Origin of the sequence: Noviherbaspirillum galbum (assembly GCF_010974945.1) — a bacterium.
GTDB lineage: Bacteria > Pseudomonadota > Gammaproteobacteria > Burkholderiales > Burkholderiaceae_D > Noviherbaspirillum > Noviherbaspirillum galbum.
The window spans coordinates 1-50,560 of sequence record NZ_JAAIVB010000054.1 but is presented as its reverse complement, the minus strand read 5'-3'; the positions used below and the strand labels follow the sequence as shown (position 1 = coordinate 50,560).

General features: G+C 62.5%; 51 protein-coding genes and 2 pseudogenes. 24 read left to right on the top strand and 29 right to left on the bottom strand.

What is annotated here, in order from left to right:
* A pseudogene (locus G3574_RS16605) lies at positions 1-1,399 on the bottom strand (heme utilization protein); the annotation flags it as partial.
* 711 nt (positions 1,400-2,110) lie between these two features.
* On the opposite strand from G3574_RS16605, the gene G3574_RS16600 reads away from it, so the two are divergent.
* The 8 genes from G3574_RS16600 to G3574_RS16565 all read left to right on the top strand — a co-directional run bounded on the left by G3574_RS16600 (position 2,111) and on the right by G3574_RS16565 (position 8,606).
* On the top strand, positions 2,111-2,977 hold the full coding sequence (locus G3574_RS16600; RefSeq protein ID WP_163965467.1) for a flagellin N-terminal helical domain-containing protein: 867 nt from the start codon (positions 2,111-2,113) through the stop codon (positions 2,975-2,977).
* A gap of 101 nt (positions 2,978-3,078) precedes the next feature.
* A complete protein-coding gene (locus G3574_RS16595) occupies positions 3,079-3,462 on the top strand; it encodes a flagellar protein FlaG (RefSeq protein ID WP_163965464.1) in 384 nt (127 codons plus the stop codon).
* A gap of 69 nt (positions 3,463-3,531) precedes the next feature.
* The gene (fliD, locus tag G3574_RS16590; protein WP_163965459.1) at positions 3,532-5,562 is read left to right on the top strand and encodes a flagellar filament capping protein FliD; all 2,031 of its coding nucleotides are present in this window, start codon (positions 3,532-3,534) and stop codon (positions 5,560-5,562) included.
* A 15-nt stretch (positions 5,563-5,577) separates the two neighbouring features.
* Positions 5,578-6,051, top strand: coding sequence for a flagellar export chaperone FliS (fliS, locus tag G3574_RS16585; RefSeq protein WP_163965457.1), 474 nt, complete (start codon positions 5,578-5,580; stop codon positions 6,049-6,051).
* 3 nt (positions 6,052-6,054) lie between these two features.
* On the top strand, positions 6,055-6,393 hold the full coding sequence (locus G3574_RS16580; RefSeq protein WP_163965455.1) for a flagellar protein FliT: 339 nt from the start codon (positions 6,055-6,057) through the stop codon (positions 6,391-6,393).
* 4 nt (positions 6,394-6,397) lie between these two features.
* Positions 6,398-7,555 (top strand): flagellar hook-length control protein FliK, encoded by a 1,158-nt coding sequence (fliK, locus tag G3574_RS16575; protein ID WP_163965451.1) that lies wholly within the window; start codon positions 6,398-6,400, stop codon positions 7,553-7,555.
* Positions 7,542-7,829 carry an EscU/YscU/HrcU family type III secretion system export apparatus switch protein gene (locus G3574_RS16570; protein ID WP_163965448.1) on the top strand — a complete coding sequence of 96 codons (288 nt, stop codon included), beginning with the start codon at positions 7,542-7,544 and terminating at the stop codon, positions 7,827-7,829. Before fliK ends, G3574_RS16570 begins: the two co-directional genes overlap by 14 nt.
* Before the next feature lie 30 nt (positions 7,830-7,859).
* Positions 7,860-8,606 carry a flagellar brake protein gene (locus G3574_RS16565; RefSeq protein ID WP_163965446.1) on the top strand — a complete coding sequence of 249 codons (747 nt, stop codon included), beginning with the start codon at positions 7,860-7,862 and terminating at the stop codon, positions 8,604-8,606.
* A gap of 80 nt (positions 8,607-8,686) precedes the next feature.
* Here the strand turns inward: G3574_RS16565 and fliE are convergent, their stop codons facing one another.
* The gene (fliE, locus tag G3574_RS16560; RefSeq protein ID WP_163965442.1) at positions 8,687-9,046 is read right to left on the bottom strand and encodes a flagellar hook-basal body complex protein FliE; all 360 of its coding nucleotides are present in this window, start codon (positions 9,044-9,046) and stop codon (positions 8,687-8,689) included.
* Positions 9,047-9,276: 230 nt separating this feature from the next.
* Between fliE and fliF the strand changes: the two genes are divergently transcribed.
* The 13 genes from fliF (at position 9,277) to fliR (ending at position 20,366) form a co-directional block, all read left to right on the top strand.
* On the top strand, positions 9,277-10,956 hold the full coding sequence (fliF, locus tag G3574_RS16555) for a flagellar basal-body MS-ring/collar protein FliF (RefSeq protein WP_163965439.1): 1,680 nt from the start codon (positions 9,277-9,279) through the stop codon (positions 10,954-10,956).
* The gene (gene fliG / locus G3574_RS16550; protein ID WP_163965436.1) at positions 10,949-11,944 is read left to right on the top strand and encodes a flagellar motor switch protein FliG; all 996 of its coding nucleotides are present in this window, start codon (positions 10,949-10,951) and stop codon (positions 11,942-11,944) included. The genes fliF and fliG overlap by 8 nt, the downstream gene beginning before the upstream one ends.
* Positions 11,937-12,596 (top strand): flagellar assembly protein FliH, encoded by a 660-nt coding sequence (locus tag G3574_RS16545; RefSeq protein ID WP_163965433.1) that lies wholly within the window; start codon positions 11,937-11,939, stop codon positions 12,594-12,596. The genes fliG and G3574_RS16545 overlap by 8 nt, the downstream gene beginning before the upstream one ends.
* 5 nt (positions 12,597-12,601) lie before the next feature.
* A complete protein-coding gene (gene fliI / locus G3574_RS16540) occupies positions 12,602-14,008 on the top strand; it encodes a flagellar protein export ATPase FliI (RefSeq protein ID WP_163965430.1) in 1,407 nt (468 codons plus the stop codon).
* 29 nt (positions 14,009-14,037) lie between these two features.
* Positions 14,038-14,478, top strand: coding sequence for a flagellar export protein FliJ (fliJ, locus tag G3574_RS16535; RefSeq protein WP_163965427.1), 441 nt, complete (start codon positions 14,038-14,040; stop codon positions 14,476-14,478).
* Between the two features lie 23 nt (positions 14,479-14,501).
* Complete coding sequence (locus tag G3574_RS16530; RefSeq protein WP_163965425.1) at positions 14,502-15,890, top strand: flagellar hook-length control protein FliK; 1,389 nt, start codon at positions 14,502-14,504, stop codon at positions 15,888-15,890.
* Between the two features lie 193 nt (positions 15,891-16,083).
* Positions 16,084-16,635, top strand: a complete 552-nt coding sequence (gene fliL / locus G3574_RS16525) for a flagellar basal body-associated protein FliL (protein WP_163965422.1) — start codon at positions 16,084-16,086, stop codon at positions 16,633-16,635.
* Positions 16,636-16,672: 37 nt separating this feature from the next.
* Positions 16,673-17,680 (top strand): flagellar motor switch protein FliM, encoded by a 1,008-nt coding sequence (gene fliM / locus G3574_RS16520; RefSeq protein WP_163965419.1) that lies wholly within the window; start codon positions 16,673-16,675, stop codon positions 17,678-17,680.
* On the top strand, positions 17,673-18,089 hold the full coding sequence (fliN, locus tag G3574_RS16515; RefSeq protein WP_163965415.1) for a flagellar motor switch protein FliN: 417 nt from the start codon (positions 17,673-17,675) through the stop codon (positions 18,087-18,089). The genes fliM and fliN overlap by 8 nt, the downstream gene beginning before the upstream one ends.
* A 44-nt stretch (positions 18,090-18,133) precedes the next feature.
* Positions 18,134-18,517, top strand: a complete 384-nt coding sequence (fliO, locus tag G3574_RS16510) for a flagellar biosynthetic protein FliO (protein WP_235953477.1) — start codon at positions 18,134-18,136, stop codon at positions 18,515-18,517.
* A complete protein-coding gene (fliP, locus tag G3574_RS16505; RefSeq protein ID WP_163965412.1) occupies positions 18,507-19,253 on the top strand; it encodes a flagellar type III secretion system pore protein FliP in 747 nt (248 codons plus the stop codon). Before fliO ends, fliP begins: the two co-directional genes overlap by 11 nt.
* A gap of 18 nt (positions 19,254-19,271) precedes the next feature.
* Positions 19,272-19,541 carry a flagellar biosynthesis protein FliQ gene (gene fliQ / locus G3574_RS16500; RefSeq protein WP_163965410.1) on the top strand — a complete coding sequence of 90 codons (270 nt, stop codon included), beginning with the start codon at positions 19,272-19,274 and terminating at the stop codon, positions 19,539-19,541.
* Between the two features lie 24 nt (positions 19,542-19,565).
* Positions 19,566-20,366 carry a flagellar biosynthetic protein FliR gene (fliR, locus tag G3574_RS16495; RefSeq protein ID WP_163965407.1) on the top strand — a complete coding sequence of 267 codons (801 nt, stop codon included), beginning with the start codon at positions 19,566-19,568 and terminating at the stop codon, positions 20,364-20,366.
* Between the two features lie 78 nt (positions 20,367-20,444).
* Here fliR and flgL read toward each other — a convergent pair whose 3' ends face one another.
* The 11 genes from flgL to flgB form a co-directional block, all read right to left on the bottom strand.
* Positions 20,445-21,662 carry a flagellar hook-associated protein FlgL gene (gene flgL / locus G3574_RS16490; protein WP_163965405.1) on the bottom strand — a complete coding sequence of 406 codons (1,218 nt, stop codon included), beginning with the start codon at positions 21,660-21,662 and terminating at the stop codon, positions 20,445-20,447.
* 28 nt (positions 21,663-21,690) lie between these two features.
* On the bottom strand, positions 21,691-23,625 hold the full coding sequence (gene flgK / locus G3574_RS16485; RefSeq protein ID WP_163965402.1) for a flagellar hook-associated protein FlgK: 1,935 nt from the start codon (positions 23,623-23,625) through the stop codon (positions 21,691-21,693).
* A gap of 114 nt (positions 23,626-23,739) precedes the next feature.
* Entirely contained in the window at positions 23,740-24,615 is an 876-nt protein-coding gene (gene flgJ / locus G3574_RS16480; RefSeq protein WP_163965398.1) for a flagellar assembly peptidoglycan hydrolase FlgJ, read from the bottom strand.
* Between the two features lie 3 nt (positions 24,616-24,618).
* Positions 24,619-25,704 carry a flagellar basal body P-ring protein FlgI gene (locus G3574_RS16475; protein ID WP_163965395.1) on the bottom strand — a complete coding sequence of 362 codons (1,086 nt, stop codon included), beginning with the start codon at positions 25,702-25,704 and terminating at the stop codon, positions 24,619-24,621.
* A gap of 50 nt (positions 25,705-25,754) precedes the next feature.
* Entirely contained in the window at positions 25,755-26,414 is a 660-nt protein-coding gene (locus G3574_RS16470; protein WP_163965392.1) for a flagellar basal body L-ring protein FlgH, read from the bottom strand.
* An 18-nt stretch (positions 26,415-26,432) separates the two neighbouring features.
* Positions 26,433-27,215: a flagellar basal-body rod protein FlgG gene (gene flgG, locus G3574_RS16465; protein ID WP_163965388.1), complete on the bottom strand. Its 783-nt coding sequence runs from the start codon at positions 27,213-27,215 to the stop codon at positions 26,433-26,435.
* A gap of 55 nt (positions 27,216-27,270) precedes the next feature.
* Positions 27,271-28,011, bottom strand: a complete 741-nt coding sequence (locus G3574_RS16460; protein WP_163965386.1) for a flagellar basal body rod protein FlgF — start codon at positions 28,009-28,011, stop codon at positions 27,271-27,273.
* Positions 28,012-28,091: 80 nt separating this feature from the next.
* Complete coding sequence (flgE, locus tag G3574_RS16455) at positions 28,092-29,378, bottom strand: flagellar hook protein FlgE (RefSeq protein WP_163965383.1); 1,287 nt, start codon at positions 29,376-29,378, stop codon at positions 28,092-28,094.
* 32 nt (positions 29,379-29,410) lie between these two features.
* Positions 29,411-30,097 carry a flagellar hook assembly protein FlgD gene (locus G3574_RS16450; protein WP_163965380.1) on the bottom strand — a complete coding sequence of 229 codons (687 nt, stop codon included), beginning with the start codon at positions 30,095-30,097 and terminating at the stop codon, positions 29,411-29,413.
* A 25-nt stretch (positions 30,098-30,122) separates the two neighbouring features.
* Complete coding sequence (gene flgC, locus G3574_RS16445; RefSeq protein WP_163965377.1) at positions 30,123-30,527, bottom strand: flagellar basal body rod protein FlgC; 405 nt, start codon at positions 30,525-30,527, stop codon at positions 30,123-30,125.
* Positions 30,528-30,529: 2 nt separating this feature from the next.
* A complete protein-coding gene (gene flgB, locus G3574_RS16440) occupies positions 30,530-30,955 on the bottom strand; it encodes a flagellar basal body rod protein FlgB (protein ID WP_163965374.1) in 426 nt (141 codons plus the stop codon).
* A gap of 190 nt (positions 30,956-31,145) precedes the next feature.
* Here flgB and flgA point away from each other — a divergent pair, with 190 nt between their 5' ends.
* The 3 genes from flgA to G3574_RS16425 all read left to right on the top strand — a co-directional run bounded on the left by flgA (position 31,146) and on the right by G3574_RS16425 (position 32,773).
* The gene (gene flgA / locus G3574_RS16435; RefSeq protein WP_163965371.1) at positions 31,146-31,856 is read left to right on the top strand and encodes a flagellar basal body P-ring formation chaperone FlgA; all 711 of its coding nucleotides are present in this window, start codon (positions 31,146-31,148) and stop codon (positions 31,854-31,856) included.
* 110 nt (positions 31,857-31,966) lie between these two features.
* Positions 31,967-32,290, top strand: coding sequence for a flagellar biosynthesis anti-sigma factor FlgM (gene flgM, locus G3574_RS16430; protein WP_328804797.1), 324 nt, complete (start codon positions 31,967-31,969; stop codon positions 32,288-32,290).
* Between the two features lie 12 nt (positions 32,291-32,302).
* The gene (locus tag G3574_RS16425) at positions 32,303-32,773 is read left to right on the top strand and encodes a flagella synthesis protein FlgN (RefSeq protein WP_163965369.1); all 471 of its coding nucleotides are present in this window, start codon (positions 32,303-32,305) and stop codon (positions 32,771-32,773) included.
* Between the two features lie 83 nt (positions 32,774-32,856).
* Here the strand turns inward: G3574_RS16425 and motD are convergent, their stop codons facing one another.
* The 16 genes and pseudogenes from motD to G3574_RS16345 form a co-directional block, all read right to left on the bottom strand.
* On the bottom strand, positions 32,857-33,642 hold the full coding sequence (gene motD, locus G3574_RS16420; protein WP_163965366.1) for a flagellar motor protein MotD: 786 nt from the start codon (positions 33,640-33,642) through the stop codon (positions 32,857-32,859).
* Positions 33,643-33,652: 10 nt separating this feature from the next.
* Entirely contained in the window at positions 33,653-34,393 is a 741-nt protein-coding gene (locus G3574_RS16415) for a flagellar motor protein (RefSeq protein ID WP_163965362.1), read from the bottom strand.
* Positions 34,375-35,106 (bottom strand): RNA polymerase sigma factor FliA, encoded by a 732-nt coding sequence (locus G3574_RS16410; RefSeq protein WP_163965360.1) that lies wholly within the window; start codon positions 35,104-35,106, stop codon positions 34,375-34,377. Before G3574_RS16410 ends, G3574_RS16415 begins: the two co-directional genes overlap by 19 nt.
* 65 nt (positions 35,107-35,171) lie before the next feature.
* Complete coding sequence (locus G3574_RS16405) at positions 35,172-35,981, bottom strand: MinD/ParA family ATP-binding protein (RefSeq protein ID WP_163965357.1); 810 nt, start codon at positions 35,979-35,981, stop codon at positions 35,172-35,174.
* Positions 35,974-37,263 (bottom strand): flagellar biosynthesis protein FlhF, encoded by a 1,290-nt coding sequence (flhF, locus tag G3574_RS16400; protein ID WP_163965354.1) that lies wholly within the window; start codon positions 37,261-37,263, stop codon positions 35,974-35,976. Before flhF ends, G3574_RS16405 begins: the two co-directional genes overlap by 8 nt.
* Positions 37,260-39,347 carry a flagellar biosynthesis protein FlhA gene (gene flhA, locus G3574_RS16395; protein ID WP_163965351.1) on the bottom strand — a complete coding sequence of 696 codons (2,088 nt, stop codon included), beginning with the start codon at positions 39,345-39,347 and terminating at the stop codon, positions 37,260-37,262. The genes flhF and flhA overlap by 4 nt, the downstream gene beginning before the upstream one ends.
* Positions 39,344-40,507 (bottom strand): flagellar biosynthesis protein FlhB, encoded by a 1,164-nt coding sequence (flhB, locus tag G3574_RS16390; protein ID WP_163965349.1) that lies wholly within the window; start codon positions 40,505-40,507, stop codon positions 39,344-39,346. The genes flhA and flhB overlap by 4 nt, the downstream gene beginning before the upstream one ends.
* A 224-nt stretch (positions 40,508-40,731) precedes the next feature.
* Positions 40,732-41,946: an EAL and HDOD domain-containing protein gene (locus G3574_RS16385; protein ID WP_163965346.1), complete on the bottom strand. Its 1,215-nt coding sequence runs from the start codon at positions 41,944-41,946 to the stop codon at positions 40,732-40,734.
* Positions 41,947-42,122: 176 nt separating this feature from the next.
* A complete protein-coding gene (gene cheZ, locus G3574_RS16380; protein ID WP_268958893.1) occupies positions 42,123-42,788 on the bottom strand; it encodes a protein phosphatase CheZ in 666 nt (221 codons plus the stop codon).
* A 1-nt stretch (position 42,789) separates the two neighbouring features.
* Positions 42,790-43,188: a chemotaxis response regulator CheY gene (gene cheY, locus G3574_RS16375; protein WP_163965344.1), complete on the bottom strand. Its 399-nt coding sequence runs from the start codon at positions 43,186-43,188 to the stop codon at positions 42,790-42,792.
* Positions 43,189-43,445: 257 nt separating this feature from the next.
* A complete protein-coding gene (locus G3574_RS16370) occupies positions 43,446-44,519 on the bottom strand; it encodes a protein-glutamate methylesterase/protein-glutamine glutaminase (protein WP_163965341.1) in 1,074 nt (357 codons plus the stop codon).
* A gap of 39 nt (positions 44,520-44,558) precedes the next feature.
* The gene (gene cheD / locus G3574_RS16365; RefSeq protein ID WP_163965340.1) at positions 44,559-45,170 is read right to left on the bottom strand and encodes a chemoreceptor glutamine deamidase CheD; all 612 of its coding nucleotides are present in this window, start codon (positions 45,168-45,170) and stop codon (positions 44,559-44,561) included.
* Positions 45,171-45,173: 3 nt separating this feature from the next.
* Positions 45,174-46,043, bottom strand: a complete 870-nt coding sequence (locus G3574_RS16360; protein WP_163965337.1) for a CheR family methyltransferase — start codon at positions 46,041-46,043, stop codon at positions 45,174-45,176.
* A gap of 138 nt (positions 46,044-46,181) precedes the next feature.
* A complete protein-coding gene (locus tag G3574_RS16355) occupies positions 46,182-47,915 on the bottom strand; it encodes a methyl-accepting chemotaxis protein (protein WP_163965335.1) in 1,734 nt (577 codons plus the stop codon).
* Between the two features lie 336 nt (positions 47,916-48,251).
* On the bottom strand, positions 48,252-49,979 hold the full coding sequence (locus tag G3574_RS16350) for a methyl-accepting chemotaxis protein (RefSeq protein ID WP_163965333.1): 1,728 nt from the start codon (positions 49,977-49,979) through the stop codon (positions 48,252-48,254).
* Between the two features lie 190 nt (positions 49,980-50,169).
* A pseudogene (locus tag G3574_RS16345) lies at positions 50,170-50,560 on the bottom strand (methyl-accepting chemotaxis protein); the annotation flags it as partial.

The following is a 50,560-nucleotide window of genomic DNA, read 5'->3' as shown; positions in this document are numbered from 1 at the left end:
TGAGCGACTGCAAGGTGTTGGAGTTAATGGCCGAGATCTGGTTGGAGATCAGTGCCTGCATCTGGCCAGTGGTCAGACCTTGCACCTGGGCGGTTGCCAGCGCGGCAATCGTGTCGGTCGTCAGCTTTTGTACCTGGTCCGTGGTGAGCGCGGCGATCTGGCTGGTCTTCAGGGCTTGCAGATCGACCGTCTCCATGTTGGCGATTTGGGCCGAGGTCAAGGCTTGCATCTGCGCCGTCGTCAGTGCCTGGATCTGCGTGCTGGACAAGGCGACCACATTGTCGGTGGTCAGCGATGCGACTTGCGCGGTCGTCAGCGATGCGATCTGCGTGCTCTTCAGGGCTTGCAGATCCACCGATTCCATCGCGGCGAACTGCGAGCTCGTCAGGGCTTGCAACTGATTCGAGACCAGCGCCTGCACTTGCGTCGTTCCCAGCGCGACGATCTGGTCGGTCGTCATGCCCTGCACTTGCGCAGTGGTCAGGGCAGCAATCTGGGCGCTCTTGAGCTGGCCGATCTGGTCGGTCGTCAGGCCGGTAGCAACCTGTGCGGTCGTCAGCGCGGCGATCTGGCTGGTCTTGAGCGATTGCAGGTCGTTCGAGTTGATGGCCGAGATCTGGTTGGAGATCAGTGCCTGCATCTGGCCGGTGGTCAGACCCTGCACCTGGGCGGTTGCCAAAGCGGCAATCGTGTCGGTGGTCAGCTTTTGTACCTGGTCCGTCGTGAGCGCGGCGATCTGGCTGGTCTTCAAGGCTTGCAGATCGACTGTTTCCATGTTGGCGATCTGGGCCGAGGTCAGGGCTTGCATCTGCGCCGTCGTGAGCGACTGAACCTGCGAACTAGAGAGGTTGACGATGGTATCGGTACTGAGCGAAACCACCTGCGCAGAAGTCAGTGCCGATATCTGATTGCTCTTCAGCGCCTGCAAGTCAATCGTTTCCATCGCAGCGAACTGCCCGGAAGTCAGCGCGCCGACCTGCGTCGTCGTCAAACTTTGCATCTGAGCGCTGGTCAGCGCAACGATGCTGTCTGTCGTCAGGTTCTGGACTTGAGCCGTCGTCAGGGCGGCGATCTGGCTGGACTTCAAGGCCTGCAGGCTATCCGTCTGGATTGCGGCCAGGGCACCGGTGGTAAAGGCTGTGATCTGGCTTGTCCCCAGCGCCGTCACCTGCCCCGTTGTCAACGAGGCAACCTGATTAGTTGCGAGATTTGCAATCTGGTTCGTCGTCAGCGCGGCGATCTGATTCGTTTTCAGAACTTGAATCTGATCGGTGGTCAACCCTGCCGAGAGCTGGTTCGTGGTCAAGGCGACGATATCCGCCGACCCCAAAGCTACGATTTGTGAGGTTGATAAAGCTGCGATTTGCGCAGTGCTCATGCCGACGACGATTGAGCCCATATTATGACCTTCCCTCTAAATTTATTTCTGACGCCTGCCCGGAATTCAGTGCTTGCCCTGCCTGCGCATGCCAAACCCGATCTGTTTTCAATCCGCCGCCGTTTGTCCCCTGGAAGAAATGACATCTCCAGGGTCTGCAAGAGACCGCTTCATTATGCTTTTCGGCAACATATCCCTCATCTTTAGAGGTAAATCAAAAAAGTTTCCATTAATTTCAAAATGTCAATTTTCCTGAAAACGAGGGCGTCGGCTTTCCTAGGCAAAGGTCCGCGGCTTTATCAGGCGTCCGTTCCCCTTCCCGAGCCCTCCGCAAGCAACGACTCTCTATATGGCATTCATGAGTGACTAACGCCGGAACGACCTCCGCCATCAATCCGGTCGTTCCCGGACTGGCGACTGGACCGCACAACGGGCTGGCGTTCAAAACCAGGCGCCCTCTCACCTCCTCGAAGCCAGGCCCCCGCCAAGCAGGAAATCGACGAGGAAAACCCGTCTCCGGCTCAACTTTCGAAAAATGCGTCCGAAATCAAAGTCAGACGTTTTCAAAGTTGAGTTATTTATCGAAGACCCGAAAAAATCCTCTCAACTTTTTGTAGAACCGTCCGATAAACCAAGCAACACCGGTTCGATGCCGTCTCACAGCAGCCAGGCGAACCGACGTTCACGGAACCCAGGTCGGGTAACGAACCCGCAATTAATAGGAGAAACACCATGGCCGCATTTATCAATACGAATATTTCGTCATTGAATGCTCAACGTAACCTGAGTAACTCCCAAAGCGCCCTGCAGGTTTCCCTGCAACGCTTGTCTTCGGGCCTTCGCGTCAACAGCTCCAAGGACGATTCCGCAGGCCTGGCAATTGCCGATCGCATGACGTCGCAGATCCGCGGCAACCAGGTCGCCATCCGCAACGCGAACGACGGTATTTCGCTGGCTCAGACGGCTGAAGGCGCGCTCGGCAAGGTCGGCGATGCTTTCCAGCGTATGCGTGAACTGGCCGTCCAGGCTCGCAACGCAACGAACGGCTCCGACGACAAGGACGCACTCGACAAGGAATTCGAACAGCTCTCCATGGAAGTCCAGCGCGTTCTGGGCGGCACCACCTTCAACGGCAAGAAGGTTCTCGCCGACGATGCGGGCGCCCTGAAGTTCCAGGTCGGCGCAGGCACCTCCAACGACGACTCCATCGACATCACCACGACCAACCTGAAGACCGACGCAAGCATCACCGTCGTTGCCGGCACGGACAACACCGGCGCGGGCCGCGCGAAGATCGACAATACCGCCGACGCGACCGCGATCGGCACCGTGATCGACAACATCGACGCCTCCCTCAAGACGATCAACACCCAGCGCGCGGTGATGGGCGCGAGCCAGAACCGTTTTGACTCGGTGATCAGCAACCTGCAAGTGTCGGTCGAATCCCAGTCTGCAGCACGCAGCCGCATCATGGACGCCGACTACGCTTCCGAGACTGCCAACCTGACCCGCAACCAGATCCTGCAGCAGGCTGGCACCGCGATGCTGGCCCAGGCAAACTCCCTGCCGAACGGCGTGCTGTCCCTGCTGCGCGGCTAAGCAAGGTCGAAAAGTTGTAAGAAAGCGCCTAAATCTGGTAGCTTTGTACAGGACGGAAGGCGGGAAACCGCTTTCCGTCTTGCCACTCTGAGAGGTGAATCATGGAGATCAATCAGTTAGCTGGAAGAACCACGGCAAGCCTGCCGACCCAGCCTGCCGCGCGAAGCGACGTCGCGGCACCGGCCGCTTCTGCCCAGCCGGCGGTGCCCTATGATGCAGCAAGGGTGAACCAGGCGGAAAAGGCGCAGAAGAGCGCGGTCAGCGACGAAGCGCTCCAGCAGTCCCTGAATGCGATCAACCGTTTCCTGAAGCCCGTGACCGGCAACATCGAGTTCACGCAGGATCAGGATACCGGCCGCACTCTGGTAAAGATCGTCGACACGCAAACGAACACGGTTTTGCGACAGATTCCCTCCGAGGAAGCGGTCGCCATTGCGAAAGAACTCGACAAGCTCCAGGGTTTGCTGGTAAGAGAGAAGGCTTAGGAAACACCCGGCATAGCGACAAACGCCCGTTCGTCGAACTAATTGCCGGCTTCGGCAAGGACGGCATTCATGGCAATCTCCACTTCTTCCATCTCATCGCCCGGCATCGGATCGGGTCTCGACGTCGCCTCCATCGTGTCGAAGCTGATGCAGGTCGAACAGCAACCCCTGGATGACCTGAACACGCGGGAATCCGCCATCCAGGCAAAGGTTTCCGCGATGGGAACGATCAAGAGCGCCCTGTCGACGTTCCAGACTTCGCTGCAAGCGCTTTCCGACACGAGCAAGTTCATGACGGCGCGCGTCACCTCCGCAGATACCTCGATACTTAGCGCGACGGGCAGCGCAAGCGCCACCAACGGCAGCTACTCCCTCGAAGTCACCAAGCTGGCGAAGGCACAAAAACTCGTGGCAGCCGGCCAGGCCGATACCGCCGCCCCGCTCAGCACCGGCACGATCACCATCGATTTCGGCACCATCGACGCGAGCGGCGGCAGTTTCGACGCCACCACCGGGAAATACACCAATTCCACCTTCACCTCCAGCGGCAGCGGCGCGAAGACCATCGTCATCGACAGCAGCAACAATACCCTTGCCGGCGTGCGGGATGCCATCAACAAGGCAGACGTCGGCGTGATCGCGACCATCGTGAACGATGGATCCGCCTCGCCCTACCGCCTCGTGCTGACCAACAACAGCACCGGCAAGGCCGGCAGCATGAAGATCAGCGTAAGCGACCCCGGAAGCCTGCAGGACCTCCTCGCCCACGATCCGGCGAGCGACGCAGGACAGGCACTGAGCGAAACATCGGCCGCGCAGAATGCCGAACTCAAGATCGACGGCATCCCTGCCACTAAAAGCAGCAATGCCATCAGCGACCTTATTCCCGGCGTGACGCTTAACCTGCTGAAGACCAACAGCGGCGCGCCGACCACGGTAACCGTGGACCGAGACACGACGAACGTCACCACGATGGTGAACAGCTTCGTCACTTCCTATAATGCGCTGACGAAAAAGATCAGCGACCTGACGGCGTATGACGCCACGACCAAGAAGGCCGGCGTGCTGAACGGCGACTCGGCGGTGCGGAGCATCCAGTCGCAGATCACCAGCATGCTTACCGCGCCGCTCAATGACTATACGAACGGCTACACGATGTTGTCGGAAATCGGCGTGACCAAGCAGCGCGACGGCACGCTGGCGGTGGATGCAACGAAGCTGCAGGCCGCCATGACGAGCAAGCTCAGTTCGGTGATGTCGGTCTTCGCAGCGGTCGGCATATCGTCCGACTCGCAGGTGTCATATCTCGATTCGACAGACAAGACCAAGGCCGGCGCCTTTCCCGTCAAGGTCACTACCCTCCCCGCACAGGGAAGCCTTGCCGCCGACGGCGCGCCCGGCTCGCTCGCCATCGACGGCACCAATGACACGATCGCGCTGCAACTCAACGGCACCAGCGCCAGCATCACCCTGGCGTCGGGTACCTATGGCAGCCTTGCCGAGCTAGCCGCCGAAGTGCAGTCGAAAATCAACGGCAACAGCACCTTTACCAGCGCCGGGCAATCCGTCACCGTCGATACGAGCGGCGGCCTGCTGAAGCTGGTCTCCACCCGCTGGGGAGCGTCATCCGCCATCCGCCTGACCGGGGGAACCGGCGCAAGCAACCTGTTCGGCGCCGCGCCCGTGACTGCCGATGGCGCCGATGCGGCGGGAACGATCAATGGCGCGGCAGCGACCGGCGCCGGGCAATACCTGACGGGGGCGACTGGCGACGATTCCGAGGGACTGAGGATCAAGGTGTCTGGCGGCGCCACGGGAGCGCGCGGCACCGTGTCCTTCACCAAGGGCTACGCCTACCAGCTGAATTCGCTCATTACCAGCTTCCTGGCCGACGACGGCACCCTGACTTCTCGCACGGACGGCCTCAATACCCAGATCAAGAACCTCGAAAACGACAAGACCCGCCTCCAGGATCGCCTGACCGTCATCGAACAGCGGTATCGAGATCAGTTCACCGCTCTGGACAATCTGATGAGCAGCATGACAAAAACCTCCTCTTTCTTGACACAGCAAATCGCGGCTTTGAGTAAGAATAGCTAAAAAGGAGGAGCAATTATGTTTGGATCACCCCAGTCGGGCGCCAGCGTCTATGCCAAATTGGGCATGGAAACCAGCGTCGCCGCCGCGGACCCGCATAAGCTGATCGTCATGCTCTTCGAAGGCGCCATGGTCGCGGTTGCCTCCGCCGTCCAGCACATGCAGGCGGGCGACTTCGAGAAGAAAGGGGCCGCGATCTCCAAGGCAATCATGATCATCGACGCCGGCCTGCGGGCCAGCCTCAACAAGGAGGCCGGCGGCAACCTTGCCCTCAATCTCGATTCCCTCTACGAGTACATGAGCAAGCGGCTCCTGATCGCCAACCTGAAGAACCAGCCGAAAGTGCTCGAGGAAGTGTACGATCTGCTCAAGGGCTTGAAGGGCGCATGGGAAACCATCGGCAGCAAGCCGGCCGAAAGCGCAAGCCAGCCGTCAGCGGCGGGCGCGTATTCCGCCGCCGCGACCTCCCCTTCCAGCCTTGCGAAAGCCTGACAGATGGATAGTCAAGAAATCCTAGCCGTATACGAGACCATTGCCGACATCACCGACCAGATGGTCGCGGCTGCCCGCACGGGCAACTGGGAGCAACTGGCCGCGCTGGAGTCGCGCTGCTCCCATCAGGTCGACATCATCCGCCAGAACGATGATGCGCCCGGAGCCTTGTCGGAAATCGCCCGGGAAAAGAAGGTCAGCATCATCAAGAAAATTCTTGCCGATGACCGTGAAATCCGCTCGATCACCGAACCCTGGATGAGCAAGTTGGCGGAACTCATGAACTCGGCCGGCACGGAACGCAAGCTTTCTAAGGCTTACGGCGCCAACCAGACCGGATAACACCATGCTGACGCGGGCGGACCTTGCCAACCTGCGCCCATCGACGGTACTCGATGCCCCTGGGCCCGTCGTTGCCGTAGGCAAGGTCCGCGAAGAACTTTACCAGCGCCTGTCCCAGCTCCCGGTAGGCAAGCCCCTTCCGGCCGAGGTGCTGGCCTTGTTCGACGACGGCACCCAGCTGGTGAAGATCGCCGATGCCAATGCCCGCATGGTACTGCCGATGGGCACCAAGGTCGGCGACACCTTCTCCATGGCGCTGGTTGCCAAGGAGCCCCGGCCTACTTTCCTCCTCGTGCCGCCCGAAGAGAGCGCGCCGGCAAACCTGAGCACTACGGCGCGGCTCGTCGACCACCTGCTTCAATCCGCGCCGCAGGAAAAACCGCTTCCCGTCCGTCCCGCCAATCCGGTGCTGCCCGCGCCCGAGCTTGCCCGCGCGCCGCAGCCGGAGGCGCTCGCCACCGCGTTGCGCGATTCGGTCGAGTCCAGCGGCATCTTCTACGAATCGCATCTGCGCGAGTGGACGGAGGGCGGCAGGTCGCTTGAGGATGTGAAGCAGGAACCGCAGGCCCGCCTGCCGGGGTTCAATGCGCCGGCATCCGAGCAGCAACGGTCCGAGCCGCCGACCGCTTCGCAGCTCACGCGGCTCGCCGCGCGGCTCGGCGACGCCAATGCGATGGCGGGCACGCTGGATCGGGTCATCGAACAGACGCATGCGGCCCAGGCCCAGTCTTCCCTGCACCAGGCCGCCGACGTCACCGTCATCATGGCCGCGACGCCATCCCTGCCGGAGATCGCGCCTGAAGCCGCGAACATGATCCAGCAGCAATTGGCCATACTTGAACACCAACGCATCGAATGGCGCGGCGAACTCGTTCCCGGACAGCCGATGGAATGGGAAATCTCACGAGAGGAGCCGCGGAAGAATGCGCCTTCCGAAGCGGAAGGAAGCTGGTCCAGCCGCCTTAGGCTCACGCTTCCGGCGCTGGGCGAGATTTCGGCAACGATCAGGTTGACGGGCGACAGGGTGCAAGTCCAGCTCGACGCCGCAAGCGATGAAAGCTCGCAGGCCCTGCAGGAACACGGAGCCGCACTTGCCGATGCGCTCGCAGCCGCCGGGTCTCCGCTCGAATTCTTCTCGGTCAAGCGTCATGGCGCGTCCTAATTCCCCGCAAAGCGCAGTCGCCATCGCCTACCAGACCGGCGATCTTGCGCCGCGGGTCGTCGCCAAGGGACGCGGGCTGATTGCCGAAAACATCATCGAGCGCGCCCGTGAACATGGCGTGTTCGTCCATGAATCGAAGGAACTTGTCGCGCTGCTCATGCAGGTCGACCTGGACAAGGATATTCCCCCTGCACTGTATCGCGCGGTGGCCGAACTCCTGGCGTGGCTTTATCGCGTGGAAACTACGCGCCACCCTGATAAACCGGTATCATAGTCAGTTAAATTTGCCTCACCCCTAATTTCGATGTCAAACACCTCCGATGACCTCTCCCAGTACCGGGTGTATTCACGCCGGGAAATCATCAGCCTGCTGCGCGCGATGTGCGAACGCAACCAGCTGGTCAGCATGCGCGCGGACGGTGGCGAAAACGTGGTGACATCGGTGCTCGAGATTGACGAAGCCAGCGACCTCGTCGTTATCGACCGCGCCCCCGGCAAACTTACCAACCAGCGTATCCTCGACAGCGAAAACGTCACCTTCGAAACGGTGCTCGACAGCATCCGCATCCTGTTCTTCGCGACCGAGATGCAAGAGTGCCTTTACGAAGAACGTCCCGCGCTCTGCGCGCCGCTTCCCAAGAGCGTCATCCGCCTTCAGCGCCGGGAGCATTTCCGCGTGCCGACGCCGGTTGCCAACCCATTGAAGTGCATCATTCCCAAGCAGAACGATGATGGCTCGGTGACCTCCGTGCTCGTCATGCTGAAGAACATCAGCGCCAACGGCATCGGGGTGATCGACGAAAAGAAGCAGCTCGACAACACCATCGGCGCCGTCTACAAGGACTGCAAGCTTGAGATCCCGGGCGGACCTCCGGTCATTGCCACCCTCCAGATCCGCAATTCCCTCGACCAGAGCCTGCCAAGCGGCAAGGCGGTTCGCCGCCTCGGCTGCATGTTCGTCAACCTGCCCAATGCCAGCATGTCAAACATCCAGCGCTTCATCACGAAGCTGGAACGCGAACGGAACGCCAAGGCCACCGGCATGATCTGATTCCGTGGCACGCATGAAAAAGGGAGCCTGGCCGGCTCCCTTTTCTTTTTTGCACGCCCGTCCCGCGGCGCGTGCTCGACTTATACCTGCATGTTCATGATGTCGTGGTAGGCGGACACCAGGCGATTGCGCACCTGCACGGTCGCCTGGAAGCTGATGTTTGCCTTCTGCGCCGAAATCATGACGTCGGACAGGTTCACGCTGTCGTCTCCGGAAACGAAACGCTTGCCCAGCTCCTCGGATCGAAGCTGCGTGCCGTTCACCTGGTCCAGCGCCACCTTGAGCGCGTTGGAAAAGTCCACCTTGCCGGCAGGCGCCGCGCCGTCGGCCTTCGCCGCGCCCATCAAAGGATTGACGCCGTCGCCGGGCCGGGTCGCCGCAGCCTTGAGCTGGGCGAGCATGGCCTCGATGCGGCTGGAATCGATTCCGCCAGTCTTCATGTCTGCTCCCTTCTTGCACATCGGCCGGACACTTGATGCATGCGCGGCTTCTCACCTCAGCAAGGTAACACGCCGTCAACAAGGCCGCGGTCGGAGAACAGGCGAAAACCGCTTTCTGTTCCGGCGATCGATTTGACGGAAGCGGAAGAAAATGCGCAGGTGGGAAGAGCCTAAATCCCTGAAAAGAAAACACAAAACATGGAATCACACGGTTATTCGGGAGTGGGAAAATGGAGGTAGCTGGCGATAACGCCGTCGCTGTCACAACGCCCCCATCGGGCCTGATCGGTTTCGCGCAGACGCCGGGCGGACGCAATTTCTTCTTGATGCTGGGTGCCGCCGCCGCCGCCGCGGTGATGGCGGGCGTATGGCTGTGGACGCGCACGCCAGATTACCGCGTGCTGTTTTCAAATTTCTCCGACCGGGACGGCGGATCCATCGTTGCATCGCTGCAACAGATGAACGTCCCCTACAAGGTCTCCGACGGCGGAAGCGCGATCCTCGTGCCCGCCGAACAAGTGCATGACGTGCGCCTGAAACTCGCGCAGCAAGGCTTGCCCAAGGGCGGCAACGTCGGCTTCGAGCTGATGGAAAACCAGAAGCTCGGCGTTTCGCAATTCCTCGAGCAGGTCAACTTCCAGCGCGCCCTGGAAGGCGAGCTTGCGCGTTCGGTCCAGGCGCTCGCCGCCGTGCAATCGGCCCGTGTGCATCTCGCCCTGCCCAAGGCGACCGTATTCGTTCGCGACCAGCAGAAACCGACCGCGTCGGTCTTGCTGAACCTTCATCCCGGGCGCACGCTCGACCGCGGCCAGGTCAACGCCATCGTGCATCTCGTTGCCAGCAGCGTGCCTGACATGCCGGTCAAGAATGTCACGGTCGTCGACCAGGCGGGTACGCTGCTGTCCGACGCCGACAAGCCGGGCAATGCCAACATGCTCGACCCGAGCCAGCTCAAGTACGTGCAGGAGCTTCAGCAAGGCATCGTCCGGCGCATCGAATCCATTCTGAGTCCGGTCGTCGGGGCGGCGAACGTGCGCGCCGAGGCCAGCGCCGACGTCGACTTCTCGCATACCGAGCAGGCCGCGGAAACCTACAAGCCGAACGGCACACCCAGCGCCTCCGCCATCCGCAGCCAGCAGAGCAGCGAATCGCAGACCTCCGGCCAGCAAGGCGCTTCCGGCGTGCCGGGCGCGCTGACCAACCAGCCGCAACCGAACGCCACTGCGCCGATCACTGCCCCGGCCGGCGCCCCTAACGCCGCCGCAGGCGCGTCGCCGGTGAATGCCCACAAGGACACGACGGTCAACTATGAAGTCGACAAGACCGTGCGCTACGTGCAGCAGCCGATGGGCGGACTCAAGCGCCTGACCGTTGCCGTGGTCGTCAACTACAAGAAGGAAACCGACGCCGCAGGCAAGGTCACCATGAAGCCGCTCACCGACCAGGAGAAGGCGCAGATTAGCGACCTGGTGAAGGAAGCCATGGGCTTCAACAAGGACCGCGGCGATTCGCTGAGCTTATTGAACAGCCCGTTCGCCGCGCCGGAAAAGGAGATCACGCCCGATGTCCCGCTCTGGAAGCAGCCCGAAATGATCCAGATGGCACTCGGCTGGGGCAAGTACGCGCTCGGATTAGGCATCATCGCCTACCTCTATTTCGCGGTATTGCGTCCCATCTTCCGGCGTATCATAGCCACATTCGGTCCGCCGCCCCCGGAAGCCGCCGAAGAGGCAGCGGGCGGCGAGGAAGAGCAGCCGGCATTGATCGAGGAAGCGCCTCGCGAACTCGACCCGATGGGACCGAAGGTCATGAGTTACCAGGACAACCTGGAAGCGGCGAAGGAACTCGCGCGCCGGGATCCAAAGATCGTTGCAAACGTCGTCAAGGCATGGGTAGGAACAAATGAGTGATGATGGAGTACTCAAGGGCGCCATCCTGATGCTCGCCCTCGGCGAGGAAGAAGCCGCGGAAGTGATGAAGTATCTGGGGCCGCGCGAAGTGCAGAAGCTCGGCGCGGCAATGTCGACCATGAAGGCGGTCGGCAGCGAGCAGCTTGAATCCGTCCTGGCTGACTTCCGGAGCGAAACGGAGCAAAACACCTCGTTCGGCGTGGACTCCGACGACTACATCCGCAACGTGCTGACCAAGGCGCTGGGCGAGGACAAGGCATCCTCGCTGCTGAACCGCATTCTCGGCACGCGCGACGCCAGCGGCATCGAAAGCCTGAAGTGGATGGACGCCCAGTCCGTCGCCGACCTCGTGCGCAACGAGCATCCGCAGATCATCGCCACCATCCTGGTGCACCTGGAGCGGTATCACGCGTGCGAAGTGCTGACCTACTTCACCGAGCGCCTGCGCAATGACGTGGTCCTGCGCATTGCGACGCTGGACGGCATCCAGCCCCAGGCGCTCCGCGAACTGAACGAAGTCCTGACCAAGCTCCTGACGGGCAACGAAGGCTTGAAGAAGAAAGCCATCGGTGGCGTGCGCGCCGCCGCGGAAATCCTCAACTTCCTGTCCGGCGAGATCGAAACGTCCGTGATGGACAACCTGAAGAACTACGACAACGACATGGCGCAGAAGATCATGGACGAAATGTTCGTGTTCGACAACATCATCGACATCGATGACCGCGGCATCCAGGTCCTGCTGCGCGAGGTGCAGTCCGAGTCGCTGATCATCGCACTCAAGGGCGCCAACCAGGACCTGCGCGAAAAGATCTTCAAGAACATGTCGCAGCGCGCGGCGGAAATGATGCGCGAAGACCTCGAGGCGAAGGGACCGGTCCGCCTGTCCGAAGTCGAGGCACAGCAGAAGGAAATTCTGCAGATCGTGCGGCGTCTCTCCGACGAAGGCCAGATCATGCTAGGCGCGAAGGGCGACGACGCGTATGTCTAGAATCATTCCGAAGGAACAGCTTTCCGCCTACCAGCGCTGGGAGCTCGCGTCCTTCAGCAAGGAAGACCAGAACGCCCAGCCCAAGCAGAGCGCCGAAGAACTGCGCCGGCAGGAGGAAGAACTGGCGGCGCTGCGCGAGGAAGCGCGGCAGCAAGGGTATGCCGCCGGCTACACCACCGGCTACGAAGACGGCCATGGCGAAGGCACGGAAGCGGGCCGCGCCGAGGGCGCGCAGGAGTCGGCGATGCTGAAGCTGATCGTCGCGCAATTCCAGGACGAGGTCGGCCGCGCGAATGAACGCGTCGCCGAAGACATGCTGAACCTGTCGCTGGACCTGGCCAAGGCCATGCTGAAGACCGCGCTCAAGGTCAGGCCGGAACTGGTTCTCCCCATCGTCAGCGAAGCGATCCGCTACCTGCCTAGCCTTCAGCCCCCTGCCCTGCTCGTACTACATCCCGACGACGCCCACATCGTGCGCGCGCACATTGCCGACGAAGTCGAAAAAGGCGGCTGGCGCATCGCGGAAGACGTGGCGATGGAACGCGGCGGCTGCCGCGTCGAAACCGCCAGCAACCAGATCGATGCCGCCCTGTCGACCCGGTGGCAACGCCTCGCCGACTCGTTCGGCAGGCAATCCGGCTGGCTCGAATGACCGGCATGGCTGCCTCGCCCTCCTCGCTGGAACGCTGGCAGTCATTCCTGCAAGATTGCCGTTCCCTCGCGACGATCGTCGAACCCATGCAGGTGTCCGGACGCGTCACGCGCGTCGCCGGGCTGGTGATGGAAGCCGTGGGACTCAGGCTCGCCGTCGGCAGCGCCTGCACCATTCCCCTGCCGAACGGCGCCCGGATCGAAGCGGAAGTCGTCGGCTTTTCCGATGACAAGCTGTTGCTGATGCCGCAGAGCGACGTGGAAGGCATCGTTCCCGGAACGCGCGTCTTTCCGGTCGAGGTCGTGCATTCCCTTCCCAAGCCCGGCAAGGTGGCGCATCCGCGCCGTCGTCCGAGCGACCGCGGACGACACCTGCCCGTGGGCGACGAATTGCTCGGGCGCGTCCTCGATGGCGCGGGACGGCCGCTGGACAACCTCGGCCCCCTGCACGCAAGCCAATCGGCCCCACTGCACGTGCGCGCGGCGAATCCGCTTGCGCGCGAACCCATCGCCGACATGATGGATGTCGGCGTGCGGGCCATCAACAGCATGCTGACGGTCGGCCGCGGCCAGCGCATGGGCCTGTTCGCCGGCTCGGGCGTGGGCAAGAGCGTCCTGCTGGGAATGATGGCGCGGTACACCAGCGCCGACGTGATCGTGGTCGGCCTGATCGGCGAACGGGGACGGGAGGTGAAGGAATTCATCGAACAGATCCTCGGCGCCGAGGGACTTGCCCGCTCGGTCGTCGTTGCCGCCCCAGCGGACACGCCGCCCCTGATGCGGCTGCAGGGAGCGGCCTACACGCACACCATCGCCGAATACTTCCGCGACCAGGGCAAGAACGTGCTGCTGATCATGGACTCGCTCACCCGCTACGCCATGGCCCAGCGCGAAATCGCGCTCGCGATCGGCGAGCCCCCGGCAACCAAGGGATATCCGCCTTCGGTCTTCGCCAAGCTGCCGACGCTGGTCGAACGCGCCGGCAACGGACGCCCGGGTGGCGGATCGATCACGGCCTTCTACACCGTTCTTACCGAGGGCGATGACCAGCAGGACCCGATCGCTGATTCCGCCCGTGCCATCCTGGATGGCCATGTCGTGCTCGACCGCGCCCTGGCCGAAGCCGGCCACTATCCGGCGATAGACATCGAGCAATCGATCAGCCGGGCAATGCACAACATCACCGGACCCGAGCACCAGCAGCTGGCGCGCCGCCTGAAGCAGCTATATTCACGCTATCAACGCAATCGTGACCTCATCAGCGTGGGCGCCTACAGTGCCGGCTCCGACCCGGTGCTCGACCAGGCGATCGCCCTCATCCCACGCATCGAATCCTTCCTGCAGCAGGGCATCCAGGAACGGTCGGGCATTGCGGAGAGCTTAGGGCAACTTGCCGGCTTATTCGACGCATAGGCTTTCCGGACGGCCACCTATAATGAATCATGGCCATTCCTTCCGCTCTCGACACCCTTATCGAACTGGCAACGAACCAGAGTGATGAAGCCGCAAGGCGCCTCGGGCGCGCGGTCAAGGCAACCGAGGACGCGGAACAGAAACTGCAAATGCTCCTGCAATACCGCGAGGACTATTACTCGCGCTTCCAGGCCGGCATGGCAAACGGCCTGAGCATGACGGGCTATCGGAATTTCCAGCTCTTCCTCGACAAGCTCGACGCCGCTATCGGCGGGCAGCAAAAGATCGTCGAGGATGCGCGGCGCCGCAAGGACAACGAGCGGCATGCCTGGCAAGTCAGCGAACGCAAGCGCATGTCCTTCGAAACCTTGTCGACGCGCGCGGCGAAAGAACAGCAGCGCAAGGAAAACAAGCGCGAACAGAAATTGATGGATGAATACGCCACCCGGCTGGCGAATCAAAAACGGTAACAGTGCAAAGGGCCGCATCGATCATGCAGACCAACAACGCCAATCTCGTCAATCCGCTTCTCGCGAACCGCCCGGCGCCTTCTCCGTCCCCGCGCGCCGCCGAACCGGAAACGCCCGCCCAGCCCTTCAACCAGGTGCTGTCCCGCGAAATGGCCGACCGCGCGCCGAGCGTGAAAGACGCGCCGAAAGACCCTTCCCCGGCCCAGCGCGCCTCCGGAAATGACAAGGCGGTGGCGGCAAAGAACAAGTCCGACGACCCCGCCAAGGATGAAGGCGAGAATGCCGGCAATGCGGACTCCGCCGCTGCCACGGCAACGACGGACATGCTGGCACTTGTCGCTTCCGCCGCCGGCACGGTCGCGGCGCTAGACAAGGCCAAGGCCGACTCGCAGCAACCGGCCGATGCGAGCGCTCAGGACGCCACGGCCGCCGGAACCGCCCTTGCCATCCAGGGCGGGCAGCAACTGGCCTCGACGCCGGACCGTCCTGATGCCGCGCGCGTCGATGCGGAATCAGCCCTCCGCCTGGCAAAGGCGGATGTTCGCCCGGCAGCGCCGCTGGCGACCTCCCAGTCCGCCGCAAGCATACCTGCCCTGGCAACCGCCCAGCCGGCAGCCAAGGCCGTCGATGCCGGCGCCGCAAACGCACGCGCCTCTTCGGCCAGGCTTGACGTCAATCCGGATGCCAGGGAGGCCCTCAAATCCATCAAGCCCGCAGATGCGGGCGCCGAGGCACCGCAATCCCAAACCGCCGCAACGGGAGAATCGGCTACGCCGCAAAAGCCTTTCGATTCGGCGCTTCAGGCCGGCAAGCTGGCGCAAGCGACTGCAAAGGAAGACCGCGAACTTCCGCTTGCCCGCCAGGAAAACGTCGCCGCGCCTCAAGGCTTGGCGCAGCAACTGCAACAGACGCAGCAAGCCCCTGCCCTGCAGGCGATCGCTACCGTGGCCGCGCGGGCCGATACCCTGACCGCCCGCGTGGGTACGCCGGCCTGGGACCAGGCACTCGGGCAAAAGATCACCTGGATGGTCGCCGGCCAGGAGCAATCCGCTTCCCTAACGCTCAATCCGCCTGACCTCGGGCCGCTGCAGGTCGTGCTGAGCGTGTCCAATTCCCAGGCGAACGCCACGTTCACCGCGGCCCAGCCTGAAGTCAGGCAGGCGCTGGAAGCCGCGCTGCCCAAGCTGCGCGACATGCTGGGAGACGCCGGCATCCAGCTTGGACAGGCAACCGTCAGCAGCGGCAATCCGCAGCAGCAGCAACAGGCCCAGGGAGATCCGGGCAGGCAGGCGACGGCGGGCGGATCCTTGCATCGCGCGCAAGCCGACGCGGTCCGCGCCGATCCGGTTGCGCGCGCAAGCCGCACGGTCGCCGGGTCTTCCGGCCGGGGGATGGTCGATACCTTTGCCTGATTCCGCGAAAGGAAAACCGCGCCGAAGGCAAGCGCCGATATGCATTGACTTCCGGGCTGTTTTCGCCGCATGCTGACGACAGGCAACCCCCATAATCAGCAAGCCGGGAACAGCATGCGCGTGAGTTGCCCCGCCAGCGGTCGATAACAGGGAGCGGTCAGGCTCACCCGGAAAGTGCAGGAGAGGAAAGAACATGGCTACAAAAGCAGCCCCCAAGGTCGTGCCCATCGAAGAAGGCGCGGCGCAACCGAAGAAATCCAAGAAGAAGCTGATCATCATCGCGCTGGCTGCCTTGCTCGTGCTGGGCGGCGGCGGCGCGGGCGCATGGATCTTCCTGAAGGGCTCGGGCGGCGAAGCGCATGATGGCCATGAAGGCGACGAAGGACCGGCCAAGAAAACCAAGAAAAAGAAGAAGGCCGATGCCGGCAAGGCGCCGGTCTTCCTCGCGATGGAACAGTTCACCGTCAACCTCCAGCCAGAGGTGGGGGAGCAGTTCCTGCAGATTGCCTTCACGCTGCAGCTGCCTGACCAGCCGCAGGTGGACATGATCAAGCAATACCAGCCGCTCGTGCGAAGCCGCCTGCTGATGCTCCTGTCCAGCAAGAAGGCATCCGAGCTGTCGACGCCCGACGGCAAGAAGAAGCTCGCCGATGAAATCATGGCGGCCGTGAACCAGCCTTTCGTACAGGACGGCGAGTCGCAGGACGTCAGCGGCGTGTTCTTCACGTCCTTCGTCATCCAATAAGTAGTCGTTGAACCACTCATAGCAGCCGCACCAGACCATGGCCGATAATTTTCTTTCCCAGGAAGAGGTAGATGCCCTGCTAAAGGGCGTTACCGGCGACCAGGACGAGAATAATGCGCCCGAGGACGAATCGGGCATACGCCCCTACAACCTGGCGACACAGGAACGCATCGTCCGCGGACGGATGCCGACGCTCGAGATCATCAACGAGCGCTTCGCCCGCCTGCTGCGTATCGGCCTGTTCAATTTCCTTCACCGCAGCGCCGAAGTGTCCATCGGCCCGGTGCGCGTGCACAAGTACAGCGAGTTCATCCGCAACCTGGTGGTGCCGACGAACCTTAACCTGGTGCACATGAAGCCCCTGCGCGGCACAGCGCTGATCGTGTTCGACCCCAACCTGGTCTTCCTGCTGGTGGACAATCTGTTTGGTGGCGACGGGCGCTTCCATACGCGCGTCGAAGGACGCGACTTCACCCAGACCGAGCAACGGATCATCCAGCGGATCCTGGGCATCGTGTTCGAGACCTACGCGAAGTCGTGGGAGCCGGTCTATCCGATCGAATTCGAATACGTGCGCTCGGAAATGAACACCCAGTTCGCCAACATCGCCACGCCCAACGAGGTCGTCGTTGCCACCACGTTCACGGTGGAACTGGGGCCGGTCAGCGGGGAGATGCATTTCTGCACGCCCTACTCGATGATCGAGCCGATCCGCGACATCCTGACCTCGAGCCTGCAAGGCGAGACGCTTGAAATGGACAAGCGCTGGGTCCGCCTGATGACCCAGCAGATCCAGACTGCCGAAGTGCAGGTCGTTGCCGATCTCGGCACCGCCACGCTGACGCTTGGCGAAGTACTGAACATGAAAGTCGGAGACGTCATTCCCATCCAGGTGCCGGAGTTCGTGCATGGCAAGGTGGATGGCGTGCCGGTGATGGAATGCAGCTATGGCAGGTTCAACAGCCAGTACGCCTTGCGCGTCGAAAAGCTGCTGACCTACAGCACGCATGAGCATGAGTTGATGCAAGGAGAAGACAATGGCTGACGAAAACGACAACCAGATCACCGATGACGACTGGGGCGCGGCGATCGCCGAGCAGGCCCAGGCGGAAGCGGCAGCTGCCGCGAAGCAGGCGCCGGCCGCCGCGATGTTCCAGGATTTCGGCGCGGGCGCGGTCAAGACCGGCACCCACAACGACATCGACTTCATCCTCGACATTCCCGTCCAGCTGACGGTGGAACTCGGACGCACCAAGATCGCCATCAAGAACCTGCTTCAACTGGCGCAGGGCTCGGTGGTCGAACTTGACGGCCTCGCCGGCGAGCCCATGGACGTGCTGGTCAACGGCTGCCTGATCGCCCAGGGCGAGGTGGTCGTCGTGAACGACAAGTTCGGCATCCGCTTAACCGACATCATCACGCCGTCCGAGCGCATCCGAAAACTGAACAAATGATCCGCGTTTCGCATTCGAGGTCCGTTGCACTGGTTTCCTGCATTATGCTGGCGCCCTTGCCCGCATGGTGCGCCGACGCACCGGCATCCAGTCCCGTCGGCGGCATGGCCCAGGTAACCTTGGGCTTGCTGGTCGTGCTGGGCCTGATGGCGGGGGCGGCATGGCTCCTCAAGCGCATCGGCGTCGGCAATGCCGCCGCCGGCAGCGTCGCGAAGATCGTCGGCGGCGTCAGCGTGGGAAACCGCGAACGGGTGCTGGTCGTCGAAGTCGCGGACCAATGGATCGTCGTCGGCGTGGCGCCCGGACGCGTGAACGCCTTGTCCACCATGCCGCGCCAGCAACTTCCGGATAACACTTCCGCACCAGCCACGCCGGCCAATTTCGCCGCCTGGCTCAAGCAGTCCATCGAAAAGCGCAATGAAAAGTAATCGCATTGCCGGTGTCATCGCGCTGGTCTTCACCTGCATGCCATTGATGGCATTTGCCCAGCAAGCCGGCCTTCCCGCATTCACGAGCACGCCGAGCGGCAACGGCCAGACTTATACCCTCAGCATCCAGACCCTGCTGCTGCTGACGGCGCTGTCATTCCTGCCGGCGGCGCTCATGATGATGACCAGCTTCACCCGCATCATCATCGTGCTTTCGCTGCTGCGGCAGGCGCTCGGAACGCAGACCGCGCCGCCCAACCAGGTCCTGGTCGGGCTCGCGCTCTTCCTGACGCTGTTCGTGATGGGACCGGTATTCGACAAGATCTACACCGACGCCTACCAGCCTTTGTCCGACAACAAGATCACCATGCAGCAGGCGCTCGACCGCGGCGTGGCGCCGCTCAAGGGTTTCATGCTCAAGCAGACGCGCCAGTCGGACCTTGCGCTCTATGTCAAGCTGTCGAACGGCCCGCAGCTGCAGGGGCCGGAGGATGTTCCGCTGCGGGTTCTCATCCCGGCATTCATCACCAGCGAGCTGAAGACGGCGTTCCAGATCAGCTTCGCCATCTTCATTCCCTTCCTGATCATCGACATGGTGGTTGCGAGCGTGCTGATGTCGATGGGCATGATGATGATGTCGCCCGCCATCGTTTCCTTGCCGTTCAAGCTGATGCTGTTCGTGCTGGTCGACGGCTGGCAACTGCTCATCGGTTCGCTGGCCCAGAGTTTCTACTAAGTCGAGGACAAAAATAAAATGACGCCGGAAAGCGTAATGAACATCGGCCGCCATGCAATGGAAATCACCCTGATGATTTCCGCCCCGCTGCTGCTAGTTGCCCTGGTGGTCGGCCTCGTCGTCAGCATCTTCCAGGCGGCGACGCAGATTAATGAAGCGACGCTTTCCTTCATCCCCAAGCTGGTCGGGATCTTCATTGCCCTTCTGATCGCCGGTCCGTGGATGCTTTCCGTCATGACCGATTACATGCGCGAGCTGTTCGGCAGCATCCCTTCCATGGTGGGATGACCCCGCCGTAAAACCCGCCTTGCCATGATCACGCTGACCAGTGCCGAACTGCAAACCTGGATTGCGGCGTTCTTGTGGCCCCTGACCAGGATCCTCGGCCTGATCGCCACCGCGCCGCTGTTCGGCAACCTCAGCGTGCCCATCCGGGTCAAGGTGGTGCTGGGTGCCTTGCTGGCGCTGACCGTCGCTCCCGGCGTTCCCGCCCTGCCGGCCGCCGACCCGATGTCCCTCGCTGGCTTGCTCATCGTGATGCAGGAGCTCGTGATCGGACTGGCGATGGGGTTTGCCATGCGGATCGTCTTTGCCGCGACCGAATTTGCCGGCGAGGTGATCGGCCTGACCATGGGATTCGGCTTCGCCACCTTCTTTGATCCGCAGACGCGCGGCCGTTCATCCGCCATCAGCCAGTTCCTGGCGCTCGTCACCCTGATGCTGTTCGTCGCGACCAACATGCATCTGCTGATGCTGTCCGTCCTGTCGGACAGCTTCGTCTCCCTGCCGATCTCCGCCGTTCCCGTCGGCGGCGGCGGCTTCCGTCAGATCGCGGTCTGGAGCGGCCTGATCTTCAGCGCCGGTGCCCAGCTTGCCTTGCCGCTGATCGCGGTGCTGCTGGTGTCGAATACCGCGCTTGGCATCCTGACGCGCGCCGCGCCGCAGCTCAACCTGTTCGGCATCGGCTTCCCGGTGACGCTCGGAGCGGGCTTCATCGTGCTCGCGCTCAGCATGCCTTATCTGTCGACGCCTCTGGCCCGCCTGTTCGAAGCTGGCATCGATGCCAGCCGGCAGCTCACCGCCCCGCTCAAGAACAACATTGCGCCGCGCTAAAAAAACGGGCGGCCATTGCTGGCCAACCCGTGGGGACATCCAGATGCGACGGCGCCGGATCGATGCGGCGCCGGAGCGTTATTTCAGGTAATTGAAGAGTGACAGGCCAGACGTTTGCGCAAAGGACTGCTGCACTGCCTCCAGCATGATCTTTTCCTTGGACAAGCGCGTGACGGCATCGGTGTAGTCGAGTTCCTGCAGGTTCTGCAGGCTTTCCGCGTACTGCGCCTTGCGGTCATCACCCTGCGCGTCCAGCGAGTCCAGTTCCTTGAGGCGCGAACCGACATCGGCGCGCACAGTCATCACGTTGTCAAGCGTGTTATCCACGATGTTCTGCGCAGAGCGCAGGCCGTTCCTCAGGTTGGCCCCATCGGCGGGCGTTGCCACCGGCTTCTTCAACAGGTTGACGAGGTCGGACATCGTGCCAAATATGCTGGCGCTCGAAGAAGGCTTGATCGTGAATGCATCATTGGTCGCCGGGCTGCCCTCGATGCTGATCTGCATGCCGTCGAAAGTGATCGACTGCCCGCTTGCATACGCATTGCCCGACGATACCGTCGTTCCGGCACTGACGTCCTGGATGTCGAAGGTAGTGGCGCTGGTGAAGGTGATGCTGTATTGATGCCCCGTCAGCGCTGCCGCATTCGTGACCGTTCCCGTGCCGATCACGCCGGAGCCGGTATTGGACGGGACTCCCGATACGTTGGCGGCGGATGCGACGAAATTGCCGTTGCCCGTCTTGCTGCGCAGGAAAATGCGTGCGCCGGAATCGCTGACCGCGAGCTGCCGGCCGGGGCCGACCTGCAGCATGCGTGCTCCCTCGTCGCCGATGAAGTCCGCGCCCGCTGCCGTCTTGATGAAGGCATCCTTCGAGGTCTGGTAGCCGCCAAACAGCTGGTTGCCGCCGCCATCGACGGTATTCGCAAGGCCGATGAGATCGTCCAGGCGGCCCTGGAGCTCGGTGGCGATGAAGCCACGCTGCTGGTCGTCGAGGCTGCCGTTTCCCGCCTGGATGACGGCGGTCTTCACGTCCTGCAGCAGGCTGGTGATGTTGCCGAGCACGGATTCCTCGACGTTGAGCGAGTTTCGTGCGGATCCCCGGTTGACGGCAAGCTGGTCATTGATCACCTGCGACTGGGTGACGTTGACGGCTTGTGCCGCGGCCACCGGGTCGTCGGACGGATTGAGAATGCGCTTGCCCGAGGACAGCTGCTGCTGGGTGCGGTTGAGGCTGTTCTGCAGGTTGCCGATCCGTGCCGCGCCGGAATCAAACAAGACATTGGTGCTGATACGCATGTTTTATCCTTTCCGCGTCAACGCGGAATCACTTGGTCAGGTCCAGCAGGAGTTCGAACAAGGAGCTTGCCGCCTGCATGACCTTGCCGGCCGCCTGGTACGCCTGCTGGTAGCGCATCAGGTTGGTCGCTTCTTCGTCGAGGTTGACGCCCGACACTGCCTGCTGTGCAGTCGTTGCCTGGTCGAGGAAGGTCGACTCCGCATTGCGGGTTACTTCTACCTCGTGCGACTTGTTGCCGACGAGGCTGACCAGCTGGGCATAGGAACCCTGCACGTTTGCTGTTCCGCCATCGAGCAGGTTCGCGGTCTGGAGCTTGCCCAGCGCGACGGCATTGCGTCCGTCGCCGACGCCGCCGGTATTCGGTCCGATGCTGAAGCTGTCGTTGGCCGCCGGGTCGCCGGTGATCTGGACGGTCCAGCCGTTGTAGCTGATGTCCGAACCGGAGGTATAGCTAAGTCCTGTCGCCGGCAGGCCGGTGCCGGTGCCGGTAATGTCGAACGTTGTGGCAGAAGTGAACGTGATCGTGACCGGCTGCTGCAGGTTGCCATTGACCGGTGCGGGTCCATTCACGCTGCCGGCGCTGATGGAGCCGGTGCCGGAGTTCGCGGTGCTGGACGCGGTCCGGATCGGCGCCGCCGCGGCGATGCGGGCGATATCATTCACGGCCACCGAGAAGTTGGCGGCGCCGGTCGCCGCCGGACGGATGAGAAATTCATCGCCGGATGTCATCGAACCGCCGGTATTGCTCAGGGTCACGCCCTGGATGATGTTAGGCGTGCTCGGAAACGCAGCGTCGTCGTATACCACCGCGTTTTCCGGCATACGGGTAATGACATACTTGCTGTCGGAATACTGCAGCCGGTAATTGCTGTTGTTCAGCTGGCTCGCATCCGTGATCGCCGCGCCAATGCCCGCCGCCGGATCGCTTGATGTCGCGGCGCGATTCGTCGATGCCGGCTGCACATAGGGCGTACCCACATTGAAGAACTTCCCGCCGGGAAGACCCGCCTGGTCCTGGCCAAGGGCATGCTGGTCATTGAAGGCGGTTCCCAGCCCGATCGCGATGCGACCGAGGGCATTCTGGGTCACGTCCAGCATCTTGCCCCTGAACTCGAGGAGCCCGCCCAGGCTGCCGCCCTGCAGGTCGGTTTCCGGAATGTTGATCGTGCTGCCGTTGACCACGATGCCCACGCTCAGGCGGGACGGGTCGGTGGTCGACTTCGGTGCCACCAAGGTGAACGTTTTCGCGCCGACCACGAGCGGCTGGCCGTTGCCGATGAAGACGTTATAGCTGTTGCCCTGCTTGACCACCGTGGCCTTGATCTGCTTGCTCAACTCGTTGACGGCCTGGTCGCGCTGGTCCAGCAGGTCGTTTGCGGTCTTCCCGTCCAAGCCGGCCTGGGCTTTCTCGATTTCGTCGTTGAGCTGGGCGATCTGCGTCGAATAGGCATTGATCGAGCCTACCGTGGCATTGATCTGGCTGTTGATGCCGTCCCCCACTTCCTGCAGTTGGCTGTTCAGGCTCTGGAACCGCGAGGCAAGCGCCTCCGCGGAAGACAGCATGGACTGGCGGGAAGCGTTGGAATTCGGATTGGCCGCCAGGTCCTGGACGCCCTTGAAGAAGTCCTGGAGGCTGGGCGAGAGCCCGGTGGTGGCATCGCTGAACTGGTTGTTGATCTGCGAGATCTGGCTGTAGTAGGCGTCGAGGCGGCTGGACGAGGACTGGGCGGCACGGACCCGTTCGGTCAGCAAGTCATCGTAGACGCGCCGGACGTCGGCCACTTGCGTTCCCTTGCCGACGAAGCCATATCCGAAATCCTGTCCGCCGGCCGATCCCTGGAGGACGACCTGGCGCGAATATCCCGGCGTTGATGCATTGGCAATGTTATGCGCGGTCGTGGCGAGGCCGGCCTGGGCCGCCGCCAGCGCGCTTTGCCCTACTCCTAATATGCTAAAGCCCATGATCGCTCTTTTTCCGGTTCGACAGGCCTGTGAACGGCAGAAACCGACCAAACTTGAGGACGCCCTGCCTTATATCTGATCGTTCCCTGCCCATCCGCCCGCCTTGGCTTGCCGTCATGCAGACATAGTCTGCTTGATCAGCCTGGTCAGTTTTGCGGCGTAATACGGGTCGGTCGCATACCCCGCGCGCTGCAGCCCTTGCGCAAACCCATTCACATCCTGGGCATTGGCAATGACATTTTCATAACGTGGATTGTTCTTCAGGAGGCTGGCGTAATCCTTGAACGCGTCGGCATACGAATCGTAGGCACGAAACTTTTCCCGCTTCGTCTGGGGAGCGCCATTCACGTATTCGGTCGTGACTGCCTCGACGACCTTCCCTTTCCAGCCATTGCCGGCCTTGATGCCGAAGAGGTTATGGCTTTGCGCGCCATTGACGCCCTTGATCTCATGACGCCCCCAGCCGCTTTCAAGCGCGGCCTGGCCGAGCATGAACTTGGCCGGAATGCCCGATACATCGCTCGCTTCCGCGGCATGGGACGCGAGCTTGTCGATGAAGTTGCGTACGTGCGGCGCCTGGGTAGGATTGCTGCGCACCGGGTCCTGGCCGGATTGCTGCGCAAGCCCTTCCATGCCCGCGGGCATGGAAAGGTCGCCGACGCCGGACACCGGCGCATCGTTCGACTTCGCCATGCCTGAAAGCTGGCGCGCCAGGACATCGGCCAGGCCGATTCCACGCGATGCCATCGTCTGGCTGATCTGCTGGTCCAGCATGCTGGTGTACATGCGCGACTGATCACTGTCGAACATGCCGTTCTGCGGCGTCGCATCGCGCATGCTCTTGAGCACCATGTTCATGAACAGCGCCTCGAACTGCTTGGCCGTCGACTTGATCGCTTCAGGCGAGTTCTGCCTGGCGGCCTGGCGCAGCTCGTTGACGCCCTTGACGTCGACAGCAAGCTTTCCCGTGAGGTTGGTAGAAGACACCATGGATTAAATGATTTCCAGTTCGGCCCGCAGCGCACCCGCGGCCTTCATCGCCTGAAGAATGGCCAGCAAGTCCTGCGGCGTGGCACCGATCGCATTCAATGCCTTGACCACATCGGCCAGCGAGGTCCCGCCCTTCAGGAGGAGAACCTGGCCGGGATCCTTCTTGATATCGATCTGCGACGTCGCGGCAACCACGGTCTGTCCGCCGGACAGCGGCGCGGGCTGGCTGATCACCGGCTCGGTGTTGATCACCACCGACAAGTTGCCATGCGATACCGCGCAATTGTCGAGCGTCACCGCCTGGTTCATGACGACGGAACCGGTGCGCGCGTTCAGGATGACCTTGGCGCTCATCTGCGCCGGCGTCACGTTCAAGCTCTCCAGGGCGCCGAGAAAGGCGACGCGCTCGTCGCTACCGACCGGCGTGCGCACCCGGATGACACGGCCGTCCTGCGCCGCCGCGGTGTCCGTGCCGAAGCGCTTGTTGACGGCTTCGACGACCCGGCTCGCGGTGGAAAAATCGGTGTCGTTCAGTTCGAGGAACACGACGCCGCCCTCGCCCATCGAGGTCTGCACCGCGCGCTCCACCGTTGCGCCGGCGGATATCCGCCCCACGCTGAGATGGTTGATCTGCGCCTTGCTGCCATTTGCAGAAGCGCCAACGCCCCCCACGAGGACGTTACCCTGGGCCATGGCATAGACCTGGCCATCCGCGCCTTTCAACGGCGTCATCAGCAAGGTGCCGCCGCGCAGGCTTTTGGCATTGCCCATCGAAGACACCGTGATGTCCAGCGTCTGTCCCGGGCGAGCGAACGCCGGCAAGCTCGTCGTGACCATCACTGCCGCCACGTTCTTGAGTTGAAGGGTGGTGCCCGCAGGCAGGTTGATGCCCATGCCCTGGAGCATGCTGACCACGCTCTGCACGGTGAATGGCGTTTGCGTCGTCTGGTCGCCGCTGCCGTCGAGACCGACCACCAGGCCGTATCCGATCAGCTGGTTCTGGCGCACGCCCTGGATGGATGCCAGGTCTTTCAGGCGCTCCGCTCCCGCAGGCAGCGCGGCGAAACACCCCGCGGCCAACAGCAGCATCGATGCGCACCTTGTCCAGACTGCCTTCACGCTATTCTTCCTCTTGTTCCTTATAGCGGCATCACGCTCATGAAGAAGCGCGCCACCTGTGACATGAATTCCGCCTTGTCGATGCGGCTGTTGGTCCGATACTCGATCCGGGCATCCGCGATGTAGGCGGAGGAAACGACGTTACCCGTGCCGATGCGGTCGGGGCTGACGACGCCCGACATGCGCACGTACTCGGTCGCCTTGTCGAAGGCAACCTGTTTCTCGCCACTGATCACGAGGTTGCCGTTCGGGAGAACCTCGACCACCGTTGCGGTCATCGTTCCCGAGAAGGTGTTGCTCGCGGTGGCGGCTTCCTTGTCCTCGAACTTGTTGGCAATCGATCCGGTGCCCGAGATCGCCCCGGTGCGGCCGAGGAAGCCCGGCATCGCGACCGCCAGGCTGCCGCTGCGGCTGCCCGAGTTCGCGCCGTTCTTGACCGCGCTGGTGCTCTCGGTGATCGTCACCGTGACCATGTCGCCTACCAGCCTTGCGCGCCTGTCCTCGAACAGCGGGCGGTATGCGGCGGCCTGGAAAATCGCGCCGTTCGAGGGCGTGGGAGTGGCCGGCAATATGGGCCGCGCGCTCGTCGCATGTTCGATGATGCTGGGCGGCGTGGTGCCGCACGCGGCCAGCAGGCACGCGGTCATCGACGAAATGGCAAGGGTGGACAGCCTGTTCATGAATGATCTACCGGCCGATCAGAGCTGCGAGAGACGTTGCAGCATCTGGTCCGACGTCTGGATCGCCTTGCTGTTGATTTCATAGGCGCGCTGGGTCTGGATCATGTTCACCAGTTCCTCGACCACGTTGACGTTGGACGTCTCGATATACCCTTGCGTCAGCAGGCCGGCGCCGTTGGTGCCAGGCGTGTTGGTGCTCGGACTGCCCGAGGCGGCCGTTTCGACGTAGAGATTCTCTCCCTTCGATTCGAGGCCTGCCGGATTCAGGAAGGTGGCGAGCTGCAGGGTACCAACCTGGGTTGGCGCCGTGGCCGACGGGACCTTGACGGACACCGTGCCGTCGCGTCCCACGGTAATGCTTTCCGCATTGGCGGGAATGGTGATCGCAGGCTGGACCACGAAGCCGCTGGAGGTAACCATCTGACCGTTGGCATCCACCTGGAACGATCCATCGCGGGTGTAGGCCGTGGTTCCATCCGGCAGCAGTACCTGGAAGAAGCCGGAACCCTGGATCGCCACGTCCTTCTCGTTACCCGTCTGCTGCAGGTTGCCCTGCGTGTGGATGCGCTCGGCCGCGACCGGACGCACGCCGGTGCCGATCTGCAGGCCGGATGGCAACTGGGTTTGCTGGGAAGACTGAGCTCCGGGCTGCCGCACGGTCTGGTAAAGCAGGTCCTCGAACACCGCTCGAGTGCGCTTGAACCCGGCCGTATTGACGTTGGCCAGGTTGTTCGAGATGGTGTCCATCTGCGTCTGCTGCGCATCCAGCCCGGTTTTCGAAATCCAAAGCGATCTGATCATGTTTCACCCGATTGCACGACGGCGCGTGCTTCATTGCATTATTGATTCAGGGGGCTCAGCTCAATCCAAAGAGCTGGGCGGCTTTTGTTTCATTGCTTTCCGCGTTCTTCAGCAGGTTCATTTGCAGTTCGAACTGGCGTGCCAGGGAAATCATGTCCACCATGGCATCGACCACGCTGACGTTGCTGCCTTCCAGCGCGCCGCCGACGAGCGCCACGCTCGCGTCCGCATCGGGAGGGTTGCCGTCCTTGGTGCGGAACAGGCCATCGTCGCCGCGCACGATGTTGTCCTCGGCGGGATTGACCAGCTTGATGCGCCCGAGCACGGTTGCCGCGCCCGGCTTGAAGCCGGCGGCGATGGCCGACACGGTGCCATCCTTTGCCACGGAGACCGTCACATCCGGAGGAACGGTGATGGGGCCGCCATCGCCAAGCACGGTCGCGCCGGCGCGCGTCTGCAGGATGCCGTTTTCATTGGTCTTCAGGCTGCCGTCGCGGGTGAAGGCCTCGGAACCATCCTCGAGTTGCACCGAGATCCAGCCCTTCCCCTGCACGGCCACGTCCAGGTCACGACCTGTTTGCTGGATGGCGCCGGGCGTGTAATCGGTGCCTACCGTCGAATCGACCACGAAGCTGCGGGTGGGCGACGGCGAGTTCAGCACAGGCACCGCACGAAACGAATCCAGCTGCGCGCGGAAACCCGTCGTGGTGGCGTTGGCCAGGTTGTGCGATGTCGTTGCCTGCTTCTCGAGGATGTGCTTGGCCCCGGACATCGCCGTGTAAATCATGCGATCCATGTCGCTCCTCCAGTTACCCTGCCGGCGCCATTCATCGGCTAACGTCCTTCGCCTGATTCATGCCGGCATCAATTCAGTCATTACCGGAGGTTGACCAGCGTCTGCAGCACCTGGTCCTGCGTCTTGATGGTCTGCGCATTGGCCTGGTACACGCGCTGCGCCGTGATCATGTTGACGAGCTCGGCGGTCATGTCGACGTTGGATTCTTCGATGGACGCGGACTGGATCACGCCCAGGCCGCCCGTTCCCGGCTTGTTGGCCGCGCCGGCATCCGACGGAGAGGTCGGAACCCAGGTGTTGTTGCCGACCGGCTGGAGACCGTTGACGTTGCGGAATCCGTAGAGCGCGACCTGGCCCAGCGACTGCGTCTGGCCATTGGTATAGCGACCCAGGACCGTACCGTCGGAGCCGATCGAGAATCCCGACAGGCGGCCTGCGCTGTAACCGCCATTTTGCGCGAGGCCGTTCACGCTGAATGGCGCGCCGTATTCCGTCGTATTAGTGAAGTCCAGCTTCACCGTCATCTGGTTCAGGCCCGCATCCGCCGCGTCGGCGCCGGTCGCACCGGAGGCCGGATCGAGCTGGAAAGTCAGGGTGGGCGCGGGCGACATCGTGGTGGTCAGCTTGCCGCCCTGGTCGAACGTCAGGCTGCGCGCCGTCGACGTCGTCAGCAGCTGGGCCGCATCGGGAGCGGTCGCCGGCGGAATCACGACATCGCTTTGCGCGTACACGTCCCAGCCGTCGGCTGCCTTGACGAAATAAGCCTGCACCACGTGGGGCACGCCCTTGGAGTCATATACGGTGCAAGAACTCGTGCTGTTGAAACCGCCGGCCGTCGGATTGGCGGGATCGAAGGTCGTGGTCGGCACGGTGTTCCGCGAGTCGAGGTTGAGCGCCATGCTGACACCCACCGTCGCCTTCGGATCGTAGCCCTTGGTCATGTCGATTACGAGGGGCTGGATCTGTTCGCTGCCCGAAGCCGATTTCACGTAGCCCATCAGCTTTTGCCCGGTCGCCGTAACCACGAAGCCGCTCTGGTCAAGCTGGAACTGGCCATTGCGGCTGAATGCCTGGCTGCCGTCAGGCATCTGCACGCCAAAGAAGCCGTTGCCATTGATGGCCATGTCGAGCGGATTGGTGGACGCGTTGATGTTTCCCTGCGTGAACTGCTGCGCGATCCGCGACACCTGGGTACCGATGCCGACCGAAGCCGCACCGCTGCCGCTCAGCGAATTCGCGTACATGTCGGCGAACTGGACCTGCGAGCTCTTGAAGCCCGCGGTATTGGAGTTGGCCAGGTTGTTGCCAATCGTCTCGAGAGTCTTGGACGCACCGTTCAGGCCGCTCAAACCTTGTTGAAAACTCATACTTCGCTCCTCGCTTTTCGCTTCACTGAGTCTTACATGACCTGCCGGACGGCAGACATATCCAATGCGCCCAATCCGGGCATGTTCAACTTGACGCCGGTCGCTCCCGTCGTCACGCTCTGTACCTGGCCGAAGGTCAGCGCCGTCGCATCGGCGCTGGCGCCGCCGCGCAGCGCCTTGATCTCGATGCGGTACGTGCCGTTCGCCGCGGTCGTTCCCGCATCCGTGGCGCCATCCCAGGCAATGGCATGTACGCCAGCCTCCGCCGATCCGAGATCGAGGGTACGCACGACGGATCCCGCCGGATTCTTGACGGTGACCTGCAGTGAATCGGCGGGATCGGGCAATTCCACGCCGAAGATAGACTTGCCATCGGCAAGGCTGACGGTCTGCCCCGGCACGAGCACCCCATGGCCGATCATTCCCGTCGCGGCCATCGTCTGGGAAGACTGGTAGCTGCTCTTGAGCGCTTCCAGGGTGGTGTTCAGCTTGTTGATACCCGTGACGGTGGATAGCTGCGCCATCTGCCCGGTCACCGCGGCGTTATCCATGGGATTCAATGGATCCTGGTTCTTCATCTGCGTCACCAGCAGGGTCATGAACCGATCCTGGACGGCGGAGATGTCCGATCCGTCCGTGGCCTTCTTGGTGGTGCTGCCGCTGATTTGCGCCAGTTGGTCCTGGAGCGACGCGGTCAGGTTGTTTTGCACGGTGGTCATCTTGCCTCCTTGGTCATCATTGCCGTCACTGACCGATGGTCAAGGTTTTCAGCAGCATGTTCTTCGCGGTGTTCATGGTTTCCACGTTCGTCTGGTAGGAACGGGATGCGGAGATCATGTTGACCATCTCCTCCACCATGTTCACGTTCGGCATCGTGATGTAGCCGTTCTCGTCGGCCTGCGGATGCTTGGGATCGTAGACTTTCTTCAGCGGCGACTGGTCCTCGATCACCTGCTGCACCTTGACTGCCGTGGTCTCCGCCGACGTTCCCGGCACGGCGGCAAAGACGACTTGCTTGGCGCGGTAGGTCTGCCCGGTCGAGCTGGTAGTGCTGTCGGCATTGGCAATGTTGCTGGCGACGGTATTCAGGCGCTGGCTTTGCGCGCTCATGGCGGAGCCGGCGACGTTGAAGATGTTGAATAGGGACATGATTATTGGCTCTGGATGGCGGCGAGCAGGTTCTTGATCTGGCCGCTGATGAGCGTCAGCCCTGCCTCATAACGCACGGCGTTGTCGACGAACTGGTTGCGCTCCGCATCCATGTCGACCGTGTTGCCGTCGACGCTTCCCTGCGCGGCGGTGCGGAACTGCGCGGTGGCGCCGCCAGTGATCTTGTCGGCGGCGACGCCGTTCAGATGGGTGGCGGCGGTTCGCATAAGCGGCGAGGCTGTCGGCGCGGACGCGGGCGAGCTTCGCGCCAGCGCGTCCTTCAGCGCGCCCCCGAAGTCGATGTCGCGCGCCTTGTAATTCGGTGTGTCCGCATTGGCGATGTTCGATGCGAGCAGCTGCTGGCGCTGCGCCCGAAGGCTCAATGCGGTTTCATGAAAACGCAAGGCCTCATCCAGTTTCCCGACCATGTTAACTCCTGAACATTACCGCGCCGGCAAGATGACGAACAGATAGCGGCAATTTGTCTATGCTCGATGATACGGACCGGCTTGAGCATTGATCGGGTGATAAGCGCGAAAAACCATCGCCTGTTTCCGCTTTTGAATCATTGCCGGGAATTTAGGATTACGCCTGTAGAAAAGGCTTTTCACCGACGTCATGACACTTCGTCCGCTCCCCGTTCTCTTGCCAGCCGCGATCCTGATGGCGAGCCTTGCCGCACCAACCGCGGCGCAGCCCGTTGCCAGACAGGACCTCGTTTCCCTTCGCGGCGTAGCGGACCAGTTCCTTCAATCCCAGACGGCTGGACTGCCCGGGCAGGCCAGCCATACCCTCGGGACCATCGATTCCCGCCTCAATCTGCCGGCATGCCCGGCGCCGGAAGCCTTTCTGCCGCCAGGAAGCCGGCTATGGGGCAAGACGTCGATCGGCATCCGCTGCAATGCGCCGTCGAACTGGACGATCTATGTTCCGGCCTCGATCCAGGTCATCGCGGAATATGTCGTCACTGCGGTGCCGCTTGCCCAAGGGCATATCGTTACCGCCGGAGATTTGACAAAAATCAAGGGAGACCTTGCGACCCTGCCAGCGACGGTGATCACCAACGACGCGCAGGCGATTGGCCGCAGCGTGTCCGCCTCCCTGCCGGCCGGCGTCCCGCTACGTTCCGACACCTTGAAGACGCAACAGGCAATACAGCAAGGCCAACTGATCAAGCTCACCACCATCGGGCCCGGCTTCCAGATCTCGTCCGAGGCGCGGGCACTCAACAATGCAACGGAAGGACAGGTCACCCAGGTGCGCACGCCATCCGGGCAAGTGATCAGCGGTGTTGCAAAATTGGGCGGAATCGTCGAGGTTACATACTGAAATACATCGCCGCGAAAAAATCTTCGCTATAGTGCTAAAGTTTCCGGAACCGGGGTCGTTACCAGCGTTGACAACATCCGTCACTCCGATCACCAGACAAGGATACCGCCGTGAACAGTCCCATCAAGTTGGACCCGTCACTCAAGAAAGCGACCGGCTTGGGCGTGGGGACCTCGCAGGCCCGAGGTTCCAAGGAAACCGCCAAGACGGCCGCGAGCACATCGACCCAGGCCCCCGCCACCGACAGCGTTCATTTGTCCGCGCAGGCGCAGACCCTCACCCAGACCGGCGGCACCGGCGCCCCTTTCGACACGAAGAAGGTCGAGGAAATCAAGGCCGCCATCGCTGAAGGCCGATTCACGGTCGATCCGGAAAAGGTAGCGAACGGATTGCTTGATACCGTGAGCGATCTCATCCAGTCACGCAAGAAATAAAGAACCATCATCATGCCGGCACTTCACGATCCCGCAGCCAACCTCGAGCACGAAACCCGCGCTGCCGAGCAATTGATCTCGCTGCTGGAACAAGAACAGGAATTGCTGGTGAAATCCCAAGTCGAGGAACTGGCTTCCCTGACGATGGAAAAAGCGAAAGCCATCGCCGCCATGTCGGAACTGGCGAACCAGCGTTACCAGGCGCTGGCGCAAGCGGGCTTCGAATCCAATGAATCCGGCATGAAGGCCTGGGTAGCGCGCCCGGACGCCGGCGACGCATCGCGTGCCTGGCAAGCCTTGCTGGACATCGCTGCGCGCGCGAAGGAACTGAACCGCCTCAATGGCAAGCTGATCAACCAGCAGATGGCCCGCAACCAGCAGGCACTCACCGCGCTGACAGCCTCGCAGGCCGCGGGCACGATGTACGGCCCCAAGGGCCAGGCAACCACCGGCCCTTCCAGCCGCCACCTCGGAATCGGCTAAGTCCCAAGCACTAAATCAAACAAGCCGGTCGGCGACCGGCCTTGGCATGGCAGCCGTTACGCATACCCCGGCCGCGGCTCGCATCACTTCCACTCCACCAGATCCACCGGCACTTCCGCACCGTTTCCGGGAATGTTCGACATGATGGTGATCGATACCCGGCGATTGCTCAACCTGCCTTCGGCAGTGTCGTTGGTCGAGACCGGCCTCGTCGGCCCATAGCCGACGGCGGTCAGGCGCGGCTGCGCGATGCCGTTTTCCTCCATCAGGCGAACGACGCTGCTGGCGCGCACGGAAGACAACTCCCAGTTTGAAGGAAAGCTCGCATTCCGGATCGGCGTGCTGTCCGTATGCCCTTCAACCTGGATGGCGTGGTCATCCGCTTTTAGCACAGCGGCGACCGCTTTCAAAGCCTGGCTGCTTTCTCCGGACAAGGTGGCGTCGCCGGGCGCGAACAGGACGCTGGCATTGATGTCGACGCTGACTCCGCGGACCGTCTGGGTAATCTTTACCTTGCCTTGCTTGACCAGCGGGGCAAGGACTTGCAGGATGTCCCGCGCCACATTGTTCATCTTTTCCCGCTCCTGGCGTGAAATCTCGCCGGTGCGCGGGCGATGGGCGGGCAAGGGGCCGGGCGCCTCCTTGGGCTGGCCGTCACCCCTGGGAACCGCGCCGGCCGGCGCGCTGCCGAATGCGTTGATGAGGGAATTCGAGAGCATCTTGTACTTGCCCTCGTTAATCGAGGACAGCGCGTACATGACCACGAAGAAGGCGAACAGCAGGGTAATGAAGTCCGCGTAGGAGATCAGCCAGCGCTCGTGGTTTTCCGGCTCTTCCGGCTCGCGGCGTCTCTCGCGTCGGCGGTTCACGTCGATCCCGTCAGTAGCGGTAGGCGAGCATGCGCTCTTCGAGGACGCGCGGATTGTCCCCGTTCGCGATGCCGCAGAATACGTCGCACAGCATTTCGCGACGGCGGACCTCTTCGCCGATATGCGACTTGAGCTTGTTGGCGATGGGCAGGAAGACGAGGTTCGCGAGGCCGACGCCGTAGATGGTAGCGACGAACGCAATGGCAATGCCGCCGCCGAGCTTGGCCGGGTCCGCAAGGTTTTCCATCACGTGGATGAGTCCGAGCACCGCGCCCAGGATGCCGATGGTCGGCGCATAACCGCCGGCCGCTTCCCAGATGCGTGCCGCCTGGCGCTCCTTGCGTTCGAAGGTAGTGATGTCGGTCTCGAGGATATCGCGCATCTTGTAGGGATCGATGCCATCGACGATCAAGGTGAGACCCTTCGAGATAAACCTGTCCTCGATGCCGCCGCTGAATTTCTGCAGGCTGAGCAAGCCTTCCCTGCGCGCCATGGAACTCCATTGCATCACTTCCTGCATGAGCTGCATGCCGTCTTGCGCCGGCGCAGCCACCACCCAGCGCGCCATGCGGAGGCCATGCATGAAACTCGCCACGCCGCTCTGCAGCAGCACCGCGCCAACGGTGCCGACGAACACGACGCAGAATGCCGCCGGCTGGAGAAGCGAGCCGAGATGGCCGCCTTCCAGCAGCTGCCCGGCGAGGACGCCGCCGAGCGCCAGCGCAAGTCCGCCTAAGCTAGCCCAGTCCACGCTTTTTCCTTGAGCTTGGCGCGCAGACGGGAAATCGCCTGGCTATGCAATTGACAGACGCGGGATTCGGTCACGCCCAGGACCGCGCCGATTTCCTTGAGGTTCATTTCCTGTTCGTAGTAGAGCCCCATCAGTATCTTTTCCCGCTCGGGAAGCGCTTCGATGGCGTGGATCACGGCTTGCCGGAAGCCGCCATTGACGAGGCTCTGCAAGGGATCGCCGCCGATGTCGACGCAATACCGGTCGAGGAAATGGTCGCTCTGGTCCTTGTCGTGGAAATCTTCGTAGTAGACGAGCTGATGCCCCACGCCGTCGTTGAGCATTTCCTGGTAATCGGTAAGGGAAACCTTGAGCTCCTTGGCAATCTCCGTTTCCTTGGGAGCGCGGCCAAGCCGCTGCTGCAACTGGCTCATCGCGCTCTCGATCTTGCGCATGTTCTGGCGGATGCTGCGCGGCAGCCAGTCGCTGCTGCGCAACTCATCCAGCATGGCGCCGCGGATGCGCTGGACGGCATAGGTCTCGAACTGGGCGCCATGGTTGTCTTCGTAGCGATTGACCGCATCCAGCAAGCCGATCATTCCCGCCTGGATCAGGTCGTCGACATCAACGCTGGGCGGAAGCTTCGCCATCATCTGATGCGCGAGCCGCTTCACCAGAGGCGCGTGCTCCTGCAACAAATGATTCTTGTCCGATTTTCCGCTGACGGTGTACATAATTCTGTGTTGTTCCGGTCCCGCCAAGGAACCTCCCTGTCCCGGGAGTCCTTGAAGCTACCATGTTAGCTTGCGGCAGCGGTATCCGCCAATACAAATCGGCCCGCGAGGCGGCGGAATGCGACGGACGCTCCCGCCAGCGGGAATGCGTCGACGACGGCGCGTCCAAGCTGCATCGCGCGCTTGAGATGATCGTCCGCCGGCACCGACCCCATGGAATTGAGCTTGACCGCCAGATAGCGGTTCGCTGCCTGGGCCATGTTCTGGTACACCAGTTGCGCTTCCTTTTCGGCTGCGCCGGTCACGAGGATGCTGAAGGGCCGGCGGCCGAGCTCGCCGTTCACCCGCTTGATGAGCGTGTAGGCGGTCTTGATCGACTCAGGCGTGTTGGCCACCTGCACCACGATCTCGCCGTCGGCGAGCGAGGGCAAGGGAAAGCTGTCGTCCTTGTCCAGTTCGGCATCCACCAGCACGATATCGCTGCGGCCCGCCAGGGTATTGAACGCGGTATTGGTGCGCAGCATCAGCTCGGCATCGCGTATCGCATTGCGCTGTCCGGGCCGCAGCATGGCGGCCACGCCGAAACCCTGCGGCATCGCCTGAACCGCCGCGTCGACATGCCGTTCCTCACGAGCGACCTGCAGCAGGCTGCCGGTACGATCGGCATTCAGGCGGGAAGCGATGCCGGGCGTTGCATTGCACGCGTCGAACAGCAGCACGTCCCGGCCGGCCTGGACCAGCGAGGCACCGAGGTTGACCAGCATGGCGCCCTTCTCTTCTGCCGAGGTCGCGGAAAGAAAGGTAAAGATCCGGGGCTTGGGCCCGGCCAGCATGCGGCGCAGGCCTTCGGCCTGATCGAAATCGAAACTAGCCAAGTCGCACCTCGTGCAGGGATTTGTCATTCATGGCGCGCGCGGTGTTGCCGATCACGAGCGGCAGCTCATCTTCATGGAACTGGAAAGGCGCGGTTTCGCGCTTGAGCTTGAATGCCCGGTCGACGAGGTAATGCTTGTTCGCCACGTGCAGGTCTTCCGGCACCCGCTGACCGTTGGCCACGTAGTAAAGACGAAGTTTCTGGCGGATGACGACATCAAGGACGCTGCCGATCGTGGCGGCTTCGTCGAGCTTGGTGATGACGCAACCGCTCAGTCCGTCGCCCATGTAGGAGCGCACCACTTCGTTGAGGGTCTCGCCGTTCGAGGTAGCGCTCATGCACAGCAGGCGCTGCACCTTCGCCCCGGCGCCGGACAGCATGGCAACCTGCTCGGCTACCATCTTGTCGCGCTGGCCCATGCCGACCGTATCGATCAGCACCATGTGCTTGTTCTTGAGTTCATCGAGGGCGATGCGCAGGTCGGTTTCATCCTTGACCGAATGCACCATCACGCCAAGGATCTTTCCATAGATCCGAAGCTGCTCGTAGCCGCCGATACGATAGCCGTCGGTCGTGATCAGGGCCAGCTTGCCGGCGCCGTGGCGCATCACGCAGCGCGCCGCCAGCTTGGCGGTGGTCGTGGTTTTGCCGACGCCGGTGGGACCGACCATCGCAAACACGCCGCCGCGATCGAGGATCTCGTCTTCGTTGGTCAGCACGCTCAGGTTGCGCGACAGGATGGACTTGATCCAGGTCAGCGCATGTTCCTGCTTCTCGCCGGCCGGCACGCGCTCGGTCAGGTAGCGCGCGAGGCTGGCGCTGAATCCGGCGGACAGCATCTCGCGCATCATGATGCCCTTGATCGGATCGCGCTTCTGCTGGCTGCTCCACACGATTTCCGCGAGCTGCGACTCCAGCATGCCGCGCATCGAACGGATCTCGTTCATGACCTCCGCCAGTTCCATCGAGCTGGCCTCGCCATCCTTGGCGGCCGTCATGATGGGCACGTGGCGCGAGGCCTTCAGCGCGGCGGCGAGCGATGCCTGCTGTTCGCTTTCCGCCTGGCGCTTCGCGGCGATGGCGGCGAGCGTCGATGCGGACACGACCGGCTTGTCGACCGCCGGCTCCTGCAGCGACGACATGTCTTCGCTGGCGAGCGCGAGGATCTCGATCATGCCGTTGATGGTGCGATTCGAGAGAATGACGGCATCGGGGCCGAGCGCTTCGCGCACCAAGCGCCATGCTTCGCGCGACGTGTGAGCGGTGAATTTTTTGACATTCATGCTTGGCCTCCGACCAGGCTGGTAACTCTGATGGTTTTCGTTTCAGGTATTTCTGCATGCGACAGCACGCGCAGCTGCGGCAGCGCGCGGCGCAGGAATCGTGACAGCAGGGTACGCAGCGGCGCCGGCACCAGCAGCACGGGCGCCATGCCCAACTGCTCTTGCTGGCGCACGGCCTTCTCGGCCTGCGCGGTAAGGGAATCCGCCAGCCCCGGCTCCATGCCGGCGCCATCCGTACCGCCGGCCTGCATGGCTTGCATGAGCAGGCGCTCGAGGCGCGTGTCCAGGGTCATGACGGACAGTTCGCTCGCTCCAGGGAAAAGCTGCTGCACGATTGCCCGTCCGAGCGCGACGCGCACCATGGAAGTCAGGTCGTTGGGATCCTGGGTCTGCGGACCGAATTCGGACAGCGTCTCGAGGATGGTGCGCATGTCGCGGATGTGCACGCCCTCGGCGAGCAGGTTCTGCAGGACCTTCTGCAGGATGGAAAGCGACACGACCTTGGGCACCAGGTCCTCGACCAGCTTGGGCGATTCCTTGCCGAGATGGTCGAGCAGCTGCTGGACTTCCTGGCGGCCGAGCAGTTCCGACGCGTGCGTGGTGATCAGGTGATTCATGTGGGTGGCGATCACGGTGCCGGCGTCGACCACCGTGTATCCCATGGCCTGCGCCTGCTCGCGCATGGCGCCATCGACCCAGACCGCCGGCAGGCCGAAGGCCGGGTCGGTTGTGGCCGGTCCGGGCAGCGTGCCGCTGACCATGCCGGGATTGATCGCGAGATACTGTCCGACGAAGGCCTCGCCCGCGCCGACTTCCACGCCCTTCAGGGCGATCCGGTAGGCGGAGGGACGCAGCTCAAGGTTGTCGCGGATGTGCACGGGCGGCGACAGGAAGCCCACTTCCTGCGCGAACTTCTTGCGGATGCCCTTGATACGGCGCAGCAGCTCGCCGCTCTGCGCCTTGTCCACCAGGGGAATCAGGCGGTAACCGACTTCCAGGCCGAGGGTGTCGACCGGCGCGATGTCCTGCCAGGTGGCTTCTTCGGATTCGGGTAACGTCGTTGGGGCGGGCGGCGCGACCGGCACTGCCTCCAATGCCATCCTTGCCCGCTTCGCCAGCAGGTAGGCGCCGCCGCCGAGTATCGCTGCCAGCATGATGAAGGCGACGTGCGGCATGCCGGGGATGACGCCCATGCCGCCGATGATTCCCGCCGTTACGTAGAGAACCTGCGGCTTGGCGAAAAGCTGGCCGACCAGTTGCCCGCCGATGTCCTGCTCGCTGGCCACGCGCGACACCACCACGCCGGCGGCCACGGAGATGATCAGCGAAGGAATCTGCGCGACGAGGCCGTCGCCGATGGCGAGCAAGGTGTAGTTCTTGAGCGCACCGGCAAAGTCGAGGTCGTGCTGCACCAGTCCGACCACCAGACCGCCGACGATGTTGATCACCGTGACCAGGATGCCGGCGATCGCATCGCCGCGCACATACTTCGAGGCACCATCCATGGCGCCATAGAACTCGGCTTCCTGCGCCACTTCGGTACGCCGGCGGCGCGCATCCTGTTCGCCGATCAGGCCTGCATTCAGGTCGGCGTCGATCGCCATCTGCTTGCCGGGCATCGCATCGAGGGCGAATCGCGCACCCACTTCCGCGATGCGGCCGGCGCCCTTGGTCACGACCGTGAAGTTGATGATGGTCAGGATAATGAAGACAACAATGCCGACGGTGTAGTTGCCGCCGATCAGAAAGTGGCCGAAGGCTTCGATCACCTTGCCGGCGGCGTCGGGTCCGGTGTGACCCTCGGTGAGCACGACGCGGGTGGATGCCACGTTGAGCGACAGCCTGAGCATGGTGCTGACCAGCAGCACCGTCGGGAAGACCATGAAGTCGAGGGGCTTGACCGTGTACAGGCTGGTGAGCAGGACAATGATGGCGAGCGCGATGTTGAAGCTGAAGAACACGTCCAGTACGAAGGCCGGGAGTGGCAGCACCATCATCGCCAGCATCATGACGATGAGCGCCGGCGCTGCCAGCGCGCGGCTGTTCGCTCCCGTCATCCATGCTGGCAAGGCGAAGCCGTTCATTGCATGACTCCGGCCGCGCCAGCGGCATCGTTAAGCGGGTCGAGCTGGGGCGGCACCGCGAGGTTCGTCGGCTCCTGCGGCGCGACGCCGCCATGCTGGCGGAATGCCTTCAGCTGGAAGACGTAGGCAAGCACCTCGGCCACGGCGGTATAAAGGGCTTCGGGAATCTGGTCGCCGAGCTCGGCATGCTTGTAGAGCGCACGGGCAAGCGGCGGCGCTTCGAGCAAGGGAACGTTGTTCTCGCCGGCAATTTCCCGGATCTTCGCGGCGACTTCGTCCGCGCCCTTCGCGACCACGGTGGGCGCGCTCATCTTGCCCTCGGCATATTTCAGCGCGACGGCGAAGTGGGTCGGGTTGGTGACGACCACGTCAGCCTTTGGAACTTCGGCCATCATGCGGCGGCGCGCCATCTCGCGCTGCATCTGGCGGATGCGGGCCTTGATCTGCGGATCGCCTTCGGTTTCCTTGGCTTCCTGGCGCAGCTCTTCCTTGGTCATCTTCAGCTTGTTGGCGTAGTGCCACATCTGGTAAGGCGCATCGAGCAGCGCGATGATCGCCAGCGCGCCGCAGATCGTCAGGAAGCTGGTCAGGAGCATCTTCACCATGTGGGAGGTGCCGTCGCGCAGCGGCTCGGCAACGAGCGCCAGCATGGTGTCGATCTGGCGCGAGGCGACCATCCAGGCAACAGCGCCGACGATGATCGTCTTGCCGATGGCCTTCAGCAGTTCGATCAGGGCGTGCGAAGAGAACATGTTGCCCAAGCCGCTCATCGGATTGAGCCGGCTGAAATTCGGCTGCAAGGCTTTCGGGCTCAGCAGCCAGCCGCCCACCAGCAGCGGCGAGGCCAGCGCCACGAGCATCATGAGGCCGGCCAGGGGCGCGAAGGCCAGCAGGACTTCCCACAGGTCGGAAGCCAGCCGAGCCACGAGGAGATTGAAGTCGAACGCCTGGTCGCGATCGAAGGACATGCCGGATTGCAGAAGATGCCCGAGGCGCCGCGCCATGCCCTCGCCAAGGAACATCAGCCCGAGGCCAGCGCCGAGCAGCACCGTGCAGGTGGCAAGTTCCCGTGAACGGGGAACGTCACCCTCCTCGCGCGCCTGCTCCAGTCTCCTGGACGACGCCGGTTCTGTTCGTTCGAGATCGCTTTCCTCGGCCATTGCCGACTCCTGTGTTGCGCAATCCGCGGGCGAGATGCCCCACGTATTACCAATTACGCACGATTATCGTTGCTCGGGAGAAAGCGCGATGCCGGGAACAGGGGAAGATTCATCCCCCTTTTCATTCGCGAGGAAAAAGCGGGAAACGGAGCCGTCCGCGCAGGCGCGACGGACGGTAATAACGGGCGGACCGCCGGCAACTCGATCGTTGCCGGCCCCGGAAATCAGAGCTCGATGTTCTGGGCCCAGGCCAGCGCCGACAGATGGCAGTCGTTGATGCGCGAACCGCTGATGCAGAGGGATGAGGCCATCCGCTCGAGTTCCTTGTTGTTGAGTTCCGACGCTTCGGCCAGCGCGAGGAAAGGCCCGTAGATCCCTTCGCGGCTCAGCAAGGCTTGCGTCACCGGCTCCGACAGCTGGATTTTCTCGAGGATGTCTTCCATCGGCACGCCAAGCAGCTTGTCGAGCAGGGAAAACATGCCGGCAACGAAGAGGTTTTCGGCCTCGTTCTTGGGAAGGAAGCCCTGGCCGATCAGTTCCGCGAAGCGCCCGCGGATGACGGCGGTCTGCAGCAGCACGGGCGAATAGCCGGTGGTCGTGGCCGTCGCCAGCAGCAGGGCCAGCCAGCGGTAGAGCGGTGAATAGCCGAGCATCGTCACCGCGTGCTTGAGCGACTGGATTTCACAGCCGAGCCCGAAACCGGCCGAATTGATGAACCGCAGCAGCTTGTAGGACAAGGCCGCGTCGCGCTTGAGCACGCCTTCTAGCTGCTTGACGTCGGCATTCTTCCTTACCATGTCCATCAGCTGGAGGATGATGGTCTGCGCGGGATTCAGGTCGCGCACGCGCTGCCCGCTGCGCGGCGACAAGTGCAGCTTGCCAACGAAGGAGAACATTCCCACCGATGCGCAGAGGTCGTAGGCCTGCCAGGTGGATACCTGTCTTGCGATCAGCTTGATCGCGGGCATGCCGAACGCCTTGTAGGCCTGAAGCTGGGCGGCGAAATCGCCGGCGGTGACCGGAAGTTCGACGTAGCTGAGGTGCGGGAGCACCGCCTTGTCGAGGCCGGGCAGGTTCGCCTCGCGCAGGCAGACCCCGAAGCCTTTCGCCCGGACCGTGGCGAGCGATTCGATCGCGCCCGGCATTGCCAGGTCCGCGCCGCGCACCACCAGCACCACGCCCTTCGAGGGCAGGAAATCGACGGTATTCCCGGTCATCAGGCCTACCGGCACTTCGAGGAAGACCAGGTGATCGTTGAGCGGCGCGACATCGTCGTTGTCGCTCATTTCGGCCGCCACGAAGTGCACCAACTCGGTGGCCTCGGCCTCCGTTGGCGCGGCGCCGCCATTGATGACGTGCTGCCACGCCAGTTCGTATCCGAGTACCCGTTCCTGCGTGTTCAGCAGCGGTTCGCGAACGATGAAGAGCTCTTGTTGCATGTCGCCCTTGAAAGAAAAGGAGTTACCGGGAGGAGTACATCGGAAGGCGCCTTCGCACGTTCAGGACGGCGAACGCGCGGAAGGACGCATGGATGGCATGGGATCAGGTGACATGAATTGAACCGGCAAAGCGTCGCTGCGGCCAGGGTGGAAGGCCGCGCCGACCACCCGGACACTCAGAATCCCAGGCTTTCGAGAAGGTCGTCGACCTGCCCCTGGTCCGCCACGACATCGGCGTTCCCCTCGGGATTGATCTGAGGACCGTTCAGCAATCCCGACCCGGCATCGCGGCGGATTTCCGGAGGCGCGTAGTCGACCAGCAGTTGCACGAGCTGCTGTTCGATGCCGTGCGCCAGTTCGGTGACCCGCTTGATCACTTGCCCGGTGAGGTCCTGGAAATCCTGGGCCATCATGATGTCGAGCAGTTGCTGCTTGGTGACGCCGGCATCGCCGCGCGTCGTATTCAGGTAGGACACCGTTCGGGATGCGAGCGCCCGGCAGGTCGCTTCGTCGAAGCCGCCTGCCATCAAGCTTGTCCATTCCTGCGCGATCTCGCCCGCGCCCGCTTCGATCTTATCCTGGAGCGGAGAGGCGGTCTCGGTCGCGTTCAATACCCGCTGGGCCGCCTGCTCTGTCATTTTCGCGACGTAGTCCAGGCGGTCGCGCGCATCGGGAATGTCATGCGCCGCCTTGGCGAGCAGCTTGTCGAATCCCAGACCGCGGAGATTGTCGTGCAGCATGCGCGTCATCTGGCCGACGCGCGCCAGCATCTCGTCGTGCACGACTTCGTTCCCCGAGGCGCCTGGCCGCGCCGCGCCGGATTGAGCTACGGGCGCGTCCAACTCAGGCACCTACTTTTTCAAGCTTTTCGAAAATCTTCGTCAGCTTTTCATCGAGCGTGGCGGCGGTGAAAGGCTTCACCACGTAACCATTCGCTCCCGCCTGGGCGGCGGCGATGATGTTTTCCTTCTTTGCCTCGGCGGTCACCATCAGAACGGGAAGCTTCGCCAGCGCGGCATCGGCCCGGATGTTCTGCAACATCGTGAGGCCATCCATCACGGGCATGTTCCAGTCCGAGATGACGAAATCGAATTGTTCGCTGCGGAGTTTCGAAAGCGCCATGGCTCCGTCTTCCGCTTCGTCGACATTCGAGTAGCCCAGTTCCTTCAGCAGATTGCGCACGATGCGGCGCATCGTCGAGAAATCGTCCACCACCAAGAACTTCGTATTCGGATCAGCCATGAATTACTCCATTGATTCTTGAAACCTTTATTGGTCGGTCGTGCTTCCCCACCGGTACCCCGCGCAGTGCGAGCCGCACACTGCCTGGAGCTGGTTTCTTCCGCCGGCAAAAGAAGTATAAACCTTCCTCTGTTTATTATGCACCTTGGCGCATTGTCGTCGACTACTAATAACAGCTTAAAAGACCGTCATTTCAACGATTCCAACCACATGCCCCTGTCCGCGTTAGCTGTTTGCCAACTTGCGCCGGCACCGCGTCACACGCGCAGGGCACGGCTGCTGTGCGTGGACAGGTAATTCAACACCATGCCCGGCAGCGCCTGCAGGCTTCCCACTTCGTGCGTCGCGCCGACGGCGATCGCCTCGCGCGGCATGCCGAACACGACGCAGCTCGCCTCGTCCTGCGCGAAATTGTAGGCGCCCGCGTTACGCATCGTCAGCATGCCCGCCGCGCCATCCTTGCCCATGCCGGTAAGGATCACCCCAACGGCATTCTTGCCGGCGCAGCGCGCCGCGGACTCGAACAGCACGTCGACCGACGGGCGGTGGCGGTTGACCGGGGGCCCCTGGTCCAGCTGGGTGACGTAGTTCGCGCCGCTGCGTGCCAGCAGGAGATGCGAATGTCCCGGAGCGATGTAGGCGTGGCCGGGCAGCACCCGCTCGCCGCCCTGCGATTCCTGCACCGTGATCTTACACAGGCTGTCGAGCCGGCGCGCGAACGACCGGGTAAATCCTTCGGGCATGTGCTGTGTGATCAGGATGCCCGGGCAATCGGAAGGCATCTGCACCAGGAAATCCTTGATGGCTTCGGTGCCGCCGGTCGACGCGCCGATGATGATCAGCTTTTCGCTACTCATCAAGGGATTGCGCAGCAGGGCTGGCTCGCCTCCCTCCCTGCCCGCTCCCGGAGCGGGAATGGTGCGCGGCTTGACCCGCGCCTTCGCCGCGGCGCGGATCTTGTCGGTGATGAGCTCCGCATATTCGAGCATGCCGTTCTGGATCGACATCTTCGGCTTGGTGACGAAATCCACCGCGCCCAGCTCGAGCGCCCTCAGCGTGATCTCGGAGCCGCGCTCGGTCAGCGAGGAAACCATGACGACCGGCATGGGGCGCAGACGCATCAGCTTCTCGAGGAAATCCAGGCCGTCCATGCGCGGCATTTCCACGTCCAGCGTCAGGACGTCGGGATTGGTCTTCTTGATGAGCTCGCGGGCAACGATGGGATCTGGGGCGACGCCCACCACTTCCATGTCGGGTTGCGTGCGGATGATTTCATTCATCACGCTGCGGATCAGCGCGGAGTCATCGACGATCAGTACTTTGATTTTCATTTTCTTCCCGCCTCCCGAGGTCGGCAATCAGGATGGCGGCTAGCCGAAAAGTTCGACATCGCCCGCCACCGGCGTGGTCTGCAGGCGGCTCGCGTAATCCTGCTCGCGGTTGACCAGGGTATTGTTGTTGAGTTGCTTGAGCTTTTTCACCAGCACCTTGCCGGTGCGCGGAAAGTAATACACCTTCCGCGGATGGACATCGTTCAGGTCTTCGGCGACGATGCGGATGCTTTCGGCGCGCAGGTAGTCGCGGACGAACTGGGCATTGCGTTCGCCGACGTTGATCGCCACGAAGCCGCGCAGCACGTTGCCGCCGCCGAACACCTTGGCTTCGAGGTTTTCACGGCGAGCACCCGCCTTCAGCACGTCGTTGATGAGGATTTCCATGGCGTAGGTGCCATAGCGCATCGAGGCTGAAACCGGGCTGTCGGCATCGCCGCCGCCATCCGGCAGCATGAAGTGATTCATCCCGCCGATTCCGGTGACGCGGTCGCGGATGCAGGCGGACACGCATGAGCCGAGCACGGTAACGATCAACATGTCCTTGCAGGTGTAGTAGTACTCGCCTGGAAGGATCTTCGCCGCGTCGCAGTCAAACGTCCGGTCGTAGTAGACGTTGGTGGCAAAGTGTTCTTCTAAGGGGAAGCTCATAGGTCATCTCTCTTGCCGACGTGCGGATGCGAGACGCGAGCCGCCATTGAGGGAATCAAGTTCGTACACTGTCTTGCCCCGCAGCTTGAAGGCGTTCGAAACATACAGGAAGTTTTCCGAATGACCGGCGAACAGCAGGCCATCCTGCTTCATCAGCGGCGCGAACCTCGCGAGGATCTTGCTTTGCGTCGGCTTGTCGAAATAGATCATGACGTTGCGGCAGAAGATCGCGTCGAACGGCCCGCTGATCGGCCAGTCGTCCGCGAGCAGATTCAACTGCTTGAAGGTGATGAGCTGCCGTAGTTCCGGTCGTACCCGGACCATGCCTTCCTGTGCCCCCTTCCCTTTCAGGAAGAAGCGCTTCGCCCGTTCCGGCTCCATCTTGTCGAGGCGGTCGATGGTATAGATGCCGCTGGAGGCCGTGTTCAGGACGTTCGTGTCGATGTCGGTGGCGATGATGTGCGCGGGCGGCGTCAGTGTGCCGAACGCCTCGCACAGGGTGATCGCGATCGAGTAGGGTTCTTCGCCGGTCGAACTGGCGGAACACCAGATCGACAAGGTTTCCTTCTTGTTCCGCACATGATCCGCGAGAATGGGAAAGTGGTGCGCTTCGCGGAAGAAAGACGTCAGGTTGGTGGTGAGCGCATTGGTGAAGGACTCCCATTCCGCGCTGCCGGCGTCCCGCTCGAGCGCATCGAGATAGGCGCCGAAGGAGCGGATCCCGGTTGCGCGCAAGCGCCTTGCCAGGCGGCTGTACACCATTTCCTGCTTGCTGTCGGCCAGCGCGATGCCGGCGCGCTTGTAGATGAGGCCCCTCACTCGCTCGAAATCGCGGGCGGTGAACTCGAATTCCTTTGCCGAGTCCGTTTTCACCTGTCTTGTCAAAGTCGAAGTCACCGCATCCCCATCGCATTCTTGCGTGTGCCCGGCTGGCTTGCGCCACCCGGACGTGTTACCCCTGGCCGGCCGGTCCTGGCACGTCACGCGTGACGTGCCGGCTGCCGCATTTCCTTAGAATTCTTCCCAATCGTCCGAAGCACCGGTCGGCGCCGGCGTCTTGCGAACGGGAGCGACTGCATTTCTGGCAGGACGGGCGGCGGGCCGCTGGGCGATGGCCGTGCCGGCGGCCGGCTTGGCGATCGCTTCCGGGGCAGCCACCGGGGCGCGTTCCTGCCTGATGGCCGCGCTCTTCAGGTTTGCGCCAGCCATCTTGAACACGGCGACGGCCTGGGCCAGCTTGACCGCCTGGTCCTGCATGCTCTCCGCCGCTGCCGCCGCCTGCTCCACCAGCGCTGCGTTCTGCTGCGTCATCTCGTCCATCTGCCCGATCGCCCGGTTCACTTCCTCGATACCCGTGCTCTGTTCCTGGCTGGCGGCGGTGATCTCGCTCATGATGTCGGCCACGTGCTTGACCGACGTGACGATGTCGCCCATCGTCTTGCCCGCCTCGTCCACCAGCTTGCTGCCCGCGTCTACTTTCTCCACCGAGTCCGAGATCAGCGCCTTGATCTCCTTGGCCGCGCCCGCGCTGCGCTGCGCCAGGTTGCGCACCTCGGCCGCTACCACCGCAAAGCCCCGGCCCTGCTCTCCCGCCCGCGCCGCTTCCACCGCAGCGTTCAGGGCAAGGATGTTGGTCTGGAAGGCAATACCGTCGATGACGCCGATGATGTCGACGATCTTGCGCGAGCTTTCCTTGATCGAACCCATGGTGTCGACCACCTGGCCGACGACATCGCCGCCCTTGACGGCATAGTCGGAAGCGGAAACGACAAGCTGATTGGCCTGGCGGGCGTTCTCGGCGTTCTGCTTGACGGTGGTGGTGAGCTCTTCCATGGAGGAAGCGGTTTCTTCCAGCGAGCTGGCCTGCGACTCGGTGCGCGCCGAAAGGTCGGCATTGCCGGAAGCGATTTCCTGCGATGCCGTGCCGATCATCTCGGTGCCATGGCGAACGTTGCCGACGATTTCCGCGAGGCTGCCATTCATCTGGCGCAGCGCATCGAAGAGCTGGCCGATTTCGTCCCGGCTTTTCTCGTCGATCTGAGACGTCAGGTCGCCGGTTGCGACGCGTCTTGCGACGCTGACGGCCTCGATCAAGGGGGTGGTGATGCTACGGGTGATGACCCAGGCAAACGTGCCGCCGATGGCGAGCGCAATGGCGCCCAGGCCGAACAGCAGGACCATCAGCTTGGTGTCGTCGCCGACCGAGCTATCGAGGACATCCTTTGCGGCGGCCTGCTCGAGTTCGACCAGCTTGTCGATTTCGACGACGGATTGCTGGTTCAGAGGATCGATCTTGGTAGAGATGACCTTGGAGGCGCCTTCGCTGTTGAAGGCAAGTGCTTGTCCGATGGCTTCTTTGAAGGGCGCGGCGATTTCCTGTTCCAGCCGGGTGATTTCGGCAACGATCTTCTTTTCGGCGTCGTTCAAGCCGAGCGCGGCCAGCTTGTCGCGGGCATCGGCGTAACGCTTGTTATGCGCCTTGACGCGGGCTTCTTCCTTTTGCATCGCAGTGACGTCCGACTGCAGGCCGATGTTGCGCATGGCGACGCCGCTCTCCAGCAGGGCGCTTTTCATCGACGTGGCAAGGACGCTCTTGGTGTTGGCCTGTGTCAGTCCCCGGATCAATTTCTCTTTGTTTTGCGTGGTCAGCAAATTACCGACGACGACCATCAGGGCAAGAATGCCGAGGATGATCCCAAATCCCACCCAGAGGCGGGTACCGATACGCAAATTACGCAGATTCATGTTGTTTCTCCCTGCTTGGATGCCGTGCTGTCATCGCCGTTTTTATGGAAACCACGCCCCGCGCCTGTCGTGTCTGACGCGTGATGCCTTTTGGACATATTACCTTGAACCAACTCCTCATTCCAACAATCCGGTTCAAAAATTGACCCTTACTTTCTCGCTTGTTGTTGCACGCGTGTACACATGGCATCGACAAACAACAGTTACATCTCGATTGGCCCGCCGCAGCGCTAAACCACCGGTTTCTCAAGCCGCATTCGAATGTGTGCAAGCCCATGCGCGCAGGCGAGCAAAGTTAAAAAAATAGCCACGTCGTCGTGGCTATTTGTCATTGGCTCAGAACTCTTCCCACTCGCTGCCTGAGGTGGGAGGCGCTGTCTTCCTGCCCTGCCCCACCGTCGCTACCGCCGTTGACTTTATCGTTCCCAAGGCCGGCTTTCGGACCTGCTGCGGGAGCCGCGGCGCCGCAGAGGCTGGCGCGGCGCCAGCGCGGGCATTCCTGCGCTCCTGGTCCTGCTCGGCAACCTTGAACACGGCGACGGCCTGGGCCAGCTTGACCGCCTGGTCCTGCATGCTCTCCGCCGCTGCCGCCGCCTGCTCCACCAGCGCTGCGTTCTGCTGCGTCATCTCGTCCATCTGCCCGATCGCCCGGTTCACTTCCTCGATACCCGTGCTCTGTTCCTGGCTGGCGGCGGTGATCTCGCTCATGATGTCGGCCACGTGCTTGACCGACGTGACGATGTCGCCCATCGTCTTGCCCGCCTCGTCCACCAGCTTGCTGCCCGCGTCCACCTTCTCCACCGAGTCCGAGATCAGCGCCTTGATCTCCTTGGCCGCGCCCGCGCTGCGCTGCGCCAGGTTGCGCACCTCGGCCGCTACCACCGCAAAGCCCCGGCCCTGCTCTCCCGCCCGCGCCGCTTCCACCGCAGCGTTCAGGGCAAGGATGTTGGTCTGGAAGGCGATGCCGTCGATGACGCCGATGATGTCGACGATCTTGCGCGAGCTTTCCTTGATCGAGCCCATGGTGTCGACCACTTGGCCCACGACATCGCCGCCCTTGACGGCATAGTCGGAAGCGGAAACGACAAGCTGATTGGCCTGGCGGGCGTTCTCGGCGTTCTGCTTGACGGTGGTGGTGAGTTCTTCCATGGAGGAAGCGGTCTCTTCCAGCGAGCTGGCTTGCGACTCGGTGCGCGCCGACAGGTCGGCATTGCCGGAAGCGATCTCGCGGGAGGCGATCGCAATCGTTTCCGTGCTCTGCTTGATGTTGTTGACCGTCCCGACCAGGTTTTGCTGCATGCTCTTCAGGGAACCGACCAATTGCCCCGCTTCGTCGTGTCCGGTTTCCGCGATGGCCGCGGTCAGGTCGCCGCCGGCGATCGTATCGGCGATCCGGCCCGCGTCCTTCAGCGGCTTGATGATCGTGCGCGTGATGATCATCGCGGCGAAGGCACCGAGCGCGATCATCACGATGCCGACGAGGAGCATGCCCATGCGGGTCGCCTGGTAACTGCTCTGCGACGCGTCATGCGTCGCCTTCATGTCTTTCTGCTGGTATTCCGCCATCGCCACCAGGCTGTTGATCCACTTTTCATGCGCCGGCAGGAAATCGGATTTCAGCAGCGAAGAGGCATCGAAGTAATTGCCTCCGGTGACATGGCCCTTGATTTTCTCAATGATCGGAAGCGTGGCTTGTTTCTGCGCCATCACCTCGTTCAGCGCCGCCTTCCCTTCCGGCGAGACGACGAGCTTCTTGAGCAGATCCTCGGACTTGGCATATTGCTGGAGCAGGGTATCGAGGCGCTTGGCTTCACGCTCTCCTTCCGTCGCATCCGTCGGCGTCGCGACCTTGCGCAGCGAAAGTGCCAGCGACCATCCTGCCTCGCGCATTTCCATCGCGTTCGTCAGGGCGGTCACCTTCTTCTGCACGATGTATTCCGCATTGTCCTGCAGTTCGCCCATTCCCCATATCCCCAGGCCCAGCAGCGCGCTCGCGCAGAGCAGGATCAGTCCGAAGCCAAGCGCAAGGCGGGCGCCAATCCTCAGGTTGGAAAGCTTTAGCATGTTGCATTCCTTTCAAGGCAGAAGAACAGTGAACGAACCAGTCGTGAACTGGGTGCAGCGTGATCAACCAATTGAATTCAATGCATCACGCGCAGGACCGCGGCCGGAGACCAGGCAGTCGTGCGCTTTCCGGCCGCGGCGCAAAGGCGCCAGCGGCGGAAATCAACTCAGCTTTCCAATTTCTGCAGGCTCAAAACTCCTCCCAGTCGTCGGTCGCCGACGAACCTGCCGGCGCAGGCGAAGCGGGCCGCTTGACGGCAACGCTCCTGCCCGCGCTCGCGCTGGGAAGCGCCTGCGCCGTGCGTTGCGCGGCCTGATCCTGCCTACCGCCGCTGCTCCTGGACTGCGGCAGGGCCGCCCTTGAGGGCGCGGCGGCAACGCCAGCCAGGTTGAACACGGCAACGGCCTGGGCGAGCCCGCCTGCCTGCTGCTGCATGCTGGCCGCGGCAGCGGCCGCCTGCTCCACCAGCGCTGCGTTCTGCTGCGTCATCTCGTCCATCTGGGCGATGGCCAGGTTGACCTGTTCGATGCCGTTGCTCTGTTCCTGGCTGGCGGCGGTGATCTCGCTCATGATGTCGGCC

Coding starts and splice junctions, on each gene's coding strand:
- G3574_RS16425 (WP_163965369.1), top strand. CDS start 32,303: ATGCCGGCACTTCACGATCCCGCAGCCAACCTCGAGCACGAAACCCGC.
- G3574_RS16545 (WP_163965433.1), top strand. CDS start 11,937: ATGTCTAGAATCATTCCGAAGGAACAGCTTTCCGCCTACCAGCGCTGG.
- G3574_RS16600 (WP_163965467.1), top strand. CDS start 2,111: ATGGCCGCATTTATCAATACGAATATTTCGTCATTGAATGCTCAACGT.
- G3574_RS16530 (WP_163965425.1), top strand. CDS start 14,502: ATGCAGACCAACAACGCCAATCTCGTCAATCCGCTTCTCGCGAACCGC.
- flhA (WP_163965351.1), bottom strand. CDS start 39,347: ATGAACGGCTTCGCCTTGCCAGCATGGATGACGGGAGCGAACAGCCGC.
- flgB (WP_163965374.1), bottom strand. CDS start 30,955: ATGGTCGGGAAACTGGATGAGGCCTTGCGTTTTCATGAAACCGCATTG.
- flgK (WP_163965402.1), bottom strand. CDS start 23,625: ATGGGCTTTAGCATATTAGGAGTAGGGCAAAGCGCGCTGGCGGCGGCC.
- G3574_RS16355 (WP_163965335.1), bottom strand. CDS start 47,915: ATGAATCTGCGTAATTTGCGTATCGGTACCCGCCTCTGGGTGGGATTT.
- fliP (WP_163965412.1), top strand. CDS start 18,507: ATGAAAAGTAATCGCATTGCCGGTGTCATCGCGCTGGTCTTCACCTGC.
- G3574_RS16470 (WP_163965392.1), bottom strand. CDS start 26,414: ATGAACAGGCTGTCCACCCTTGCCATTTCGTCGATGACCGCGTGCCTG.
- fliE (WP_163965442.1), bottom strand. CDS start 9,046: ATGAAGACTGGCGGAATCGATTCCAGCCGCATCGAGGCCATGCTCGCC.
- fliL (WP_163965422.1), top strand. CDS start 16,084: ATGGCTACAAAAGCAGCCCCCAAGGTCGTGCCCATCGAAGAAGGCGCG.
- G3574_RS16475 (WP_163965395.1), bottom strand. CDS start 25,704: ATGCTGCTGTTGGCCGCGGGGTGTTTCGCCGCGCTGCCTGCGGGAGCG.
- fliI (WP_163965430.1), top strand. CDS start 12,602: ATGGCTGCCTCGCCCTCCTCGCTGGAACGCTGGCAGTCATTCCTGCAA.
- flhB (WP_163965349.1), bottom strand. CDS start 40,507: ATGGCCGAGGAAAGCGATCTCGAACGAACAGAACCGGCGTCGTCCAGG.
- fliM (WP_163965419.1), top strand. CDS start 16,673: ATGGCCGATAATTTTCTTTCCCAGGAAGAGGTAGATGCCCTGCTAAAG.
- cheD (WP_163965340.1), bottom strand. CDS start 45,170: ATGAGCTTCCCCTTAGAAGAACACTTTGCCACCAACGTCTACTACGAC.
- fliG (WP_163965436.1), top strand. CDS start 10,949: ATGAGTGATGATGGAGTACTCAAGGGCGCCATCCTGATGCTCGCCCTC.
- G3574_RS16350 (WP_163965333.1), bottom strand. CDS start 49,979: ATGCTAAAGCTTTCCAACCTGAGGATTGGCGCCCGCCTTGCGCTTGGC.
- G3574_RS16460 (WP_163965386.1), bottom strand. CDS start 28,011: ATGGATCGCATGATTTACACGGCGATGTCCGGGGCCAAGCACATCCTC.
- flgA (WP_163965371.1), top strand. CDS start 31,146: ATGACACTTCGTCCGCTCCCCGTTCTCTTGCCAGCCGCGATCCTGATG.
- flgE (WP_163965383.1), bottom strand. CDS start 29,378: ATGAGTTTTCAACAAGGTTTGAGCGGCCTGAACGGTGCGTCCAAGACT.
- flgL (WP_163965405.1), bottom strand. CDS start 21,662: ATGCGTATCAGCACCAATGTCTTGTTTGATTCCGGCGCGGCACGGATC.
- flhF (WP_163965354.1), bottom strand. CDS start 37,263: ATGAATGTCAAAAAATTCACCGCTCACACGTCGCGCGAAGCATGGCGC.
- flgJ (WP_163965398.1), bottom strand. CDS start 24,615: ATGGTGTCTTCTACCAACCTCACGGGAAAGCTTGCTGTCGACGTCAAG.
- G3574_RS16565 (WP_163965446.1), top strand. CDS start 7,860: ATGTCAAACACCTCCGATGACCTCTCCCAGTACCGGGTGTATTCACGC.
- fliD (WP_163965459.1), top strand. CDS start 3,532: ATGGCAATCTCCACTTCTTCCATCTCATCGCCCGGCATCGGATCGGGT.
- fliJ (WP_163965427.1), top strand. CDS start 14,038: ATGGCCATTCCTTCCGCTCTCGACACCCTTATCGAACTGGCAACGAAC.
- cheY (WP_163965344.1), bottom strand. CDS start 43,188: ATGGCTGATCCGAATACGAAGTTCTTGGTGGTGGACGATTTCTCGACG.
- flgG (WP_163965388.1), bottom strand. CDS start 27,215: ATGATCAGATCGCTTTGGATTTCGAAAACCGGGCTGGATGCGCAGCAG.
- fliR (WP_163965407.1), top strand. CDS start 19,566: ATGATCACGCTGACCAGTGCCGAACTGCAAACCTGGATTGCGGCGTTC.
- fliS (WP_163965457.1), top strand. CDS start 5,578: ATGTTTGGATCACCCCAGTCGGGCGCCAGCGTCTATGCCAAATTGGGC.
- G3574_RS16410 (WP_163965360.1), bottom strand. CDS start 35,106: ATGTACACCGTCAGCGGAAAATCGGACAAGAATCATTTGTTGCAGGAG.
- G3574_RS16595 (WP_163965464.1), top strand. CDS start 3,079: ATGGAGATCAATCAGTTAGCTGGAAGAACCACGGCAAGCCTGCCGACC.
- G3574_RS16450 (WP_163965380.1), bottom strand. CDS start 30,097: ATGACCACCGTGCAAAACAACCTGACCGCGTCGCTCCAGGACCAACTG.
- fliK (WP_163965451.1), top strand. CDS start 6,398: ATGCTGACGCGGGCGGACCTTGCCAACCTGCGCCCATCGACGGTACTC.
- fliF (WP_163965439.1), top strand. CDS start 9,277: ATGGAGGTAGCTGGCGATAACGCCGTCGCTGTCACAACGCCCCCATCG.
- fliQ (WP_163965410.1), top strand. CDS start 19,272: ATGACGCCGGAAAGCGTAATGAACATCGGCCGCCATGCAATGGAAATC.
- fliO (WP_235953477.1), top strand. CDS start 18,134: ATGCTGGCGCCCTTGCCCGCATGGTGCGCCGACGCACCGGCATCCAGT.
- fliN (WP_163965415.1), top strand. CDS start 17,673: ATGGCTGACGAAAACGACAACCAGATCACCGATGACGACTGGGGCGCG.
- G3574_RS16570 (WP_163965448.1), top strand. CDS start 7,542: ATGGCGCGTCCTAATTCCCCGCAAAGCGCAGTCGCCATCGCCTACCAG.
- G3574_RS16580 (WP_163965455.1), top strand. CDS start 6,055: ATGGATAGTCAAGAAATCCTAGCCGTATACGAGACCATTGCCGACATC.
- G3574_RS16385 (WP_163965346.1), bottom strand. CDS start 41,946: ATGCAACAAGAGCTCTTCATCGTTCGCGAACCGCTGCTGAACACGCAG.
- flgC (WP_163965377.1), bottom strand. CDS start 30,527: ATGTCCCTATTCAACATCTTCAACGTCGCCGGCTCCGCCATGAGCGCG.
- G3574_RS16370 (WP_163965341.1), bottom strand. CDS start 44,519: ATGAAAATCAAAGTACTGATCGTCGATGACTCCGCGCTGATCCGCAGC.